General features: G+C 73.7%; 51 protein-coding genes (2 of these 51 running past the window's edge). 31 read left to right on the top strand and 20 right to left on the bottom strand.

All coding sequences use genetic code 11. The features are described 5' to 3' along the window. Positions 1-2, bottom strand: a 2-nt sliver of a protein-coding gene (locus tag FHS22_RS22105) for a helix-turn-helix transcriptional regulator (RefSeq protein WP_184944383.1). The gene continues 700 nt to the left of window position 1, outside the view; a 2-nt sliver of its 702-nt coding sequence is all that appears in the window; only part of the start codon is in view: it crosses the left edge, with 2 bases visible at positions 1-2; its stop codon lies off the left edge, out of view. Positions 3-145: 143 nt separating this feature from the next. Between FHS22_RS22105 and FHS22_RS22100 the strand changes: the two genes are divergently transcribed. The 9 genes from FHS22_RS22100 (at position 146) to FHS22_RS22060 (ending at position 8,657) form a co-directional block, all read left to right on the top strand. Then, positions 146-559: a hypothetical protein gene (locus tag FHS22_RS22100; RefSeq protein WP_221473945.1), complete on the top strand. Its 414-nt coding sequence runs from the start codon at positions 146-148 to the stop codon at positions 557-559. A gap of 11 nt (positions 560-570) precedes the next feature. Then, complete coding sequence (locus FHS22_RS22095; protein WP_184944381.1) at positions 571-1,731, top strand: glutathionylspermidine synthase family protein; 1,161 nt, start codon at positions 571-573, stop codon at positions 1,729-1,731. A 102-nt stretch (positions 1,732-1,833) separates the two neighbouring features. Next, positions 1,834-2,313, top strand: a complete 480-nt coding sequence (locus tag FHS22_RS22090; protein ID WP_184944379.1) for a DUF350 domain-containing protein — start codon at positions 1,834-1,836, stop codon at positions 2,311-2,313. Between the two features lie 96 nt (positions 2,314-2,409). After that, positions 2,410-3,519 (top strand): PucR family transcriptional regulator, encoded by a 1,110-nt coding sequence (locus tag FHS22_RS22085; protein WP_184944468.1) that lies wholly within the window; start codon positions 2,410-2,412, stop codon positions 3,517-3,519. A gap of 117 nt (positions 3,520-3,636) precedes the next feature. Next, positions 3,637-4,593, top strand: coding sequence for an ACP S-malonyltransferase (locus tag FHS22_RS22080; protein ID WP_184944377.1), 957 nt, complete (start codon positions 3,637-3,639; stop codon positions 4,591-4,593). Positions 4,594-4,671: 78 nt separating this feature from the next. Next, the gene (locus FHS22_RS22075; RefSeq protein ID WP_184944375.1) at positions 4,672-5,628 is read left to right on the top strand and encodes a beta-ketoacyl-ACP synthase III; all 957 of its coding nucleotides are present in this window, start codon (positions 4,672-4,674) and stop codon (positions 5,626-5,628) included. 74 nt (positions 5,629-5,702) lie between these two features. Beyond that, on the top strand, positions 5,703-5,942 hold the full coding sequence (locus FHS22_RS22070) for an acyl carrier protein (protein WP_184944373.1): 240 nt from the start codon (positions 5,703-5,705) through the stop codon (positions 5,940-5,942). A gap of 48 nt (positions 5,943-5,990) precedes the next feature. After that, a complete protein-coding gene (fabF, locus tag FHS22_RS22065) occupies positions 5,991-7,223 on the top strand; it encodes a beta-ketoacyl-ACP synthase II (RefSeq protein WP_184944371.1) in 1,233 nt (410 codons plus the stop codon). Positions 7,224-7,235: 12 nt separating this feature from the next. Next, positions 7,236-8,657 (top strand): acyl-CoA carboxylase subunit beta, encoded by a 1,422-nt coding sequence (locus tag FHS22_RS22060; RefSeq protein ID WP_221473944.1) that lies wholly within the window; start codon positions 7,236-7,238, stop codon positions 8,655-8,657. A 238-nt stretch (positions 8,658-8,895) separates the two neighbouring features. On the opposite strand, the gene FHS22_RS22055 is transcribed toward FHS22_RS22060, so the two are convergent. Next, on the bottom strand, positions 8,896-9,390 hold the full coding sequence (locus tag FHS22_RS22055) for a DUF3145 domain-containing protein (protein ID WP_184944369.1): 495 nt from the start codon (positions 9,388-9,390) through the stop codon (positions 8,896-8,898). Positions 9,391-9,783: 393 nt separating this feature from the next. On the opposite strand from FHS22_RS22055, the gene FHS22_RS22050 reads away from it, so the two are divergent. From FHS22_RS22050 to FHS22_RS39320, 4 genes are read left to right on the top strand one after another with little or no spacing between them, the layout of a single operon-like run. Further along, a complete protein-coding gene (locus FHS22_RS22050; RefSeq protein WP_184944367.1) occupies positions 9,784-10,833 on the top strand; it encodes a S8 family peptidase in 1,050 nt (349 codons plus the stop codon). 43 nt (positions 10,834-10,876) lie between these two features. Next, positions 10,877-11,449: an RNA polymerase sigma factor gene (locus FHS22_RS22045; RefSeq protein ID WP_221473964.1), complete on the top strand. Its 573-nt coding sequence runs from the start codon at positions 10,877-10,879 to the stop codon at positions 11,447-11,449. Further along, a complete protein-coding gene (locus FHS22_RS22040; RefSeq protein WP_221473943.1) occupies positions 11,449-11,910 on the top strand; it encodes a hypothetical protein in 462 nt (153 codons plus the stop codon). The genes FHS22_RS22045 and FHS22_RS22040 overlap by 1 nt, the downstream gene beginning before the upstream one ends. Then, entirely contained in the window at positions 11,911-14,730 is a 2,820-nt protein-coding gene (locus FHS22_RS39320) for a CHAT domain-containing protein (RefSeq protein WP_184944363.1), read from the top strand. Here the strand turns inward: FHS22_RS39320 and FHS22_RS22030 are convergent. From FHS22_RS22030 to FHS22_RS22015, 4 genes are all read right to left on the bottom strand, one after another. After that, positions 14,670-15,482 (bottom strand): sulfurtransferase, encoded by an 813-nt coding sequence (locus tag FHS22_RS22030; RefSeq protein WP_184944361.1) that lies wholly within the window; start codon positions 15,480-15,482, stop codon positions 14,670-14,672. The two genes, FHS22_RS39320 and FHS22_RS22030, sit on opposite strands and share 61 nt — an antisense overlap. 167 nt (positions 15,483-15,649) lie before the next feature. Then, positions 15,650-16,765, bottom strand: a complete 1,116-nt coding sequence (locus FHS22_RS22025) for an alkaline phosphatase family protein (protein ID WP_184944359.1) — start codon at positions 16,763-16,765, stop codon at positions 15,650-15,652. A 64-nt stretch (positions 16,766-16,829) separates the two neighbouring features. Continuing rightward, positions 16,830-17,420 carry a DUF5998 family protein gene (locus tag FHS22_RS22020; RefSeq protein WP_184944357.1) on the bottom strand — a complete coding sequence of 197 codons (591 nt, stop codon included), beginning with the start codon at positions 17,418-17,420 and terminating at the stop codon, positions 16,830-16,832. Between the two features lie 113 nt (positions 17,421-17,533). Then, positions 17,534-20,191, bottom strand: a complete 2,658-nt coding sequence (locus tag FHS22_RS22015) for a bifunctional acetate--CoA ligase family protein/GNAT family N-acetyltransferase (protein WP_338047879.1) — start codon at positions 20,189-20,191, stop codon at positions 17,534-17,536. A gap of 177 nt (positions 20,192-20,368) precedes the next feature. On the opposite strand from FHS22_RS22015, the gene FHS22_RS22010 reads away from it, so the two are divergent. The 3 genes from FHS22_RS22010 to FHS22_RS22000 all read left to right on the top strand — a co-directional run bounded on the left by FHS22_RS22010 (position 20,369) and on the right by FHS22_RS22000 (position 22,581). Beyond that, positions 20,369-21,262 (top strand): carbohydrate kinase family protein, encoded by an 894-nt coding sequence (locus FHS22_RS22010; protein WP_184944353.1) that lies wholly within the window; start codon positions 20,369-20,371, stop codon positions 21,260-21,262. 270 nt (positions 21,263-21,532) lie between these two features. Beyond that, the gene (locus FHS22_RS22005; protein WP_184944351.1) at positions 21,533-21,958 is read left to right on the top strand and encodes a VOC family protein; all 426 of its coding nucleotides are present in this window, start codon (positions 21,533-21,535) and stop codon (positions 21,956-21,958) included. An 11-nt stretch (positions 21,959-21,969) separates the two neighbouring features. Continuing rightward, positions 21,970-22,581 carry a TetR/AcrR family transcriptional regulator gene (locus FHS22_RS22000; RefSeq protein WP_184944349.1) on the top strand — a complete coding sequence of 204 codons (612 nt, stop codon included), beginning with the start codon at positions 21,970-21,972 and terminating at the stop codon, positions 22,579-22,581. A 116-nt stretch (positions 22,582-22,697) separates the two neighbouring features. Here FHS22_RS22000 and FHS22_RS21995 read toward each other — a convergent pair whose 3' ends face one another. The 4 genes from FHS22_RS21995 to FHS22_RS21980 all read right to left on the bottom strand — a co-directional run bounded on the left by FHS22_RS21995 (position 22,698) and on the right by FHS22_RS21980 (position 26,952). Then, complete coding sequence (locus FHS22_RS21995) at positions 22,698-22,841, bottom strand: hypothetical protein (protein WP_184944348.1); 144 nt, start codon at positions 22,839-22,841, stop codon at positions 22,698-22,700. Positions 22,842-22,896: 55 nt separating this feature from the next. Beyond that, positions 22,897-24,966 carry a RecQ family ATP-dependent DNA helicase gene (locus FHS22_RS21990; RefSeq protein ID WP_184944462.1) on the bottom strand — a complete coding sequence of 690 codons (2,070 nt, stop codon included), beginning with the start codon at positions 24,964-24,966 and terminating at the stop codon, positions 22,897-22,899. A gap of 64 nt (positions 24,967-25,030) precedes the next feature. Then, positions 25,031-25,867: a TauD/TfdA dioxygenase family protein gene (locus FHS22_RS21985; RefSeq protein WP_184944346.1), complete on the bottom strand. Its 837-nt coding sequence runs from the start codon at positions 25,865-25,867 to the stop codon at positions 25,031-25,033. 284 nt (positions 25,868-26,151) lie between these two features. After that, complete coding sequence (locus FHS22_RS21980; RefSeq protein ID WP_221473941.1) at positions 26,152-26,952, bottom strand: immunoglobulin domain-containing protein; 801 nt, start codon at positions 26,950-26,952, stop codon at positions 26,152-26,154. A gap of 74 nt (positions 26,953-27,026) precedes the next feature. On the opposite strand from FHS22_RS21980, the gene FHS22_RS21975 reads away from it, so the two are divergent. Together FHS22_RS21975 and FHS22_RS21970 are read left to right on the top strand one after the other, a co-directional pair. Beyond that, positions 27,027-27,617, top strand: coding sequence for a GNAT family N-acetyltransferase (locus tag FHS22_RS21975; RefSeq protein ID WP_260408162.1), 591 nt, complete (start codon positions 27,027-27,029; stop codon positions 27,615-27,617). A 205-nt stretch (positions 27,618-27,822) separates the two neighbouring features. Continuing rightward, positions 27,823-30,333, top strand: coding sequence for a DNA gyrase/topoisomerase IV subunit A (locus FHS22_RS21970; RefSeq protein WP_184944343.1), 2,511 nt, complete (start codon positions 27,823-27,825; stop codon positions 30,331-30,333). A 135-nt stretch (positions 30,334-30,468) separates the two neighbouring features. Here the strand turns inward: FHS22_RS21970 and FHS22_RS21965 are convergent, their stop codons facing one another. Both FHS22_RS21965 and FHS22_RS21960 read right to left on the bottom strand, forming a co-directional pair. Next, entirely contained in the window at positions 30,469-30,834 is a 366-nt protein-coding gene (locus FHS22_RS21965; RefSeq protein WP_184944341.1) for a VOC family protein, read from the bottom strand. Between the two features lie 197 nt (positions 30,835-31,031). After that, on the bottom strand, positions 31,032-31,349 hold the full coding sequence (locus tag FHS22_RS21960; RefSeq protein WP_184944339.1) for a hypothetical protein: 318 nt from the start codon (positions 31,347-31,349) through the stop codon (positions 31,032-31,034). Positions 31,350-31,521: 172 nt separating this feature from the next. On the opposite strand from FHS22_RS21960, the gene FHS22_RS21955 reads away from it, so the two are divergent. Then, positions 31,522-32,016 carry a carbonic anhydrase gene (locus FHS22_RS21955; protein WP_184944337.1) on the top strand — a complete coding sequence of 165 codons (495 nt, stop codon included), beginning with the start codon at positions 31,522-31,524 and terminating at the stop codon, positions 32,014-32,016. A gap of 82 nt (positions 32,017-32,098) precedes the next feature. Here FHS22_RS21955 and FHS22_RS21950 read toward each other — a convergent pair whose 3' ends face one another. Further along, a complete protein-coding gene (locus FHS22_RS21950) occupies positions 32,099-34,177 on the bottom strand; it encodes a DNA gyrase/topoisomerase IV subunit B (RefSeq protein WP_184944336.1) in 2,079 nt (692 codons plus the stop codon). Positions 34,178-34,419: 242 nt separating this feature from the next. Between FHS22_RS21950 and FHS22_RS21945 the strand changes: the two genes are divergently transcribed. Next, positions 34,420-34,650, top strand: coding sequence for a DUF7455 domain-containing protein (locus FHS22_RS21945; protein WP_184944334.1), 231 nt, complete (start codon positions 34,420-34,422; stop codon positions 34,648-34,650). Positions 34,651-34,655: 5 nt separating this feature from the next. On the opposite strand, the gene FHS22_RS21940 is transcribed toward FHS22_RS21945, so the two are convergent. Further along, positions 34,656-35,441 (bottom strand): GNAT family N-acetyltransferase, encoded by a 786-nt coding sequence (locus FHS22_RS21940; RefSeq protein ID WP_184944332.1) that lies wholly within the window; start codon positions 35,439-35,441, stop codon positions 34,656-34,658. A gap of 91 nt (positions 35,442-35,532) precedes the next feature. Here FHS22_RS21940 and FHS22_RS21935 point away from each other — a divergent pair, with 91 nt between their 5' ends. Further along, positions 35,533-36,267, top strand: coding sequence for a YaaA family protein (locus FHS22_RS21935; protein ID WP_184944330.1), 735 nt, complete (start codon positions 35,533-35,535; stop codon positions 36,265-36,267). Positions 36,268-36,447: 180 nt separating this feature from the next. Here the strand turns inward: FHS22_RS21935 and FHS22_RS21930 are convergent, their stop codons facing one another. Next, complete coding sequence (locus FHS22_RS21930; protein WP_184944328.1) at positions 36,448-38,085, bottom strand: RNA polymerase sigma factor; 1,638 nt, start codon at positions 38,083-38,085, stop codon at positions 36,448-36,450. Positions 38,086-38,325: 240 nt separating this feature from the next. Further along, positions 38,326-40,419 (bottom strand): SpoIIE family protein phosphatase, encoded by a 2,094-nt coding sequence (locus FHS22_RS21925; RefSeq protein WP_184944327.1) that lies wholly within the window; start codon positions 40,417-40,419, stop codon positions 38,326-38,328. 523 nt (positions 40,420-40,942) lie between these two features. Here FHS22_RS21925 and FHS22_RS21920 point away from each other — a divergent pair. From FHS22_RS21920 to FHS22_RS21890, 7 genes are all read left to right on the top strand, one after another. After that, positions 40,943-41,185, top strand: coding sequence for a hypothetical protein (locus FHS22_RS21920; RefSeq protein WP_184944325.1), 243 nt, complete (start codon positions 40,943-40,945; stop codon positions 41,183-41,185). 242 nt (positions 41,186-41,427) lie between these two features. Continuing rightward, positions 41,428-43,002, top strand: coding sequence for a hypothetical protein (locus tag FHS22_RS21915; protein WP_420829987.1), 1,575 nt, complete (start codon positions 41,428-41,430; stop codon positions 43,000-43,002). Positions 43,003-43,013: 11 nt separating this feature from the next. Continuing rightward, positions 43,014-43,778: a LamB/YcsF family protein gene (locus FHS22_RS21910; protein WP_184944323.1), complete on the top strand. Its 765-nt coding sequence runs from the start codon at positions 43,014-43,016 to the stop codon at positions 43,776-43,778. Positions 43,779-43,819: 41 nt separating this feature from the next. Beyond that, complete coding sequence (locus tag FHS22_RS21905; RefSeq protein ID WP_184944320.1) at positions 43,820-44,440, top strand: carboxyltransferase domain-containing protein; 621 nt, start codon at positions 43,820-43,822, stop codon at positions 44,438-44,440. Positions 44,441-44,534: 94 nt separating this feature from the next. After that, positions 44,535-45,410: a 5-oxoprolinase subunit C family protein gene (locus tag FHS22_RS21900; protein WP_184944317.1), complete on the top strand. Its 876-nt coding sequence runs from the start codon at positions 44,535-44,537 to the stop codon at positions 45,408-45,410. Between the two features lie 131 nt (positions 45,411-45,541). Further along, complete coding sequence (gene pnuC / locus FHS22_RS21895) at positions 45,542-46,183, top strand: nicotinamide riboside transporter PnuC (RefSeq protein WP_184944315.1); 642 nt, start codon at positions 45,542-45,544, stop codon at positions 46,181-46,183. Further along, positions 46,180-47,277: an AAA family ATPase gene (locus FHS22_RS21890; protein ID WP_184944313.1), complete on the top strand. Its 1,098-nt coding sequence runs from the start codon at positions 46,180-46,182 to the stop codon at positions 47,275-47,277. The genes pnuC and FHS22_RS21890 overlap by 4 nt, the downstream gene beginning before the upstream one ends. Before the next feature lie 143 nt (positions 47,278-47,420). On the opposite strand, the gene FHS22_RS21885 is transcribed toward FHS22_RS21890, so the two are convergent. Next, positions 47,421-47,759, bottom strand: coding sequence for a carboxymuconolactone decarboxylase family protein (locus FHS22_RS21885; protein ID WP_184944311.1), 339 nt, complete (start codon positions 47,757-47,759; stop codon positions 47,421-47,423). 81 nt (positions 47,760-47,840) lie between these two features. On the opposite strand from FHS22_RS21885, the gene FHS22_RS21880 reads away from it, so the two are divergent. Further along, on the top strand, positions 47,841-48,707 hold the full coding sequence (locus FHS22_RS21880) for a LysR family transcriptional regulator (RefSeq protein WP_184944309.1): 867 nt from the start codon (positions 47,841-47,843) through the stop codon (positions 48,705-48,707). A 9-nt stretch (positions 48,708-48,716) separates the two neighbouring features. Here the strand turns inward: FHS22_RS21880 and FHS22_RS21875 are convergent, their stop codons facing one another. The 3 genes from FHS22_RS21875 to FHS22_RS21865 all read right to left on the bottom strand — a co-directional run bounded on the left by FHS22_RS21875 (position 48,717) and on the right by FHS22_RS21865 (position 54,297). Continuing rightward, a complete protein-coding gene (locus tag FHS22_RS21875) occupies positions 48,717-49,805 on the bottom strand; it encodes a winged helix DNA-binding domain-containing protein (RefSeq protein WP_184944307.1) in 1,089 nt (362 codons plus the stop codon). Positions 49,806-49,950: 145 nt separating this feature from the next. Beyond that, positions 49,951-52,290 carry an AAA family ATPase gene (locus FHS22_RS21870; protein ID WP_184944305.1) on the bottom strand — a complete coding sequence of 780 codons (2,340 nt, stop codon included), beginning with the start codon at positions 52,288-52,290 and terminating at the stop codon, positions 49,951-49,953. A gap of 147 nt (positions 52,291-52,437) precedes the next feature. Continuing rightward, on the bottom strand, positions 52,438-54,297 hold the full coding sequence (locus FHS22_RS21865) for a hypothetical protein (protein ID WP_338047878.1): 1,860 nt from the start codon (positions 54,295-54,297) through the stop codon (positions 52,438-52,440). 199 nt (positions 54,298-54,496) lie between these two features. Here FHS22_RS21865 and FHS22_RS21860 point away from each other — a divergent pair, with 199 nt between their 5' ends. Continuing rightward, positions 54,497-56,050: an MFS transporter gene (locus FHS22_RS21860; protein ID WP_184944301.1), complete on the top strand. Its 1,554-nt coding sequence runs from the start codon at positions 54,497-54,499 to the stop codon at positions 56,048-56,050. A 68-nt stretch (positions 56,051-56,118) separates the two neighbouring features. Beyond that, a protein-coding gene (locus FHS22_RS21855; RefSeq protein WP_184944299.1) for a DoxX family protein crosses the window boundary here: on the top strand, positions 56,119-56,695 show its 5' portion. 170 nt of this gene lie beyond the right edge of the window; only the first 577 of its 747 coding nucleotides appear in the window; it begins with the start codon at positions 56,119-56,121; its stop codon lies off the right edge, out of view.

Here is a 56,695-nt window from a genome sequence, read left to right as displayed (position 1 = left end):
ACACCCTCGACGTTACGTCTCCCCACCGACAACCCCGGCGGCCCCGCTCCCGTCCGGGGCGGCCGGGAACCTCACAACATGGTCACGTAGTTGAACAGGGAAAACGGTATCGATACCCTGTCCTGACACTTCGCATAGGAGCCCGATGGCGCAGAAACACCCGATGGCGCAGCCCCCTCGCAAGCCCGACCCGCAGAAGAAGTCCGGCTCGAAGGCGTCCACGGTCATCACGCTCTCCACGATCGGGATCGTCGCCGTGGCGGTCATCGCCTCGTGCGCGGCCGACGACGACGACTACGCGGAGATCAGCGCCGACTGCGTCAACCTCGACAGCCGGCTGTCCGACGGCTCCTACGAGGTCGTCGACGAGGAATACTGCGACGACGACCGCTACCACGGGTCCCACGGCGCCTACGGCTGGTACTACGGCGGTTCCCGCAGCGGCACGCGCGTGCTGAAGGGCAGCACCGTCAGGCCCTCCGACGTCGGCATCGTCAGCCGCAAGGGCACCGTGATCCAGAGCGGCGGCTTCGGCGGCCGCGGCGGATCCGGCGGCTGACCCGCCGCCCGATGAGACGCGAGTCCTCGCTCCCCCGCGACGGCTGGGAGCACATCATCGAGAGCCAGGGCCTGGCCTACCACCGCTCGGCGCACCCCGGCGGTCTCGACCGCCCCTACTGGGACGAGAGCGCGCACTACGTCTTCTCCATGGACGAGGTCCTGGCCCTGGAGGAGCAGGTCGAGGAGCTGCACCGGATGTGCCTGCACGCGGTGGAGCACGTCGTCGAGACCGGCCGCTACGCCGACTTCGCCGTCCCCGGGTGGGTCGGGCCGGAGATCGCCCGCTCCTGGGAGCGGCGCGACCCGCACCTGTTCGGCCGGTTCGACCTGCGCTACGACGGGACCGGCCCGGCCAAGCTGCTGGAGTACAACGCCGACACCCCGACCAGCCTGCTGGAGAGCTCGGTCGTGCAGTGGTTCTGGCTCAAGGACCGCTACCCGGACGACGACCAGTGGAACTCCATCCACGAGCGGCTGGTCGAGCGCTGGCGGCGGATCGCGGAGAACCTCCCCACCGGTCCCGCCCACTTCGCCTGGACCGCCATGGACGCCAGCGGCGAGGAGGCGATGACGGTCGCCTACCTCCAGGAGACCGCCGGCCTCGCCGGGCTCACGACGGTGGCGGTCGCCATGGAGGACATCGGCTGGGACAGCCTCAACCTCCGGTTCGTGGACGAGGAGCGCCGCGTGATCCGCACGCTCTGCAAGCTCTACCCGTGGGAGTGGGTGGTCGCCGACCCGTTCGGGGACCGGGCCGTGCGCCAGCAGGTCTCGATGACCTGGATCGAGCCGCTGTGGAAGATGCTCCTGTCGAACAAGGCGCTGCTCGCCGTCCTGTGGGAGCTGTACCCGGACCACCCGAACCTGCTGCCCGCCTACCTCGACGGCCCCCGCGACCTGCCGGCGCACATCGCCAAGCCCCTGCTGGGCAGGGAGGGCGCGAGCATGCGGATCACCGGCCCGGACGGCGAGATCGCCACCGGCGGAGACTACGGCGCCGAGGGCTACGTCCACCAGGCGTTCGAGGCGCTGCCCGCCTTCGACGGCAGGCGGCCGGTGCTCGGCGCCTGGGTGGTCTGCGACGAGTCCGCCGGGCTCGGCATCCGCGAGACCTCGGGTCTGATCACCGACGACACGTCGTCCTTCGTCCCGCACCGCATCGAGCTGTGAGGGCCGTATCGTGACGCCCGCACCCGTTCCCCGGCCACCGGACCCCGGCAGCCGGCCGCTGGACCCGCAGAACACCGACCCTCAGAGCCCGGAGAGAGCCATATGAGTCCCAGCCCGCAGCCCGCGCCGGTCGACGTCGAGACCGTCACCGTCTCGCTCGCCGAGACCCTCGGCCGAGGCTCACTCGCCATCGCCTGCTACGCCGTACTCGGCCTGGTCCTGCTGATCGTCGGCTTCTACGTGCTCGACCTGGCCATCCCCGGGAAGCTCAGCCAGCTGATCAAGACCGACCGCAACCCCAACGCCACCCTGCTCACCTCCTCCGGGCTGGCCGCCGTCGGCCTGATCATCGCGGCCTCCATCTGGTCCTCGGGCGGCGCGCTGCACGAGGGGCTGCTGGCCACCCTGGTGTTCGGCCTGGTCGGCATCGCCGTGCAGACGGTGGCGATGGTCGCCTTCGACAAGGTCGTCGGGATCTCCGTCCGCGAGCTGGTCGCCGAGCGCGAGCTGCAGCCCGGCGCCCGCCTGCTCGCCGTCACCCACCTGGCCATCGGCCTGATCACCGCCGTCGCCGTGATCTAGGAACCGGGCGCGGGCCGTGCATCTCCGGCGACCTGGCACTCTTATTGCGTGAACGATCGGATCCGCGAGGACACCACGCGCAGGCTTGAGCGGGCCATGGGCTCCCTGGGGACGGCCGCCATGGCCCGGATGGACGACCGGCTGCCGTGGTTCCGCGCCCTGTCCGCCGAGGACAGGTCCTGGGTCGGGCTGGTCGCCCAGGCCGGGATCGCCGCGTTCGTGGAGTGGTTCCAGCACGCCGGAGAAGGACGGCCCACGCCGAGCATCGAGTTCTTCGGCACCGCGCCCCGCGAGCTGAAGCGGTCCATCTCCCTGCAGCAGACCGTGGACATCGTCCGGATCGTGGTCGAGGTGGTCGAGGCGCAGACCGGGGACCTGGCCGCGCCGGGCGGGGAGGACCAGCTCCAGCAGGCGATGCTCCGCTACACGCGGGACGTCGCCTTCGCCGCCGCGCACGTCTACGCCCGCGAGGCCGAGGCGCGCGGGGCGTGGGACGCGCGCCTGGAGGCGCTGATCGTGGACGCCCTGGTCCGCGGCGAGGTGGACGACGGGCTGCACTCCTGGGCCGCCGCACTGGGCTGGACGTCCTCGCCGGTGGTCGTGCTCGCCGGGCGGGCGCCCGACGACGACCCGCAGGCGGTGATCGACGGGCTGCGCGACCGGGGCCGCCGGGCCGGCATGGACATGCTGGCCGGGGTCCAGGGCGACCAGCTGATCGTGATCGTGGGCGGGGCCGACAGCGTCAGCGCGGCGGCCAGGCACGTGGTGCCGCGCTTCGGGCCCGGCCCGATCGTGATCGGCCCGGAGGTCGGCGACCTGCACACGGCGGCGAGCTCGGCGCGGGCCGCGATCGCCGGGCTGCGCGCCGCCGCCGGCTGGCCGGACGCGCCCCGGCCGGTCCACGCCGAGGACCTGCTCGCCGAGCGGGCCATCGACGGCGACGAGGACGCCAGGGCCCAGCTGGTCGAGAACGTCTACCTGCCCCTGGTGGGCACCCCGCTCCTCGACACGCTCGCGACCTACCTGGAGCAGGGCACGTCCCTGGAGGCGACCGCCCGGCTGCTCTTCGTGCACCCGAACACGGTGCGCTACCGTCTGCGTAAGATCACCGAGCTGACCGGCTACCAGCCGACGGAGGGCCGCTCGGCCTTCACCCTGCAGGTGGGCCTCATCCTCGGGCGCCTGGCGGAGACGGTCGCGACCTGATCTCCCATACTTAACGTCTGCGAAACCTTCCCTGTAGGTTCCCTACAAAAGATTCCGGACAATGTTCATCCGGATCTCTATCCGTGTGGCGGACCTCTACAGGGCAGGCTGGTTTTCGTGCTCGTCATCGTCGCTCCGGGCCAAGGCGCCCAGACCCCAGGTTTCCTCACTCCGTGGCTCGAGATACCGGGCCTGGCGGACCGGCTGTCCGCGTGGTCCGAGGTGACCGGGCTCGACCTGATCGCCTACGGGACCACCGCGGACGCGGACGAGATCCGCGACACCGCCGTGGCCCAGCCGCTGCTCGTGGCCGCCGGACTGGCCGCCGCCGAGGCGCTCGGGGTGCTGCCCGCCCCGGACCGTGACTCCGGTGCGGACGGTGGCTCCGGTACGGTCGCAGGCCGAGGTGCCGGGCTGGTGGCGGGCCACAGCGTCGGCGAGCTGACCGCCGCCGTGCTCGCCGGGGTCCTCACCCCCGAGCAGGCGCTCACCCTCGTCCGCGAGCGGGGCCGGGCCATGGCCGAGGCCGCCGCGGTCACCGAGACCGGCATGGTCGCGGTGCTCGGCGGGGTCGAGGACGACGTGCTCGCCGCGATCGACAAGCACGGGCTCACCCCGGCCAACATCAACGGCGCCGGCCAGATCGTGGCCGGCGGCACCACGGAGCGGCTCGCGGACTTCACCGCCGAGCCTCCGGCCCGGGCCCGGCTGATCCCGCTCTCGGTCGCCGGAGCGTTCCACACCGCGCACATGGCCCCGGCCGTCGAGCGCCTGCGCGCGGCCGCCGCCTCGGTCACCCCCCGGGACCCGTCCGTCACGCTGCTGTCCAACGCGGACGGCGCGGCGGTCGGCGGCGGGGCCGACTTCATGGAGCGGATGATCGACCAGGTCGCCAACCCCGTGCGCTGGGACGCCTGCATGGCCGCGATGGCCGAGCGGGGCGCCACCGCGATGATCGAGCTGCTGCCCGGCGGGACCCTCACCGGCCTGGCCAAGCGGGCACTGCGCGGGGTCACGGCGGTCGCGCTGAAGACGCCCGCCGACCTGGACGCGGCCCGGGACCTCCTCCCGTGACCCGGCGCGCACCGGCAGACGGCGGCCCGGCGGGGGCCGGGCACCACCACGCAGCGAACGAGGAGCGGTGAGCGACCGATGAAGATCTCCCAGGGCGCCCCCGGCGCGAAGGTCCTGGCCTTCGGCCACTACCAGCCGTCCAACGTGGTGACCAACGACGACCTGGCCGAGACGATGGAGACCAGCGACGAGTGGATCCGGAGCCGGGTCGGCATCAGGGAGCGCCGGATCGCCCCGCCGTCCGAGTCCGAGATCGACCTGGCCGTGCAGGCGGGCGGCAAGGCGCTCGCCGCCAGCGGCCTGTCCGCCGCCGACATCGACCTGGTGATCGTCGCCACCTGCACGCTGGAGACCCAGATCCCCAACGCCGCGGGCCGGGTGGCCGCCCGGCTGGGCATCGAGGCCCCCGGCGCGTTCGACGTCAACACCGCCTGCTCCGGCTTCTGCTACGCGCTGGCGGTGGCCAACGACGCGATCCGCGCGGGCTCGGCCACCCATGTGCTGGTCGTCGGCACCGAGAAGTTCTCCCCGTGGCTCGACTGGACCGACCGCACCACCGCGGTGATCTTCGCGGACGGCGCGGGCGCCGCGGTCGTCGGCCCGTCCGACACCCCCGGCATCGGCCCGGTGGTCTGGGGAAGCGACGGAGACAAGGCCGACGCGATCCAGGTCAAGGACCGCAACTCCTTCCTCCACCAGGAAGGCCAGACCGTGTTCCGCTGGGCCACCACGGCGCTTCACCCCGTGGCCAGGCAGGCGTGCGAGCGTGCCGGAGTGGACCCCGCCGACCTCGCGGCCTTCGTGCCCCACCAGGCCAACCTGCGCATCATCGAGGCCATCGCCCGCAAGATCGGCGCGGACAACGCCGTCATCGCCAGGGACATCGTGCTGTCGGGCAACACCTCCGCGGCCTCGATCCCGATGGCCCTGTCCCGGATGATCGAGCGCGGCGAGGTCGCGTCGGGCGGGCTGGCCCTGCTGTTCGGCTTCGGCGCCGGCCTGACCTACGCCGGACAGGTCATCGAGATCCCCTGACCTCTGTCCCCCAGTACCTGCGCGGACCCGCCGCGCAGCCCGATAAGAGAACCGATCCAAGGAGAACACGCGACATGGCCATGACCGAGCAGGAGATCCTCGCTGGTATCGGCAAGATCATCAACGAGATCACCGGCATCCCGGCCGCCGAGGTCACCCCGGAGAAGAACTTCGTGGACGACCTCGACATCGACTCGCTGTCCATGGTCGAGATCGCCGTCGCCGCCCAGGACGAGTTCGGCGTCGAGATCCCCGACGACCAGCTCAAGAACCTCAAGACCGTCAAGGACGTCATCGGCTTCATCCAGGGCTGAAGACGCCCGGACCCCTTACCGACCCGCGATACACAAGGAGCGCAGAACGTGAGTACAGACCAGGTACGTGTCGTCGTCACCGGGTTCGGCGCGACGACGCCCCTCGGTGGGGACGTCGCCTCGACCTGGTCGGCGCTCCTCGCCGGTCAGTCCGGAGTCCGCACCCTCACCGAGGACTGGGTCGACTCGGTCCCGGTGAAGTTCGCCGCCGTGGCCGCCGTGGACCCGGCCGAGGTGCTCCCCCGGCCGGAGGCACGGCGGCTGGACCGGGCCGAGCAGCTCGCGCTGGTCGCGGCCCGCGAGGCCTGGGCCCACGCCGGGATCGAGAAGGTCGACCCCGAGCGGCTCGGCGTCGTCGTGGGCAGCGGGATCGGCGGCATCACCACGATCCTGTCGGCCTACGACACCTTCAAGGAGAAGGGCTGGCAGCGGCTCTCGCCGTACACCGTCCCGATGCTGATGCCGAACGGCCCCGCGGGCTGGATCGGCATCGAGGTCGGGGCGCGGGCCGGCGTGCACGCCACCGTCAGCGCCTGCGCCACCGGCGCGGAGTCGATCGGCTACGCCATCGAGATGATCCGCTCGGGCCGGGCCGACGTGGTCGTGGCCGGCGGCACCGAGGCGGCCATCCACCCGCTCAACATCGGCTCCTTCGCCGCGATGCGGGCCATGTCCACCCGGAACGACGACCCGCAGGGCGCCTCCCGGCCGTGGGACCGGGGCCGCGACGGGTTCGTGCTCGGCGAGGGCGCGGGCATCGTCGTGCTGGAGTCGGAGGAGCACGCCCGGGCGCGGGGCGCCACGGTCTACGCGGTGGCGGCCGGCGTCGGCTACTCCGCCGACGCCCACCACATCGCCCAGCCCGAGCCGACCGGCGCCGGGGTCATGCTGGCCATGCGCCGCGCGCTGGAGAACGCCGGCCTCACCGGCCAGGACATCCGGCACGTGAACGCGCACGCCACCTCCACCCCCGCGGGCGACGTGGTGGAGACCATCGCGATCAAGGAGGTCATCGGCGGCCACCCGCTGGTGACCGCCACCAAGTCGATGACCGGCCACCTGCTCGGCGGGGCGGGCGGCATCGAGTCGGTCTTCACGATCCTGGCCCTGCACGAGCGGATCGTCCCCGGAACGATCAACGTGGAGGACCTCGACGACGGCATCGAGGTGGACCTCGTCCTCGGCGCGCCGCGCGCGCTGCCGGACGGCCGGATCGCAGCGATCAACAACTCCTTCGGGTTCGGCGGACACGACGTCGCCGTGGCCTTCACCAGCGTCTGACAGGAGCCCGTTATGACTGTGCTCGACAACAGGGTGGTGACCGAGGCCTCCGACCAGGAGGCCGCTGATCCCAGGGATCCCCAGGTGCGTCTGGCGGCCCTCCTCGACGAGGGGTCGGTCCGGCTGATCACGCCGGTGGACCGCAGCGGCGTGCTGGCCGCCATGGGCCGTGTGGAGGGCGTGCCGGTCGTCGTGTTCTGCAGCGACGCCCGCGTCCAGGGCGGCGCGATGGGCGGCGAGGGCTGCGAGCACATCGTGCACGCCTACGACGTCGCGGTCCGCGAGCGGGTCCCGATCATCGGCGTGTGGCACTCCGGAGGCGCCCGCCTGGCCGAGGGCGTCGAGTCCCTGCACGCGGTCGGCCGGGTCTTCGCCGCGATGACCCGCGCCTCCGGCGTGGTCCCGCAGCTCTCGGTGGTCGTCGGCCCCGCGGCCGGCGGCGCCGCGTACGGCCCGGCGCTGACCGACATCGTGATCCTGGCCGACGAGGGCCGCATCTTCGTCACCGGCCCCGACGTGGTCCGCAGCGTCACCGGCGAGCAGATCGACATGGCCGCGCTCGGCGGCCCGGAGCCGCACAGCAAGCGCAGCGGCGTGGTGCACGTGACCGCCAAGGACGAGACCGACGCCTACGTCCAGGCGCGCCGTCTGGCGGTGCTCCTGGGCCACCAGGGCCGGATCCGCACCGAGGTCGACGAGGTCGACTTCTCCGGCCTGCTCCCGGACAACGTGCGCCGCGCCTACGACGTCAAGCCCCTGGTCAAGGGCCTCCTCGACGAGCCGGGCGTGGAGCTGCACCCCAAGTGGGCGCCGAACATCGTCACCACGCTGGGCCGCCTCGGGGGCCGGACCGTCGGAGTGATCGCCAACAACCCGATGCGCCTGGGCGGTTGCCTGGACGCGACCTCTGCCGAGAAGGCCGCCCGGTTCGTCCGGATGTGCGACGCCTTCGGGGTGCCGCTGGTCGTCCTGGTGGACGTGCCCGGCTACCTGCCCGGCGTCGGCCAGGAGCACGACGGCGTGGTCCGCCGCGGCGCCAAGCTGCTGCACGCCTTCGCGGAGGCCTCGGTGCCGCGGATCACCCTGGTGACCCGCAAGGCGTACGGCGGCGCCTATATCGCGATGAACTCCCGCTCCCTGGGCGCGACCAAGGTCTTCGCCTGGCCGACCACCCAGGTGGCGGTCATGGGCGCGGTCGCCGCGGTCCGCATCCTCAAGCGCCGCGAGCTCGCGGCGGTCCCGGAGGAGGAGCGCGCCGCCCTGGAGACCAGGCTGGCGGAGGAGCACGAGGTCCTCGCCGGCGGACTGGACCGGGCCATCGAGCTCGGCGTGGTGGACGAGGTGATCAAGCCCGAGGAGACCCGCGGCGCCATCGCCAGGGTCCTCGCGCAGGCCACCCCGGCCCGCGGCGCGCACGGCAACATCCCCCTGTAGGCGCCCTTCCGGGATCCCCTGCAGGCCCTTCCGGCCCGGACACGACGGACCGCCCCGCACGGAGACCTCCGTGCGGGGCGGTCGGCGTTCGCGCGCGGATCGCCGCGGAGGCGACGGCGCCGCGCCCGGAGGTCGTGGAGGCGCGGGCCGGGCCGCCGGAACGTGCGGGGCGGGCGGGCCGTACGGCGCGACCGGACGGCGCACGGGGTCCGGTCGGACGGCGCGGTACGAGGCCCGGTCAGACGGCGGCGTGCAGCCAGCGGACCGGGGCGCCCTCCCCCGCGTAGCGGAACGACTCGAGCTCCTCGTCCCACTGCCTGCCCAGCAACCGGTCCAGCTCCTCCTCCAGCACCACCCGGCCCTGACGGGCCAGCAGCATGGCGGAGCGCAGCCGGTCCTCGGGCACCATGATGTCGCCGCTGGCCCCGATCACCGCCGTGAAGACCCCGAGGGCCGGGGTGTAGGCGTGCCGGGATCCGTCGGCCTCGGCGGAGGCGTCCTCGGTCACCTCGAATCGGATCCGCTGCCAGTTCATCAACGACGAGGTGATGGCCCCGGCAGTCCCCTGCCGCCCCTGCCATTCGGCCTGTGCGCGCACATGACCGGGCGCGGCGGGCTGGGGCGTCCACGTCAGGTCTACGGGCACGCCAAGGACGCCCGCGACCGCCCATTCGATATGAGGGCACAGCGCGGGCTGAGCCGAGTGGACGTAAAGCACGCCACGAGCAGACACCGGACCTCCCGTTTCGTACGAGGTGCGCCTTCCCCAACGGCCTCGCCCACGGATGATCACAAGTGACTGAAGGAGAGACTACCGTCGGTTGCGACATCACACCAGAGGGAGGTCATACCGAGATGGCACAGCGCGGAGGTCCCGCCCTCCACAAGAAGCAAAAATTGACACCCCGTCAAGCATCCGACCTGCCGCTTTAAGATATGTTCGCCAGATTTATCGAACACCGGGCAAAGTTGGCGCCGATGCCGTCCGGGCGCCCCGCACAGGGGGCGACGCGGTGTCCCGAGGCGGACAGGGCGGAAAACCGGGTTCACCGCCTCAGCCCGCCCGCATGCGCCATCGTTCGGATGGAAGATTTCCAGCAGTCCGCCTACCGACCCCGGAGGAGCGATGAACGCCGGCATCGAGCGAGTCGAGCCCGTCCCAGGATCACCCGCCCTGATCAGGCCGGGGCAGTTTCTGACCGACGCCTCCGGGGCGGAGGCCGCCTCCCGCTGGGCCGCCGCGGTGGCCGAGGCCGACGGGGTCTTCCGGGTACGGCTCGTGCCGGGCGTGGACGTCTGCGACCTCGTGACCACCGTCCGGGACCGCGGGCACCGCGCCTCCCCCAACCACGTCCTGACGGGTCAGCCCCTCTTCTTCGGCGGCCCCGCCTCCCGGCCCTTCCCGGCCGAGCCCGTCCCCGCACCGCCCGCCGGCGAGAACCCCGTGACCGTGGCGGTGCTCGACACCAGGCTGACCGCGCACCCGTGGTGGCGGGAGAGCCCCTGGTTCCTGGACCGGCGCGACCCCGTGGAACCGCCCGACTCCGACGGTGACGGCACCCCGGACGCCCAGGCCGGGCACGGCACGTTCATCGCCGGGCTGATCCTGCGCTCCGCCCCCGGCGTACGGCTGCGCCACATCCGGGTCCTGGACGGGCACGGCGTCGGGGACGAGGCCGGACTGCTGCGGGCCCTGGCCCGGCTGCGGAACGATCCACCGCAGGTGCTCAACCTCTCCTTCGGCGCGCACACCTTCGACGACCGCCCCTCCCCCCTCGTGGAGAGCGCGCTGGGCGAGCTGGCCGGCACGGCGGTGGTCGCCTGCGCGGGCAACACCGCGTCGGACCGGCCCTTCTGGCCCGCGGCACTGCCGGAGGTGGTCGCGGTCGCCGCGCTGGACACCGCCCAGGAGGCACCGGCCCCGTTCTCCGCGCACGGCCCGTGGGTGGACGCCTGCGCGCGGGGCGAGTGGCTGACCAGCGCATTCCTCGAACACGGCCCGTTCGCGGGATACGCCCGCTGGAGCGGGACCTCCTTCTCCGCGGCCGTGGTCAGCGGGGCGGTCGCGGCCGCCGCCGCGGGCAGGACGCCGGAGGAGGCGGTGGCCCACGTGCTGGACCCCCGGCACGGGCGGAGGATCGCGGGCCTGGGGACCGTCGTGCCGCTCCCCGGGTAAAGCTTCACCCAAAGTCAGTGTATTGTCACTGACCGTGTCCGACATGACTCCGGAGGCGCAGGTGCTCGACCAGCGCACGATCGACGCCGTCCTGGTCGGCGACCAGGCGGCCTGGGACGTGCTGGTCAGGCGGTTCGAGCCCCTCATCTGGGCGGCGGTCCGCGCCTACGGGCTGGGTCCCGCGGACACGGCCGACGCCGTGCAGGGGGCGTGGCTGCGGCTGGTGGAGAACCTGCACACCATCCGCGACCCCGGCCGGATCCGCGCCTGGCTGTTCACCACGGCCAGGCGCGAGGCGTCCCTGCTGTGCAGGCGCAACCGGGGCGAGCGGCTGGTCGCCGACCCGGTCGAACCGGCCGGCGCCGGTGAGCACACCCCGGCGGACCCCGCGCTGGCCGTGCTGACCGCCGACGAGGGCCACCGGCTCTGGCAGGCCGTCGAGACCATGCACGAACCCTGCCGGTCGCTGCTGCGCCTGATGGCGGCGGCACCCGACGCGGGCGTCCACCAGCTGGCCGGCCGCCTGGGCATGCCCACCGGCAGCTACGGTCCCACCCGGGGCCGCTGCCTCGACCGGCTCCGCTCCATGATCACCGTTCAGGAGACCGCACCGTGATGCGACCTTCCCCCGCCCTCGACGACGAGTCCCTGATCGCCGCCCTCCGCCTGGCGTCGGGCCGGGACCCCGTGCCCGGACACGTCTCGGCCGCCGCGCGGGCGGCCTTCGCCCTGCGGCTGCCCGGCGCCGTCACGGCGCGGCCGGTGCCCGCGGCCGCGCCCGCCGGCGTGCGCGCCGCCGAGCCGGACCGCCTGCTCCGGTTCGGCGCGGGCACACTCACCGTCGACCTGGAGGTCGGCTCCTCGGACGGCCTGGTCGACCTCGCCGGCCAGGTCTCCCCCTGGCCCGGGGCCGGCTCGTGGATCGAGGTCCGCACCCCCTGCCTGACGGAGTCGCGGGAGCTCTCCCCGGCGGGCCAGTTCGCCGTCACCGGCCTGCCGCCCGGCTGGTTCAGCGTGGTCTGCCACCATCGGGGCCACCCGCCCGTCGCGACGAGCTGGACCCGGATCCGGCCGTAAGTGGTCACCGCCTCCCCTGACGCCTCCCCCGGTGACCTGCTCTCCTCGGCCGAACACGCCGTCCGCCTCGCCGCGGGCGACCCCGCGACCGCCCGTGCCCTGGCGCACGCCGTACTGAACGCCCCGGCACTCCCCGGCCGGGCGGAGGCGGGCGCCGCACCGGTGAGCGGGGGCGCCGGCGTCCGGGCCGCCGAGACCGCCGCGGTCGCGTACCGGGCGCTGGCCCTGGCCGCGCGCGAGCTGGGCGACCTGCCGCTGGCCGAGGAGCAGCTGCGGCGGTCCGTGGAGATCGCGTCCGCGGGCGGGCTGGCCCGCCGTGCGGCCCAGGCGCGGCTCTCGCTCGTCCCGCTCCGGACCGAGCTCGGCCACCCCCGCCAGGCGCTGGACATCGCCGCGGAGGCGGAGCCGTACCTCACCCCGCTCGAATCGGCGATGCTCGGCGTGAACCGGGCGGGGGCGCTGATCCGGCTCGGCCGGCACGGCGAGGCCCTCCGCCGCTGCGACCACGCCGCCCGGGTCCTCGGCGAGGCCGTCCGCCGCCATGAGAGCCGCCGCGACGACCGCGGCGACCGGCGTGGCGGGCATCCGGGCGGAGCCCCGGACCCGCGCACCGGCCGGCCCCCCGACCGTGCCTCCGGCGTCCCCCGCGAGGAGGTCGTCTTCCTCACCGGAGCACTGCTGAACCGGGGGATCGCCCGCGTGTACCTCCGGGAGTTCGCCGCCGCCGAGGCCGACCTCTCCCGGAGCGCGGAACTGGCCAGGGCCGCGGGTCTGAAGCACACGCTCGCGCTGGCGGAGGGCAACCTGCCGTTCCTGGCCGCACGCCGCGGTGACCTGCCCGCGGCGTTCGCCGCCTACCGCCGTGCGGAGCAGAGCCTGTTCGGCTGCCCGGAACGGCTCGCCACCGTCCGGTGCGACCTGGCCGAGGCGCTGATCGCCGCACATCTGCCCGGCGAGGCCAGGGTGCTGCTGGACCGCGCGGTCCCGGAGCTGGAGGCGGCGGGGGCGGGGACGGCCCTGGCCGATGCCCGGCTGGCGCTGGCCGAGGTCGAGCTGCGCACCGGCGACCCCCACCGCGCCCGCCAGAGCGCGGAGCTGGCCCGGTGCGAGCTGCTCGGCCAGGGGCGGGAGCCCGACGTCCCGCGCGCCACCGAGATCATCCTGCGCGCCCGGCTCGCGCTCGAACGGCCCGGCGCGCCCCCTCCTCCCCGCACCCGACCGGCGGGCGCCCCGGAGGGTTCCGCGTTCCCGGGCGACACCGCACCCCCGGAGGGCACCGCGACCCCGCGGAACACCGCGCCCCCGGGGAACACCGGGCAGGGCGGGGCCGCACCGGAGGGCGGGCGGCTGCTCGCCGAGATGCTGGCGTGCGCGGCCGATCTCGACCGCACCGGCCATCCGTCGGAACCGCTGCGGCTCACCGCCGCGGAGCTCGCGCTCCGGCTGGGCGACCGCCGCGCCGCCGGGGAGCAGCTCGCCCTGCTGGCCTCGGCCGGACAGGGCGTGGTGAGCCGCCACGCGGTGGCGCTGCGGCGGGCCCTGGCCGGTGACCGGCGCGGGGCGTTCGCCGCGGTCCGCGCGGGGCTGGTCCGGGTCGGCGCCGGGACGACCCTCCTGGAGGACCCCATGGTGCGGGCGCACGCCGTACGGGCGGGCGAACCGCTGGCCGCGCTCGGCCTGGCCCTCGCCCTGGAGACCGGCCGGCCCCAGACGGTGCTGGCCTGGGCGGAGCGGTGGCGGGCGGTCGCCCGGGGCGCCGGCAGGCCCGCCGCCCCCGCGCTCCCGGAGTTGCGCGCGGCGCTGGGCGAGCACGCGCTGGTGGAGTTCGTCCGGCACGGGGACGAGCTGGTCGCCGTCACGGTCACGCCCGGGCGGGTCGCGCTGTGCCGGCTGGGGGCCTTCGCTCCCGTCGCCGAGGCCACGGTCCGGCTCCGGTACGGCCTGCGCCGGACGCACCTGCGGGACGGGCGGGAGCCCGGCACGGCGGCGGAGGCCGCCACGGTGGAGCGGCTGGTCCTCGGCCCGCTGCTCCACCGGCTGGGCGACCGGCCGGTGGTGGTCGTGCCGTGCGGTGCGCTGCACACCCTGCCCTGGCCGGTGCTGCCGTCGAACACGGACCGGCCGGTGACCGTCGCGGCGAGCGCGGCCGCCTGGCTGGCCGCGCACCGCGCGGGAGCCGTACCGGGCGCGGGGATCCCGCCCGCGGCCGAGCGCGGTCCGGACGCGGGGCCCCCGCCTCCGGCCGGGACCATGGTGGTGGCCGGGCCGGGGCTGCGGTACGCCGAGGCCGAGGCGGACATGGTCGCCGCGTGCCGGCCGGGGGGCGAGCGGGTCCCGGCGACGAGGTCCGCGGTCATGGCGGCGCTGGAGCGGACGAGGATCGCCCATCTGGCCGCACACGGCACGTTCTGCGCGCAAAGCCCGCTGCTGTCCGGGATCGACCTCGACGACGGCAGGCTCATGGCCTACGACCTGCTCCGGCTCCGCACTCCGCCGGACCTGGTGGTGCTCTCGGCGTGCGACGCGGGGATGGCCCGCGCACCGGCCGACGGGGCGCCGCTGGGGCTGGCCGGGACGTTCCTGTCGCGGGGGACGCGGTGCGTGGTGGCCGGGCTGGTCCCGGTGCGCGACGAGGAGACCCTGGCCCTGATGACGGCCTTCCACGACCTGCTGGCCGCCGGCCACCCGCCCGCCCCGGCCCTGACCCTGGCGAGCGGGAAGACCGGGGTCGCCGGGTTCGCCTGCTTCGGGTACGGCGATCAGCCGGTGGCGACCGGCCGGGAGGGGTCGGCCACCCAGTTGGACCACGACCCCACGTAGAGGGCGGCGGGGATGCCCGCCACCTCCAGGGCCAGCACCTGGTGGGCGGCGGTCACCCCGGAACCGCAGTAGGCCCCGACCTCCAGGCCCGGCACCGCCCCGAGGGTGTTGAACCGCTCGCGCAGGAACTCCGGCAGGTGGAACCGGCCGGCGGGGTCGACGTTCTCCCCGGTGGGGGCGCTGACCGCGCCGGGCACGTGCCCGGCGACGGGGTCGATCGGCTCGGCCTCGCCCCGGTAGCGCTCCGCGGCGCGCGCGTCCAGCAGGACCCCGTCGGCGGCCAGCGCCGCTGCTCCGTCGGCGTCGAGCACGGGCATGCCTCCCGGGCGCGCGGTGAAGTCACCGGGCGGCGGCTGCGGCGCGTCCGCCGTGACGGGGCGGCCCTCGCCGGTCCAGGCGCGCAGGCCCCCGTCGAGGACCCGGACGTCGGGGTGGCCGAAGTAGCGCAGCGTCCACCAGGCCCGGGCGGACGCCGTGGAGTCGGCTCCGTCGTAGACGACCACCGGCCGGGAGCCCGAGACGCCCAGACGGCGCATCGCGGCCTGGAAGTCCCCGGCCTCCGGCAGCGGGTGACGGCCCCCGGGGCCCGCCGGGGCGGCGAGGTCGGCGTTCAGGTCGCAGAAGACCGAGCCCGGGATGTGCCCCTGGCGGTACTCCTCGATCCCGGGCGGCCCGCCGAGCTTCCAGCGCACGTCGAGGATGGCCGCCCCGTCCAGTCCGGCCAGGTCTGCGGGCGTGATCAGCGGGCTCATCGTGACTCCTCAGCGTGTGACCGCCCCGGGCGGTCTCCATGACGGGCAGGACGGACCGGGTGCTCGGCCCCCGGCGCCCCCATCGTAGAAGCCGCCGCCGATCATCCGGCCCGGCCCTCGGACGCCGCGCCGCCGCCCACCGCGCGGGAGCGGAGGCGGGGACGGGGTCAGCGGGTGCTCACCTCCAGCAGGGGGACGTACTGCTCGGCGGGGGTCAGCGAGCCGTGGTAGCCGACGAACGACGATTCCTTCGGCTCGGCCTCCGAAGCGATGATGACGGCGTCGGTGTACGGCACGGCGACCACGTCGCCGATCCTCGGCAGCCACGTATCGCGCACCCGCGGCCCGAACCAGCCGGAGTCGACGGCCTCCTCGCGGGAGACCGCCCACGCCTTCCCGTCCAGCAGGCCGCGCCAGGTCTCCAGCACGGCCCCGGCGGCCCCGGGCGCGGCGTAGACGTGCCGGGCCCTGGCCTCGCCGCCGAGCAGCGCGACGCCTTCGCGCAGCTCGGGGACGGCGTCGGCGTCGACGCGTTCGGCAGCGTTGATCATGCCGTGGTCGGCGGTGACGTACATCGCCGAGCCGGGCGGGAGGACGCCGGCCAGCCGCTCGGCCATCCGGTCCACCCGGGCGAGCTGGTCGAGCCAGGCCGGGCCGCCCCAACCGCTCTGGTGCCCGGCGGAGTCGAGGTCGCCGTAGTAGACCGTCACGTGGGCGCGGGGCTCGGCGAGGGCTCGGCGGACCCCCTCGATCCGGTCGTCGACCTCGTCGGCGCCGACGAACCGCACGCCCCGGTAGACGGCCTGGTTGAACCCGGTGCCCTCGAAGTAGGCGGGGCCGACGTAGCCGACGGCGATCCCGGCCGCCGCCGCCCGCTCGAAGACGGTCGGGGCGGGCTGCCAGTCCTCGGGCTCGATCGGCTCTCCGGGGGTGGTCCAGCGCAGGCAGTTGAACAGGTGGCCGGTGCCGGGCGCGGCGACCTGGTAGCCCAGCATGCCGTGCTCGCCCGGGGTGAGCGCGGTGCCGAGCGTGCCCAGGCTGGTCGCGGTGGTGGCGGGGAAGCCCGCGGTGAGCGTCCGGCCGAGCCGGGAGGACAGGAACGGGGCCCGCTCCGGATGGGCGCGCAGCAGTTCCGCGCCGAGGCCGTCGACCAGGAAGAGCAGGACCCGCTCGACGGGGGCGAGCCCGAGCGGGTTGGGGGAGTCCATCCCCAGCACGGCCAGGAGCGAGGCGGACAGGTCGGCGAGCGAGGCCTCGCCGTACGCCGGGACGAGGGGGGTCATGCGCCCTCCTTCGTCGGCCGCCTGACCAAGCTGCTGTGTCTATTGACGACCTCGACAAGCTCGGTCATGAGGCGGCGCGGGCGGTGGCCTCCGACAGTGCCTTGGCGAAGGCCAGCACGTGGGAGACGGCCTCGGGTCCGTCGGCCGCCTCGCTCACCCGCAGGGAGAGGTCGTCGGCCGTGATGGCGCCGGTGTATCCGTGGTCGGCGTCGCAGTTCTCGTCGCCGCAGGTGGCGGGCTCCAGGTCGACGTGGGAGATCGCGCCCCAGCCGATGGTGAGCGTGACCTCCGTGGGCGGCACGCCCGGCACGTAGGAGGCGGGGTCGGGGACGACCCGGGTGACCGCCACGGACTGGATCCGGCTCAACCGCACGGCCTCGGTGGTCGTGGAGGCGTGCGAGGCCGAGACCCCCTCCACCGCCGGGTGCTCGTCGGTGTGGCAGACCAGCAGCCGGGTGGGCGAGAGCACCAGCACGGTGACGTGCCTGCGCACCTCCATGGCCGGGTCGAAGGTGGCCTCGTGGTGCACCACGTAGGCGCCCACCTGCTCCTTGCCCAGGGCGGATTCGACCGCGTCGGCGACCAGGTCGGGGTAGTAGCCACTGCGGTCGATCGCGTCGCGCAGGCCGGCGGCCGAGAGTCGGGTTTCCCTCATGGGTCCATCCTGCCCTGTCCGGGGGGCCTGTTTCACCATGGCGCCGCGAGGTCCGCCGTCGGCTGATCCGCCCGGAGGGGCCGGGCGGACCGCCGGCGCCGCCGGGCGGACCGTCAGCTGAGCCGGCGGGGGCCGTCGTCGGGCCGCGGCCCGGCGGGGCTGCTCAGTACGGCGCGCGCCCCGAGCACGATGACCCCGGACTCCCCCACCAGCACCGGGTCGAGGTCGAGGCGGGCCACCTCGGGGAGGTCGTCGGCCAGCCTCCCCACCCGCACCAGCAGGTCCTCCAGCGCCTCGACCGCGACCGGCGGGTAGCCGTACTCGCCGAAGAGCAGGGGCGCGGCGCGCGGCGACTCCACGAGCGCCGCCGCGTCCTCCCGTGTGAGCGGGGCCAGCCGGTAGGCCACGTCCCGCAGCAGCCGGGCCGTGACCTCGCCCAGCCCGAAGGAGACGACGGCGCCGACCGCCGGGTCCTCCACGACGCTCACCACGGTCGGCACCGCGGGCTGCGGGACCATCCGCTGCACCGAGAGCACGGCCTCGGGGCCGAGCTGGCGGGTCAGGTCGGCGAAGGCGTCGCGCACCCCGTCGGGTCCCGCCAGGCCCAGCCGCACCGTGCCCGCCCGCTTGGCCGCCTCCGGGTCGGCGGCCTTCAGCACCACCGGCCAGCCCAGCCGCTCGGCCGCCGCCACGGCCTCCTCGGCCGAGGCCGCCACCTCGGCGGGCCAGACGGTCAGCCCGTAGCAGGCCAGCAGCTCCGACGCCTCGATCTCCACCGGGAGCCGCTCGCCGGCGGCGTCCCGCAGCGGGCCGTGGTACGGCGGGTGCTCGAGCATCCGCTCGACGAGCTCCCGCGCCGCGGTGGCGTCGGCGTCCGGGAGCTCCGCCGGCGTCCCCGCGGGCTGCTCTCGCCAGCGCGCGTGCCGTACGACGTGGGCCAGGGCGCGCACCGCCTCCTCGGGCGCCGCGTACGACGGGATCGACCCCTGCCCGGGTACGGCCCCGCCCCGCAGCTCGGGCGGCATGCCGAGCTCCCCCTCGAAGGTGGCCAGCACCGGCTTGCCGCCCTCCCGGGAGACGCGCAGCAGCTCGGCGGCGACCTCGTCGGCGCGGCCCGGGATCGGCGGCATGTAGATCACGACCGCGGCGTCGACCTCCGGCAGCAGCGAGGCCAGGGCCGTGCCGAACTCGGCGGCGCCGGCACGCGCGCCCAGGTTGACCGGGGGCCGGGGTTCGAGGCCCGCGCTCACGCAGGCGTCCACGGCCAGCAGCGCCAGCGCGTCGGAGTTGCTCACCAGCCCGACCCGGGGCCCGGCGGGCAGCGGCTGGTAGGCCAGCAGCTGCGCCACGTCGAACTGCTGGATCAGGTCGTCCACCCGGATCACCCCGGCCTGCTCGAACAGCGCGCTGAGCGCGGTGTCGGGCAGGCCCAGCACCGGGGCGGCGTGGCCGGTCGGCACGTTCTGGGTGGTGCCTCCGCTCTTGACCACCACGACCGGCTTGCGCCGGGAGATCCGCCGGGCCAGCCGGGCGAACTTGCGCGGGTTCCCCAGCGACTCCAGGTAGAGCAGGATCACGTCGGTGGCCGGGTCCTCCTCCCAGTACTGGAGCAGGTCGTTGCCGGAGACGTCGGCGCGGTTGCCCGCGGAGACGAACGAGGAGATGCCCATGCCGCGCTGGGCCACCCGCTGCAGCAGCGCCGTGCCCAGGGCGCCCGACTGGCTGAAGAAGCCGACCCGTCCCCTGCCGGGGATCGTCGCGGCGAGGGTGGCGTTCAGCCGGACCGCGGGGTCGGTGTTGGCGATGCCGAGGCAGTTGGGGCCGACGACGCGCAGGCCGTACGCGCGGGCGATGCGGACCAGCTCGTCCTGGCGTGCCCGCCCCTCCGGCCCGGTCTCGCCGAACCCGGAGGAGACCACGACCAGCCCGCGCACGCCCTTCTCCGCGCACTCCTTGACGACGTCGATCACCCCGTCGGCCGGTACGGCCAGCACGGCGAGGTCCACCTCCCCGTCGATGGCCGTCACGCTCGGGTAGGCCCGGACCCCCGCGACGGCCCGCGCCTCGCGGTGGACCGGGTACACCGGGCCGGTGAAGTCGGCGCCCAGCAGGTTGCGCAGCACGGTCTGGCCGACGCCTCCCGGCTCCCGGCCCGCGCCGACCACGGCCACCGAGCCGGGGGTGAGCAGCCGCTCGATCGAGCGGGACTCGGCCCGGTGCTCGCGGGAGGCCGTCACCTCCTGGGAGGTCTCCGTCGGGGTGAGGTCGAGGGTCATCCGGACGACGCCGTCGGCGAAGCGGCTCTGCGCGGTGTAGCCGGCCTGCTTGAGCACGGCCATCATCTTCTGGTTGGCGGGCAGCACGTCGGCGACGAACCTGGCGATGCCGTGCTCCCTGGCGGTCTCGGCCAGGTGCTCCAGCAGCACCGAGGCGACGCCCCGGCCCTGGTGGGCGTCCTCGACGAGGAAGGCGACCTCCGCCTCCCCCGGCCCGGTCCGGTCGTAGCGGATCACGGCGACCATCTCCGTGCCGATCGTGGCGATCAGCGCGACCCGGTCCACGTAGTCGACGGTGGTGAACCAGGTCACCTCCCGGTCCGACAGGCGCGGCCTGGGGCCGAAGAAGCGGAAGTAGATGGACTCCTCGGAGAGCCGGGAGTAGAAGGCCCGCAGCCGGTCCGCGTCGGCGGGCCGGATCGGGCGCACGTGCGCGGTGCCGCCGTCGGACAGGACGACGTCCGCCTCCCAGTGGGCGGGATACTGAGCCTCCACAGTCCCGAGAGTAGACGTGAATCCCACATGCGGGACCAACCGGATGGGTTCACACAACGCTTGTGCATCGACTATGCCCCGGTCTCGGATCCGGGCCCCCTAGCCTGGCCGGAAACTGTTAGGTTTTTGGCGGCTCCATAAGCACGTCGGCATCGAAGGCAGCAAGGTGGTGGCATCATGACGCGGGTGGTCGTGGTGGGCGATCTCATGACCGACGCGGTCGCGCGGGCTCGCTACCCGCTGGCCAGGGCCAGCGACACACCGGCCGTCGTCACCATGCACGGCGGCGGGTCGGGGGCCAACATCGCCTCCTGGCTCGCCGTGGAGGGCGCGGAGGTGGCCTTCATCGGCCGCCGGGGCGCCGACATCACCGGCCGCAACCGCGACATGGAGCTCATGGGCTACGGCGTTGACGCCCGTCTCGTCATGGACCCCGAGCGTCCCACCGGCACCTGCGTCGTGCTCGTCACCCACAAGGGTGAGCGCACCATGCTCTCCGACCCCGGCGCCAACGCGGCGCTGTCGCCCGAGGACCTGCCCCGCGACCTGTTCTCCCAGGGCGGCCACCTGCACGTCTCGGGTTACACCCTGATCAACGAGGGCTCCCGCGAGGCCGGTCTCGCCGCCCTGGAGACGGCCCGCCGGGCGGGGATGTCCATCTCGGTCGACTGCTCCTCCTCGGCCCCGCTGGAGCGCACCGGCGCCGAGCCGTTCCTGGAGTGGACCCAGAACGCCAAGCTGCTGTTCGCCAACGCCGACCAGGCCAAGGTCCTGACCGGCCGAGACGACCCCGCCGCCGCCGCCAAGGTGCTCACCGCCTGGTTCCCGCAGGTCGTGATCAAGCTCAACGACGAGGGCGCGCTGTGGTACACCAACAGCCGCAGCGAGCCGGTCAAGGCCCCGGCCGAGCCGGTGGAGCGCGTGGTCGACGGCACCGGCGCCGGTGACGCCTTCACCGCGGGCTTCCTTCCGGCCTGGCTGGAGGGCAAGCCCCCGGCCGAGTCGCTGGCCGCCGGCAACCGCCTGGCCGCCAAGGCCATCGCCCACCTCGGCGCCCGCCCCCGCCTCTGACACCCTCCGGCAGGTCACTGCCTGGTTCTGCGCGGACGGCGAGCACGCCGTCCGCGCCTGTGGCCGTTCTGCGGTCCGCGCCTCCGCGAGCCCGGTGACGTTCCGGCTCGTACCGGTGGCCGGATGCTCCGCCCTCGGCATGTGCGACGGGTGATCGCGCCGGAACCCCATCCCGTTCGGGGCAGGACTCCTCATTGACTAATGACCTCAGGTCAATATTATTGACCTGAGGTCATTAGTGGCCGGTCCACACAAGGAAAGGATCTTCACATGTCCATGTTCTCCGGAGTGCGCCACCTTCACCTGCGGGTGAGCGACGCCGAGCGGGCCGCGGCTTTCTATGGCCAGGCGCTGGAGATGCGCCGGGTGGTCGACAAGTTCGACGGCAAGATGATCATCATGGTCACGCCGGGAGGCGGGGACATGTTCACGGTGAGCGAGGAGTCCGTTCCCGTCGAGTTCGAGGCCGACCGGGAGCGGGTCGGGAAGATCGGCGGCATCGACCACTTCGGCTTCGAGGTCGCCGACATCGGGCGGTTCGACACTGCCCTGGAGCAGGTGCTCGACGCCGGCGCCGAGCTGGTCAACCGTGAGACGATCCCGCCCGGCATCCCCTCGGCGTTCGTCCGGGACCCCGACGGCTACGTGTTCCAGATCTACGGCCTTCCGGAGGGGGTGAAGCAGGCGATGCTCTAATCTCGGCCGATGTGAGCGAACCCCGTACCCGCCGCAGGCTCTCGCCGGACGAGCGGCGCACCGAGTTGATCGACGCCGCGATCCGCGTGCTGCGGGAGCACGGCGAACCCGTCAACCGCGCCGCGGCGGTCACGGCCGCGGCGGGTACGGCCAAGGGCACGTTCTACGTCTACTTCCCATCCTGGGAGGACATGCTGGCCGCGGTGCGCGACCGGCTGATGGACGACTACGGCGCCCCACTGCGGGACCGGCTGAGCGCCGGAACCCCCCAGGACTGGTGGGCGGTCCTGGAGGCGGAGATCGACCGCTTCGTCAGCTTCACGGTCGACTGCGGCAAGCTCCACCAGGCGGTCTTCCACTCCTCCGCAGCCCTGAGCCCCGTCGACGACAAGCGCTCGGCCACCACGCTGCTCGCCCGCATCATCCGCCGCGGCGCCGAGGAAGGCGCGCTGCGACCGGTGGACCCGGACGTCGCGGCCGAGCTGCTGTTCGCGGCGCTGCACGCCGCGGCCGACGCGGTCGCCGCCGGGCAGGAACGCACCCGCTGGTGCGAGGGCCTGCGCGAGCTGACCGCGAGCTGGCTGGCTCCGGGGAAGGACGAGCACGCGCAGACCCGTAGCTGACGGACCGGCGCCGGCGGCCTCCCCGCCCCCGACGCGGCGACCCGGTCCAACCGCTTGCGCAGGAGATCGAGTTCGCTCTCACGTCCGACGAAACCACGCGCCATTTCGATTCCCATCTATGTAGATTGAATCTGCATAGAAGCGTCCGGGTAGGACGTCTCCAGCGGCGAGCCCGCGCTGCCGACGGTGTCCTCCATCCGCTGGTCGGCGGGGGCATCGGGGTCCGGCACCCAGCTGTCGTCACGTTCGGTGTCGCTCATACCGCCCGCCTACCCCGCCGGTCACGCTCCTATCAGCGGCTCGGCCTGGGGGTGGTCAGCTCGTCACCGCCAGGGCCAGGGGGAGCACGGCGGGCGCCCCGGCGTGGCGGAGCATGGCGGCGCCCAGGGTCATCGTCCAGCCGGTGTCGACCCGGTCGTCGACGAGCAGGACCGGGCCGCCCGCCGCGGCGACCGCCGGGCCCAGGGCCGACGGCAGCGCGAGGGTGGCCCGGACGGCCTGGACCCGCTGGGCGCTGTTGAACTGCCGGCCGGGCGGTCCCGCACGGTAGCCCAGATCACCCAGGTAGGACAGACGGCCGATCTGGGCCAGCCGCTCGGCCAGGCTCCGGACGAGCTGCGGCCGGGTGGCCGAGGGCGCCGCGACCACGGCGACCGGGCGCTCGGCCCACTCCCACGACGACAGCACCGCGACCACGGCGGCGAACACGTCGTCGGGGACCGGCCCGTCGGGGGCGCCCTCGGCGAGCAGGCCGCGCAGGCGGTTGCCCCAGCCGATGTCGGTGAGGCGGCCCAGCGCCCGGCCGGACTCGGCGCCCAGCTCGGGCTTGATCCGGCCCTTGAGGTCGCTCAGCCCGGTCGGCCACTGCCGCCGCGGCTCGATCTCCACACCCGGCCGCTGCAGGCTCGCGGCCGCGCGCTGCACGGCCTCCGCCCCGACCTCGGGCGAGCGGTGCACGCCGGTGCAGTTGTCGCAGCGCCCGCAGGGCGCGGCGGAGTCGTCGTCCAGACGGCGGCGGAGGAACTCCTCGCGGCAGCCGGGGGTGTCGAGGTAGTCGAGCATGGCCTTCTGCTCGGCCTCCCGCTCGGCGGCGACCCGGGCGTAGCGGTCGGCGTCGTAGGCCCACTCCTCGCCGGTGGCCTCCCACCCGCCCCTGACCCGGCGGACCGCGCCGTCCACGTCGAGGACCTTGAGCATGGTCTCCAGACGGGTGCGGCTGAGGTCGACGCGGTTCTCCAGGGCCGCGGTGGACATCACCCCGCCCTCGGTGAGCGCGGCCAGCACGGTGCGGACGACCGGCTCGGGCGGGAAGGCCAGCGAGGCGAAGTAGGCCCAGATCTCGCGGTCCTCGGCGCCGGGCAGCAGGATCACCTCGGCCCGTTCCACCCCGCGCCCGGCCCGGCCGACCTGCTGGTAGTAGGCGACCGGCGACTGCGGGGCGCCGACGTGCACGACGAAGCCGAGGTCGGGCTTGTCGAAGCCCATGCCCAGCGCGGAGGTGGCGACCAGCGCCTTGATCTTGTTGTCGAGCAGGGCCTGCTCGGCGGCCAGCCGCTCGGCCTGCTCGGTCTGGCCGGAGTAGGCGGCCACCTCGTGCTCCTGCTCGCGCAGGTAGGCGGCGATCTCCTGGGCGGCGGCCACGGTGAGGGTGTAGACGATTCCGGAGCCGGGCAGCTCGTGCAGGGTCTGGGCGAGCCAGGCCAGGCGTTGTTCGGCGCCGCGCAGCCGTACCACGCTCAGGTGGAGGCTCTCGCGCTCCAGGGCCCCGCGCAGGACGAGCGTCTCCTCGCCGAGTTGCTCGGCGACGTCGCGGGTGACGCGGGCGTTGGCGGTCGCGGTGGCGGCCAGGACCGGCACGCCCTCCGGGAGGTCCTCGAACAGCGTGCGCAGCCGCCGGTAGTCGGGGCGGAAGTCGTGGCCCCAGTCGGAGATGCAGTGCGCCTCGTCCACCACGACCAGGCCCGCGCTCTCGGCCAGCGCGGGCAGGACCTGGTCGCGGAAGTCGGGGTTGTTGAGCCGCTCGGGGCTGACCAGCAGCACGTCGACCAGGCCGTCGGCGACCTGCCCGTAGATCTGCTCCCACTCCTCGGGGTTGGCCGAGTTGACGGTGACCGCGTGGATGCCGGCCCGCTCGGCGGCGGCGATCTGGTTGCGCATCAGGGCGAGCAGCGGCGAGACGATGACGGTCGGCCCCTCGCCCAGCTCGCGCAGGAGCGCGGTGGCGATGAAGTAGACCGCCGACTTCCCCCACCCGGTGCGTTGCACGACGAGGACCCGGCGCCGGTCCATGACCAGCGCCTTGATCGCCGACCACTGGTCGTCGCGCAGCCGGGCGTGCTCGCCGGCGAGCGCGCGCAGCCGCTCCTCGGCCTCTTCCCGCAGCATCAGCTCTTCGTCCACCGGTCATTGCTATCAGGTCCCGGTGACCGTTTCGCCCGGCCGCCGGATTTCAGCTGCTCCGGTACTCGGGGTCCAGGTGCTCGGGGAAGGCGTTGATGGTGACCCGGTGCATGCGGCGGCGCTCGGTGTAGTCGGCCACGGCGTAGTGCTGGGTGCTGCGGTTGTCCCAGAAGGCCAGGGTGCCGGGGCGCCAGTTGAGCCGGACCTGGTACTCGGGGGAGCGGATGTGGTCGATCAGGTACGGCAGCAGCGCCTCGTTCTCCCGGTCGGACAGCTGCACGAGCCGGGTGGTGGAGGCCCGGTTGACGAACAGCGCCTTGCGGCCGGTCTCGGCGTGCACGCGCACGACGGGCCGCTCGATCGGCGGCCACTTGGCCTGGATCTCGGCCAGGTCGAAGTCGTGGCCCTTGGAGATGGCCTTCTTCATCGAGGCCGTGATGTCGTGGACGGCGGTGAGCTCCTCGCAGAGCCGCTGGATGGCCGGGGAGAGCGTCTCGTAGGCCATGCAGGCGTTGGCCCAGAGGGTGTCGCCGCCGACGCTGGGGAGCTGGACGCAGCGCAGCAGCGAGCCCATGGGCGGGATCGGCTCGAAGGTGTTGTCGCTGTGCCACTCGTCGCCGCCCTCGCCCTTGGGGTCGGTCTGGTCGAGGACGTGGATGGGGGTGCCGCTGTCCTTCTTGAAGGCCGGGTGGTTGATCGTGCCGAAGTTCTCGGCGAAGCGGATGTGCTCCTCGTCGGTGATGTGCTGGTCGCGGAAGAAGAGCACCTTGTGCTCCAGCCAGCCCCGCCGGATCTCCTCGGCCTCGCCTTCCGAGAGCGGCTTGCGCAGGTCGACGCCGCTCACCTCGGCGCCGATGTGCCTGGTCACCTGCTTGAACTCGATCATCTTGACGCTCCTGTGTCGGTGTCCGCACGCCGGTCCCGGGGGCGGGGGCCCGCCCCGGCCCGTTCAGCCGCAGCGGTGCCCGACCGCGCCAATCAAGCAACCGCTTGGTCAAGCATATGCCCGAACCGCCTTACGGAAGAGAGTGACGTAGGTCACTCCAGGACCCGGTTCGGATGCGGAGACCCGGCGGGCGGGGGCCGCGGGCACCGGGTCTCCCGCCGGGAACCTCCGCATCCCACCGGAAGCGGGGCGGGAGCCGTACGCCCGGAGTGCGGAGGCTCCCGTCAGATCTCCTCGACCGACCCGCACTCCCCCTCCTTCACCGGGGCGGACTTGCCGCCGTAGGCGTCGTCCACCGGGCCGGATCCGCCCCCTTCTCCGGCGAAGTCGGGCCTCAGGAAGGCGTCGGGAGAGTTGCACAGTGTTCCCGCGTTCCACGAATCGACCGAATCGCCCTCCCAGTTGCGGAGCCTGCCCTTGGGCTCGTCCCGCCAGAACAGGTGGCGCCCCTTGCCGTAGGCCATCACCCGGACGATGGGCGCCGCCTTGCCCGCGGGGCGGACCGCGTAGACGAAGCGCGCCTCGTAGTCGACCCGCAGCTCCGGGTCGCCGTTCTCATCCTTGCCCGCCCCGGGGCTCAGCTTCGCCTGCACCTTGACGACATCGCCGACCAGCTCGGTCGTGCCCGGCGCGAAGCTGACGACCCAGGCCCGGGTGTTCTTCTCCAGGCTCTTGTGGTCGAGGTCCTCCAGGAAGGACTTACGCTGCTCGGGGTCGAGCACCTTCGCGTAGGCGTCCGGCTCCCCGCCGAGCAGCGTCTTCCTGTCGAGATAGGCGGCCTGCAGCATGCGGCTGCTGATCTCGAGGGCGGAGCGGACGTCCTCGGCGGAGAAGCCCGCCACGGCCCCGGCCTCGGGGATCACGATGCCCGCGGCGCCGTCGGCGAACTTCTCCGAGGGCGACCCCCTGAACGGCGCGTCCTCCGTGATCACCGCCGGATCCGCGAACAGCTCTGCGACCGCGTCGCCCGCGCCGCAGCCCGTCAGTGTCCCCGCCAGGCACAGCGCCGCGGCCAACGTCTTCATTCGATGAATAGACATGGCGGGATATTAGTGATTGATCACCTGCGGCTGCGGCGGGCCGTCCCGAGCATGGTTACATGAGCCTCACTATGGACGTCACCACCTGGTATCTCGAACAGACCTCGCCCTCCGACCTGCTTGCGGCCAAGCCTCCCGCGATCGAGCTGGACATCGTCCGCTCCGAGGTCCGCTCCCCCGAGTTCAACCGCTTCCTCTACACCGCCGTCGGCGGAGACTGGCAGTGGACCGGCCGGCTGCCGTGGACCTGGCGGCAGTGGGACGAGTGGCTGGGCCGGGGGGTGGAGACCTGGGTCGCCTACCACCGCGGCACCCCGGCCGGATACACCGAGCTGGTCCCGCAGGACGGCGGGACGGTCGAGGTGGCCTCCTTCGGGCTCGTGCACTGGGCCATCGGCAAGGGCGCGGGCGGGCGCCTGCTGGAGTTCTGCACGGCCCGCGCCTGGGATCTGGCCGAGCGCCACCCCGACCGCGAGCCGACCCGCCGGGTGTGGCTGCACACCTGCTCCCTCGACGGCCCGGTGGCGCTGGCCGCCTACCAGGCGCGGGGATTCCGGATCTACGACACGAGGCTCAACGAGCCCGGCGACGAGGACGAGGGCGCCACCCCCGGCCCCTGGCCCGGGGCCGGCCCCCGCGACCGACCGTGACAGGCGCCCACGTGACAGCGGACTCCGTACCCGTCCGCGCCGCGAGGACCCGTACCCGCCTGCGACGACGAGGCCGCCGGGCAGGGGCCCACGCGGGCCCCGTCCGCACGGCGGCCTCCCGCACGGCGCCTCATATCCCTCCATAACGCCCCGTCCGCCGCGTTGACGTCGCGGGCACCCCCCGCCCTTCGGCAGAATGTTCGACATGGCCCGACGGACGACCACACCCCCGCCTGACGAAGACTTCGAGGAGCGGATCGTCGACATCGACGTCTCCGCGGAGATGCGAACCAGCTTCCTCGAGTACGCATACTCGGTGATCTACCAGCGGGCGCTGCCCGACGCCCGCGACGGCCTCAAGCCCGTCCAGCGCCGCATCCTCTACTCGATGAGCGAGATGGGCCTGCGGCCCGACCGCGGGCACGTCAAGTCGTCACGGGTCGTCGGCGACGTCATGGGCAAGCTCCACCCGCACGGCGACACCGCCATCTACGACGCGCTGGTCCGCATGGCGCAGCCGTTCTCGATGCGGCTGCCGGTGGTCGACGGGCACGGCAACTTCGGCTCCCCCGACGACCTGCCCGCCGCGATGCGCTACACCGAGGCCCGCCTGGCCGCCTCGGCCATGGCGATGGTGCAGTCGATCGACGAGGACACCGTCGACTTCAAGCCCAACTACGACGGCCAGGAGAGCGAGCCCACGGTCATGCCGTCGGCCATCCCGAACCTGCTGGTCAACGGGGCCACCGGCATCGCGGTCGGCATGGCGACGAACATGGCGCCGCACAACCTCGTCGAGGTGGTCGCCGCCGCCCGGCACCTGATCAAGAAGCCCGACGCCACGCTCGAGGACCTGATGCGGTTCGTCCCGGGTCCCGACCTGCCCACCGGCGGCACGATCACCGGGCTGGACGGCGTCCGCGACGCCTACGCACGCGGCCGGGGCACCTTCCGGATGCGCGCCAGGTGCACGATCGAGCAGGTCAGCCCCAGGCGCAAGGGCATCATCGTCACCGAGCTGCCGTTCAACGTCGGCCCCGAGCGGGTGGTCACCAAGATCCGTGAGCTGGTCACCGCCAAGAAGCTGCAGGGCATCTCCGACCTGAAGGACCTCAGCGACCGGCACCGGGGCCTGCGGCTGGTCATCGAGATCAAGAACGGTTTCATCCCCGAGGCCGTGCTGGAGGAGCTCTACCGGCTGACGCCGATGGAGGAGAGCTTCGGCATCAACAACGTGGCGCTGGTCGACGGCGAGCCGCGCACGCTCGGCCTGCGCGAGCTGCTCCAGGTCTACGTGGACCACCGTCTCGACGTGGTCCGCCGCCGCTCGGCGCACCGCCGCCGCAAGCGCGAGGAGCGCCTCCACCTCGTCGACGGCCTCGTCATCGCCCTGCTCAACATCGACGAGGTCATCCAGGTCATCCGCTCCTCGGACGACTCGGGCCAGGCCCGCGAGCGCCTGACCGAGGTCTTCGAGCTCTCCCAGATCCAGGCCACCTACATCCTCGACACCCCGCTGCGCCGCCTGACCCGGTACGACAAGCTCGAACTCGACCGGGAGAAGCAGACCCTGCAGGACGAGATCGCCGAGCTGAGCGAGATCCTGTCCTCGGAGACCCGGCTGCGCAAGGTCGTCTCCGACGAGCTGGCCCAGGTCGCCAAGACCTACGGCACCCCGCGCCGCACGGTCCTGCTGGAGTCCTCCGGCGCCGCAAGGAAGGCGGCGGCGCCGGAAGAACTGGTGGTCGCCGACGACCCGTGCCTGGTCCTGTTCTCCTCCACCGGCCTGCTGGCCCGTACGGCCGACGCCTCCCCGCTGGCGGGCGAGGGCGACCGATCGGCCCACGACGTGCTGGTCTCGGTCGTCAACAGCACGGTGCGGGGCGAGGTCGGCGTGGTCACCAGCCAGGGCCGGATGATCCGGGTCCAGGTGGTCGACCTGCCGACGCTGCCGCCGTCGGCCAACCCGCCGTCGCTGTCGGGCGGTCATCCCGTCTCCGAATACGTCACCCTGAACCCGGGTGAGACGGTCGTGGGCATCGGCTCCCTCGACCCGGACGGGCCCGGCCTGGCACTGGGCACCGCGCAGGGCGTGGTCAAGCGGGTCGTGCCCGACTACCCGGCCAACCGCGACGACTTCGAGGTGATCGGGCTCAAGGACGGCGACACCGTGGTGGGCGCCGCGGAGCTGGCCTCCGAGGACCATGACCTGGTCTTCATCACCTCCGACGCGCAGCTCCTGCGCTATCCCGCCTCCGCCGTCCGGCCCCAGGGCCGCCCGGCGGGCGGCATGGCGGGCATCCGGCTGGACGGCACGGCGAGCGTCATCTGGTTCGGCGCCCTGGACCCCGCGCTGGAGTCCAGGGTCGTGACCATCGCCGGATCCTCCACCGCCCTGCCCGGCACCCAGGTCGGCGGGGCGAAGATCTCCGACTTCGCCGAGTATCCCGCCAAGGGCCGCGCCACCGGCGGCGTCCGCGCCCAGCGGTTCCTCAAGGGCGAGGACGTGCTGCTCCTCGCCTGGGCGGGCCCCGGCCCGGCCCGCGCCGTCTCCGCCACCGGCAAGCCCGTCCCGCTCCCCGAGGAGCTCGGCCGCCGGGACGGCTCCGGTGTCCGCCTCACCCACACGGTGGCGGCGGTGGGCGGCGCCCTGGGCACGACCGTTCACGCTCCCGGCGCCGGAGGGGCTCCGCGGGCCGAGAGCGCCGAAGACTGACGCGCTCCCCGGCCCGGGGGCCCTGCGCTGCCGGCGGTCCCGTCCCGGAAGGCCCGCTGCGGGCCTTCCGGGACGGGAGGCCCGCCACCGGGACGAAGCCGGGCCCGCCGTCTTCTGCGTGCCCGGCGACGCCTCTCAGGGCACGCAGAGACAGAACGGGTGTCCGGCGGGGTCGAGGAAGACCCGGAAGGAGTCGTCCTCGCTCGGCTGGTGGGCGTGCTTGACCGCGCCGATCGCGAGCACCTCCGCCTCGGCCTTGTCCATGTCGTCCACGGTCACGTCGAGGTGGAACTGCTGGGGACGGTCGGGGTCGGGCCAGTCCGGCGGCCGGTGGTCGGCGGCCTTCTGGAAGCAGAGCCGTCCCGGCCTGCCGTCGGTGACCACCACCCAGTCGTCCTCGACGCTGGTGACCTCCCACCCGAGCAGAGCGCTGTAGAAGTCGGCCAGACGCCTGGGATCGGGACAGTCGATGACGACGGATCGCATCCGGGCGATTCCCATGGTTCCTCCCATCTAAGACACCACTGAAGACCATACGATGGTGTATCTGCCGGTTCGACGGAAGACTTCTGACCGGATGGCGCCGGAGCATGCACGGGCACGGCACCGACCCGGGCGGGCGGATCCGGGAAGCCACCGGCCCGCACCGTCGCGATGACCGCCGGCCCGATCCCGGCCGGAGGGGACCGCCGGACCGGTCAGACGGGCGAACCCTGCAGGGCGGACGTGATCTCGGCGAGCAACCGCCCGGGCTCGCCGGACTCCCAGAAGCGGATGATCCTGGCGATCTCCTCCCCGGGCCGGAACTCACCGAACCCCTGGGGGCCGAAGCAGCCGGCCTCCCCGAGGATCTCCAGGAACGGGTCGTCCTCGGCCAACGACTCGACGTAGACCGTCGCATCCAGCAGAGCGAGCGCCGAGCGGGCGTTGCGTCCCCTGTCCCGGATCTCCACCCGGTCCAGCTTCCTTCTGGCCTGGTCACGCAGATAGCCGGCCAGCGATTCGGTCCTGCTCATCTACTTCTCTCCAAAAAAGCGATTCACCTTGCGTTACGGCATCATTACCTATAGTCAATGATGATCGCGCGATCTTCCGGAAGTTGGCCCCCTGTGGCCCCCCGGAAATATTCACGAAACGGGCATGGGGGATCATTGATCCGATGATTTCGCTGACCGAGGGGTGGATTACGTGAGTGCCTTCGACGACCTGCTGGCCGCCAACGAGGAGTTCTCCGCCGCGTTCGCCGGCTCGGAGCTGACCGGCAAGGCCGCACGCGGGCTTGCCGTGGTCACGTGCATGGACTCCCGGATCGACCCGCTGGGGGTGTTCGGCCTGAAGCCCGGGGACGCCAAGATCCTGCGCAACGCCGGCGCCCGGGTGACCGACGACGTGCTGCGCACGCTCGTCCTGGCGGTCTACCTGCTGGGGGTGAACCGGGTGCTGGTCATGCCGCACACCGACTGCGGCATGGCGAAGGCCACCGACGAGGACGTGCACCAGCTCGCCGCCGGGCACGGGGTGGACACCCGGAGCCTGGAGTTCCACACCGTCCCCGACCAGGACGCCGCGCTCCGCCACGACCTGATCCGGATCAAGAGCAGCCCGTTCCTCCCGCAGGACCTGGCCATCGGCGGCGCCATCTACGACGTGCGGACCGGAAAGCTCATGCCCGTCGACCTGTGACCCTCGACCGGACGCGCCCGGTGCGCTCCCGCCGCCGGGGGCGCACCGGGCGCGTCTCGGGTCCCGAAGCGGTCAGGCCGGCTCAGGCGTCGATGTGGTCGCGGTCGACCTCGGCCGCGCTGCCCACGATGAACTCGCGGCGCGGGGCCACGTCGCTGCCCATGAGGAGGTCGAAGATCCGCTCGGCCTGCTCGACGTCCTCGATCCGGACCCGGCGCAGAGTCCGGTGGCGCGGCTCCATGGTCGTCTCGGCCAGCTGGTCGGCGTCCATCTCGCCCAGGCCCTTGTAGCGCTGGACCGGGTCCTTCCACCGCTTGCCGCGCCGCTCCAAGTCGGCCAGGACGCGGTGGAGCTCGGCGTCGGAGTAGCAGTAGACGTACTTCTCCTTGCCCCGGCCCGGGTTGGTGATCTCGATCCGGTGCAGCGGCGGGACCGCGGCGAAGACCCGTCCGGCCTCGACCAGCGGCCGCATGTAGCGGTGGAACAGGGTGAGCAGCAGGCACCGGATGTGCGCGCCGTCGACGTCCGCGTCGGCCATCAGGATGATCTTGCCGTAGCGGGCGGCCTCGATGTCGAACGTGCGGCCCGAACCCGCCCCGATGACCTGGATGATCGCGGCGCACTCGGCGTTCTTCAGCATGTCGGCGACGGAGGCCTTCTGCACGTTCAGGATCTTGCCCCGGATCGGGAGCAGCGCCTGGAACTCCGAGTCGCGGGCCGCGCGTGCGGTGCCCAGGGCCGAGTCGCCCTCGACGATGAACAGTTCGCTGCGGTCGACGTCGTCGCTGCGGCAGTCGACCAGCTTGGCGGGGAGCGCGGAGTTCTCCAGCGCGGTCTTGCGCCGCTGGTTGTCGCGGTGCTCGCGGGCGGCGATGCGGGCCCGCGCCGCTGTGACGATCTTCTCCAGGGCCGCGCGCAGCTGCGGCTTGAGCGTGCGCGACGGGTTGGTGAACAGCTCCTTGAGCTCGCGGGAGACGACGTGGGAGACGATCCTGCTGGCGGCCGAGGTGCCGAGGACCTCCTTGGTCTGGCCCTCGAACTGCGGTTCTGGCACCCGGACGGTCACCACGGCGGTGAGGCCCTCGAAGATGTCCTCGCGGGTGACCGGGGCGTCACCGCTCTTGAGCAGGCGGATCTCGCGCAACTGCTCGTTGACCGTGCGGACCAGGGCCCGCTCGAAGCCGTTGACGTGGGTGCCGCCCTTGGGAGTGGCGATCACGTTGACGAAGGAGCGCACGGTGGCGTCGTAGCCCTTGCCCCACCGCATGGCGACGTCCACGGTGAGCTCGCGCTGGACCTCGGTGGGGTGCATGTGACCCAGGTCGTCCAGGATCGGCACGGTCTCGTGGAAGTGGCCGACGCCCTGCAGGCGCAGCACCTCGCAGACGGCCTCGTCGCGGGCGAGGAAGTCGGTGAACTCGGAGATGCCGCCGTCGAAGCGGAACTCCTCCTCGGTGGGCTCCTCGCCCCGGCTGTCGCGCACGGTCAGGGTGAGGCCGGGGACCAGGAACGCGGTCTGGCGGAGGCGGACGTGGATCTCGTCCAGGGAGACCTCGGCCTCGGGCAGGAAGATCTGGCGGTCGGCCCAGAAGCGCACGCGGGTGCCGGTGCCCTTGCCCTTGCCGGCGAGCGGGCCGCCGTCGCGCAGCCCGGACTTCTTCTTGAACTTGGCGGTGGGCCCGTCGCCGTCGAAGACGCCCGGGACGCCCCTGCGGAAGCTGATCTCGTGGATCCGGCCGTCGCGGTCGACCTCGACGTCCAGCCGGGAGGAGAGCGCGTTGACCACGGAGGCGCCGACGCCGTGCAGGCCGCCGGAGGCGGCGTAGGAGCCGCCGCCGAACTTCCCGCCCGCGTGGAGCTTGGTGTAGACGAGCTCGACCCCGGCCAGGCCGGTCTTCGGCTCGATGTCGACGGGGATGCCGCGGCCGTTGTCGCGAACCTCGACCGAGCCGTCGGCGTGCAGCTCGACCTCGATGCGGTCGCAGTGGCCCGCCAGGGCCTCGTCGACGCCGTTGTCCACGATCTCCCACAGGCAGTGCATGAGACCGCGGCTGTCGGTGGACCCGATGTACATGCCCGGGCGCTTGCGGACGGCCTCCAGGCCTTCCAGCACCGACAGATGACGGGCCGTATAACCCGTCTCCGTGCTAACTGCGGTCACGCCCACTCCCTCTGCGCTCGAACACGTGTGCGCAGCCTACCGTCCTTCCCGCTGCGGCGCGTCCTAGCTTGCCATCCGGTCGCCGACCGTGTTACTTCAAGCGTGATCCCCATCACTCTCGGATATATTCCGCTCTCGGCGTAGCCGCAGGTCGGTTGGGAACGTCCGCATCGGGTTAGATGTTGTCTCAAGTGACTGACGCCAGATCCCCCCAACCCCGGGGATGACCCGAAAGGCGATACGTGACTGGAGCTCTCGCCCCCGCCAAGCCGCTGACCGCCACGGACCGCTGTGACCGGTGTGGCGCCCAGGCCTATATCCGCGCGACCCTTCCCGTCGGTGGGGAGCTGCTGTTCTGCGCCCACCACGGGCGGCAGCACGTGGCAGTGCTCCGCGACAAGGGCGCCGACATCCAGGACGAGTCGGCGCGCCTCAGCGCCACTCCCTCGATCGCGCCCAACGACGAACGGTAGAGGGCTCAGCGGGCCCGATAGTGATATCGGCCCGCCACCGTGAAACCCAGCCGCTCGTAGAGCGACCGGGCTCCGGTGTTGGCCTCCACCACGAGCAGATACGCCTGCTCCGCGCCCTGTTCTCGTCCGTGTGAGAGCAGGGCGTTCAGCAGGCGTCCCGCGTGACCGCGCCGCCGGGCGTGCGGCAGCGTGGCCATGCAGTAGACCCCGAACCACTCCCCCTGCACGACGCCCCGACCCACCGCCTCCTCTCCCCCCGCTCCTGTGAGCGAGGCGTAGACGGCAGGCACTCCGGTGAGGATCCGGCCGGCCGTCTCCACGTCTCCCCCCGGCCTTCCGTCCACGCTCCACCAGACGTCCAGCCAGTCACACGCGGGCGCCTGCGCGAGCCGGACCTCCGGCCCCGGCGGCCGGCCCCCTCCGTGCCCTCCGGCGCCGCCCGCGCCCTCTCCGGTGCACGGGTACGGGCCCCCCGGTACGGCCTGCGCCAGCGGCATGGTCATCACCAGCGTCGGATCCACCACCCGGTAGCCGCGGGCCTCCAGCAGCGCGTCCAGACCGGGGCTCGCACCGCCGCCCACGGAGAACACGCACGGCAGCCCCCTCCCGGCGTAGAACCGTTCCGCCCCGGCCACGGCCGCCTCCAGGTCCGCCCGCTCTCCCAGCGGCAGCACGGAGTTGGCCCGTTTGCTCACCCCGCCCGCCGTACGGAACGTCCACCCGCCGGACTCGACCCGGTCGAGCGCGGGCCAGGCCTGATCGACGAGCCTGTCGAACACCTCAGTGATCATGGCAGGAGATTCTAGGGGGCGTCCGGCGCTCCGCCGGCGGCCGGGGCTCCCGGGCGGAGAGCCCGGCGAACAGCGCCTATGCTCGGAGACCGTGCTGATCCTGCTGCCTCCGTCCGAGGGCAAGGCCGGAGCGGGCGACGGCCCCGCTCTCGACCTGTCCGCCCTGAGTTTCCCCTCCCTGCCCCGGCAGGCCGTCCTGGACGCGTTGATCGCGCTGTGCGCGGGCCCGCGGGCCCGCGACGTGCTCGGACTCTCGGACGGCCTGCTCGGCGAGATCGGCAAGAACCGGGAGCTGCGGACCGCACCCACGCTGACGGCCGCCGAGCTCTACACCGGGGTGCTCTACGACAACCTCGGCCTGGGTTCCCTCCCGCCGGAGGCCTCCGCCCGGGCGGAGCGGAGCCTGCTGATCTTCTCCGGACTCTGGGGGCTGATCAGGACCACCGACAGGATCCCGCCGTACCGGCTGTCCATGGGCGTCAACCTGCCGCCGCTCGGCGGGCTGGGCGCCTTCTGGCGCCGCTCGATCACCCCGCTCCTCGACGCGGAGCCGGGCCTGGTCGTGGACCTGCGCTCCAGCACCTACGCGACGGCCTGGCGTCCGGGCGGGCGGGCGGTCACGGTGCGGGTCCTCAAGGACGGCAAGGTCGTCAGCCACATGGCCAAGGCGACGCGGGGCGTGATCGCCCGCTCCCTGCTGACGGGCGACGCCGATCCGCAGTCCCCGGACGAGCTGGTCAAGGTGCTCGACGAACTGGGCCACACCGTCGTCCTCGGCCCGGCCCCGGCCGGCAGCCGGTCCTGGACCCTCGACGTCCTGATCTGACCGGCCGCCCTCGCGGGCTCCGGGCACCGCGGGGCGGGCTCCGGGCCCGCCTCTCACGCCGCGGGCGAAGGACGACGCGAGCGGCCCGCGCCGGGTGGGCGCGGGCCGCTCGTCGGCCGAATCCTACCGGCGGAGTCCGACCGGCAGGGGCCCTGCCGCTCGGAGTCCGCCGATGCGGTCCTAGTCCAGGTAGTCGCGCAGGACCTGGGACCGGGACGGGTGGCGGAGCTTGGACATGGTCTTCGACTCGATCTGGCGGATGCGCTCGCGCGTCACCCCGTAGACCTTGCCGATCTCGTCCAGGGTCTTCGGCTGGCCGTCGGTGAGGCCGAACCGCATGGAGACCACGCCCGCCTCGCGCTCGGACAGCGTGTCCAGCACGGAGTGCAGCTGCTCCTGCAGGAGCGTGAAGCTGACCGCGTCCGCGGGGACGATCGCCTCGGAGTCCTCGATGAGGTCGCCGAACTCGCTGTCGCCCTCCTCGCCCAGCGGGGTGTGCAGGGAGATCGGCTCGCGGCCGTACTTCTGGACCTCGATGACCTTCTCGGGGGTCATGTCGAGCTCGCGGGCCAGCTCCTCGGGAGTGGGCTCGCGACCGAGGTCCTGCAGCATCTGCCGCTGGACACGGGCCAGCTTGTTGATCACTTCGACCATGTGGACCGGGATGCGGATGGTCCGCGCCTGGTCGGCCATGGCCCGGGTGATCGCCTGCCGGATCCACCAGGTGGCGTAGGTGGAGAACTTGTAGCCCTTGGTGTAGTCGAACTTCTCGACCGCGCGGATCAGGCCCAGGTTGCCCTCCTGGATCAGGTCCAGGAAGAGCATGCCGCGGCCGGTGTAGCGCTTGGCCAGCGAGACCACCAGGCGGAGGTTGGCCTCCAGCAGGTGGTTCTTGGCACGGCGGCCGTCCTCGGCGATCCACTCCAGCTCGGCGCGGACGTCCACCGGCAGCTTCTCGCCGTCGGTGCCGAGCTGCTCCTCGGCGAACAGGCCGGCCTCGATGCGCTTGGCGAGCTCGACCTCCTGCTCGGCGTTGAGCAGGGGGACCTTGCCGATCTGCTTGAGGTAGTCCTTGACCGGGTCGGCGGTGGCACCGGCGGCGGCGACCTGCGCCACGGGGGCGTCGTCGTCGTCGTCGGAGAGGATCAGGACCTCGTCGTCGCTCTGCGCGACGACGGCCTCGGCCTCGGCCTTGGGCTCCTCCTCGGCCTCGGTCTCCGCCTCCGCCTCGACCTCGACTTCGACCTCCTCGGTCTCCGCCTCCAGGTCGAAGTCCTCGAGCTCGACGTCGTCGAGGTCGATCTCCTCCTCGTCCTCGGCGTCGACCGCCTTCGGCTTCGGGTCGGCCTTGGGCGCGGGCGCCTGGGGGCCCGTGCCCTTGACGGGGCCGGGGGCCGGCTTCTTGGCCGCCGGAGCGGCCTTCTTCGCCGGGGCGGCCGGCTTCTTGGCCGCGGGCGCGGGCTCGGAGCCGCCGACGACCGCGGTGACGGTCTCCGGCTGCTCCTTGGCCGCCGCGGCGGCGGTCTTGGTCTTCCTGACCGGAGCGGCGGGAACCGCGGGGGTCCGGCGCTTGGCCTGGGGCTTGGACTTCTTGGGAGCCGCGGAGTCCTCAGCGGTCAGCCGCACCGTGATGCCCTCTTTGCTGAGGGTGCGCAGGATCCCGGCGGCCTGCGCCATCGGAATGTCCGCTTCCTCGACGGCCTTGCGGACATCCTCCGGATCGAGGAACCCCTGCGAGCGCCCCCGCTCCATCAGCTGCTGAATGACGGGCTCGTTCAGCTCGGATGGCTTCGAGCGAGTCGAACTTGCAGGCGACACGAACACCTCTCGAAGGGAAGCGAGACGAGAATGGACTCAGATGCCCGCTAGGGGCGGATGCCTCTAGTTGTGGTCAGCGAGGCCGCGGAACCGCGACGCACCTGCACAACATTCTGGCACGGCACCGAGATTCATACGGCCGCCTCCTGGCGGTTGCCCTCCACCCTAGGCCGACGAAGACAGTAGTGCGTACGGAAGCAGGGCACCGATACCCGAAAGCAACCCTTATGACTGTTTCATTCAGTCACTCTTCGTCGCCGGAGGAACATGAATTGCAAGCACCGTGACGTCATCATCCTGCTCATACCCTGCCAGCATCCGATCCACCAGGAAATCCAGCAGCATATGCGGACTTCCCACGACCTCCGGGGGCGCCTCCGTCACAACAGAACAAAGTTCGGCAAGTCCGGCGTCCAGTCCGCGCTTGCGGTTCTCCACGAGGCCGTCGGAGTACAGGACGGCGGTGTGACCGGGCGGGACGCAGAACCGGAACTGCCGCCGGCTCGCCGGCCAGCCGAGCGGGGTACCGGGCTCCCCCTCGCACAGCACCGGCACGCCCTGCGGCGTGACCAGCAGGGGCGGCGGGTGACCGGCCAGCGCCAGCGTGCCCTCTCCGGTCCCCGGCTCGACCACCATGTAGGCGAGAGTGGTGACCTGCTCCTCCTCCTCGGTCGCCTCGAAGACCCGGTCCAGGCCGGTGAGGACGGCCGCGGGCGGCGGGTTGGTCAGGGCCAGCGCCCGCATCGCGTTGCGGATGCGGCCCATCCCGGCCGCGGCTTTGACGCCCTTGCCCATGACGTCGCCGACCACCGCCGCCACCCGGCCGTCCTGCAGGACGAACGCGTCGTACCAGTCGCCGCCCACCTGGACGTGGCGGCTTCCGGAGCGGAAGCGCTGGGCGAGCGTCAGGCCGCGCACCACCGGCAGGCGGTCCGGCAGCAGGCTGCGCTGGAGCGTCTCGGCGGTGCGGTGCTCCCGCTCGAACAGGGTCGCCCGCTCGACGGCGAGCGCGCACTGCCCGGCGAGGGCCTCCAGGAAGACGCCGTCCTCCTGGGAGATCTTCTGGGGGCGGGTGAAGGAGAACCGCAGCGCGCCCAGGGCGCGGCCCGCGGCCAGCAGCGGCAGGCCCACCCACGCCCGCTCGTCGCTGTGGGCGAGGAATCCGTTGATGACCTCCTCGTCGCCCCCCGCGTCCACGAGCTGGGAGCGCAGGCTCTCGGGCGACTCGGCGAAGACCGGGCGGCGGCTGTTGACCGCCATGGTCATGACGCTGGAGTGCGAGAGCGGGATCTCCTCCCCCGGCGCGCCGGGGACGTCCGGGATGCCGCCGCCGTTGACCAGCTTCAGGGCGGCCCGGTCCGCGTCGAGCAGCGCCACCGCCGAGCGGTCGGCGGCCAGCGCCGTACGGCCCACGTCGATGATGACCTGGACGACCTGCTCCACCGTGAGCGCCTCGGCGAGGATCGCCGTGGCCCCCTGCAGCCGCGCCGTGCGCAGGGCCGCGGCGCCGAGCTGGTCGGTCAGCCGGCCGCGCATCTCCTCCGCCTCGCGCTGCGGGGTGACGTCGGTGTTCGCGCCGACCCACTCGACCACCTTGCCGTGCCGGATGATCGGCACGGCCCGCACCTCGAAGTGGCGGTAGCCGCTGGCCCGGGTGCGGACGCGGTAGTTCCACTCGAACATGGTCTGCCCGCGCAGCGCCTCCCGCCACGCCTCCTCGGTGTAGGCGCGGTCCTCGGGGTGGACGGCCTCCAGCCAGCCGTAGGCGAGGTAGTCTTCCAGCCCCTGGCCGGTGATGGCCCGCCACTGCGGCGCGTCCTCCAGGATCCCCCCGTTGGGGGCGGTGATCCACACGAGCTGCGACTGCGCCTCCACGAGTGAGCGGTAGCGCTCCTCGCTGCGCCGCAGGTCCTCCTCGATCTGCCTGCTCTCGGTGACGTCGACGCCCACCAGGCAGACCGCGCGGAGCACGCCCTTGTCGTCGTGGACCGGGGAGAAGGTCAGGGACCAGTGGCGGGTCTCCCCGCCGGCCGTACGGACCCGGACGCGCTGACCGGCCTCGACCTCGGCGCCCTCCGCGACGCCGCGGACCGAGCCCTCGATCAGCGCGGTCAGGTCGGCGGAGAGCAGCTCGCCCGGAGCGCGGCCGATCAGCCGCTCGGCGGGCAGGCCCACCACACCCGCGAAGACCTCGTCCACCCGCTGGAAGCGACCGGCGGGGTCGAAGAACGCGAAGGCGAACGGCGACTGGGACAGCAGGCCCTGCAGCAGGCCGGCGTCTGAGATGTCCACATCCGACTCCCGGGGACGGGGCACGGAGGTTTCGGCGCTCATGGTCGGCACCTCCGTCGCGTGCCAGGGTCTCCCACGAGGCACATCTCCAAACTTGCGAATCGGCGTAGCGCGGATCCGTGGGACCGGATCCCGCACTACATCATCGGCGATGGGCACCTACGGACGGAAGTCCCGCCCACGATGCGATGGACCCCCTGGCCGAGGGCCGGGATGCCCACGGTAACGCGCCGGACCGCGGCATGAGAGCGGATGCGTCACCAGCGCCCTCGAGCGCTCGCGGCCAGGACACTAGCAGGATCGCGCGGGACCGTCCCGACAACCGTTCACCTCACCTCGATCAACGCCCCGAGTAAGATCAGACTACTGACTCCGGTCAGGTTTGGCTTCCCCTTCGAGGACACCCGTTTACCTTCTCTGGGCCGTGGGCCGTCAAGGCAGGGGTCCGCTTTCCCTCTCACCCACCGGAGGCTTGACACGGGCGCGATACGTTATGGAATGAAAACGCACGTCCCCGCCGCCCATCCGGGGGATGTCCCCGGTAACCCGGAGGAATGTGACATCCATGCCCGCTCTCGCCACCCGTTCCACCACCGGCACGACGACGCTCCCCGAGCCCGTGAGCACCCGCCTGGCCGCGGAGTTCCTCACCGTCCCCCTCGACACCGTGGACAGGTGCGTGGCCGACGTCCGCGCCTGCACCGAGCACCTCGGCGTCGAGGCCACGCCCGAAGTGATCGAACGCGTCGCCCGTGAGCACCTCCTCGCCATCGTCAACTCCGCCCCGCCGCCCCGGGGCCTCCGGTAACGCGGGGCGTCCGCGGAAATCCCGTCCCGCCGGGAGCCGGAATCCCCGGATTCATCCGTGGGGACGGGCTCTCGGGCTAGGATTGCCTCCGATCGCGTGTGACGGCGAGGGCCGGGCCGGAGCGGGCGATCACCCCGATGTGGCGTCGCAGGGCGGTCCCCGCCCCGGGAAGCACGGAGAACACCCGCGGAGACCGGCTAAGATCCGCGGGTGACAGTCACGCGGCCGGTGGAGGAAACCGCTTGAGCCGCCGACACCGCAGGGACCCCCGGGAGAGCCAGGCACCCGACGAGGTGTTCTCCGAGATGCTGCTGGCCGCCCGCGAGCTGCTTGCCGTCCGCAGCCCTCTGGACGCCGAGCTCATGGTCTCCGACATGGTCGGCGCCTGGTGGGGGCGGCGGCTCCGGCGCGGGGACGCCGAACAGGTCCTCGGCGAGGGGCTGGTCGACTACGCGGCCAAGGCGGGTTCCCCCGCGGCGCTGACCCTGCTGATCGCGCTGGCCTACCTCGGCACCGCCCGGCAGGCGGCCAAGGCCGAGGGCGCGGCGCTGGCGCTCATCGAGCGCGGAGTGGCCCGGCCCCGCTGGGCCGACCGGCTGGGCGTGGTCAAACCGACCGGCTGCTACGTCTCCAGAGACGCCTACGGCGACCAGGACACCGTGGTGTGCACCTTCGGCTACCGGGGCGCCGACAGCGGCGAGGACCGGCACGCGCTGGTCGTGGTCGTCGACTACAACATGCGCGGCATCGCCCGCGACGCGTGGGTCTCCTCGCACGTGGACAGGCTGCTGGACCGGGCGCGGGCGGAGGCCGAGGCCAACGCGATGCTCCGGTTCGAGGAGATCGAGCCGCAGCAGGCCAGGGCTCTGCTCGAGTCGGCCATGAAGGCCACGGCGGAGTACGGCGACCGCAAGACGACCGCCCCGGTCAGCGAGAGCTACAGCACCTACCACGCCTTCGCCCGCTCCCGGCTCAAGGCGCTGCCGCCCGGCCGCAAGCGCCCGGCCCCCCTGCACAGCGAGGCCCCCTACAGCCGCGACCGCCGGGCGATGCTGGGCGCGGAGTTCCTCTCCTCGGAGGCGGCCGAGCAGTTGTCGGACCCGTCGGCGGCCTCCCGGTGCGCCGACCACATCATCGACTACGGCTGCGACCAGGACTTCGGCCGGCCCCTGCGGGTCAGCCCGACCAAGTGCGAGACGTTCCTGCTCGACTGGCTGCCGCGCAAGGTGATGCTGAGCCCGGCCGAGCAGGAGGCGATGCCGTACGCCCTGTCCGCCTGGGCCCGCTTCGCCGCGCGCCGCACCGGGCTGGCGGACGAGGGCCTGCGGGCCACGCTCGACGGGATCTGGGAGGCGACCGCCAAGTTCGCCGAGAACTACCGCGACCCGACGACCTTCGGCCTCGACCGCGACCTCGTGGAGCGGCTGCTGCCGGACGGCGACCTGTCGGCGCTGGCCCGGCGGGTCTTCGCCTTCCCCTTCCTGCAGGGCGTGCACGGCGAGATCAAGCTGGACCTGCTCAACCCGGCCGACGAGACCGACCGCCGGACCCTGCTCGAGATCGACCACGGCGACGACCGCGACCGGTTCGACTACGACGAGCACCTGGCCTGGCACGAGGAGATCGCCACCCGCCTGTGGGAGGGCGACCCGCCGCAGCTGTGGGAGGCCGCGCAGCGGCTGCTGGACCTCGGCCACGACCGGCACGAGGTGCTGCACGTGCTGATCGAGATCGCCGAGCGGATCGGCGACGATCCGGAGGAGCTCGCCACCGCCCTCGACGACATCGCCGACATCCCCGACGAACCTCCGCTGTAGGTGAGGCCCCGATGACCGACAGGGAGATCGACCTCAACGCCGACCTCGGGGAGGGTTTCGGCATCTGGCGGCTGGGTGACGACGAGGCCCTGCTCGACGTGGTGACCAGCGCCAACGTCGCCTGCGGCTTCCACGCGGGCGACCCCGCCACGATCCGCCGGACCTGCGCGGCCGCGGTCGACCGGGGCGTGCGCATCGGCGCCCAGGTCTCCTACCGGGACCTGGCCGGGTTCGGCCGCCGCGAGATGGAGGTGGACCCCGAGGAGCTGTGCGCCGAGGTGCTCTACCAGCTGGCGGCGGTGGACGGCATCGCCAGGGCGATGGGCGGGCGGGTCTCCTACGTCAAGCCGCACGGCGCCCTCTACAACCGGATCTGCCGCGACCCCGGGCAGGCCGAGGCGGTCGTGGCCGCCGTGGCCGGCTACGACCGGAGCCTGCCGGTGCTCACCCTGCCGGGCTCGGCCGTCCACGGGGTCGCCGCCCGCCACGGGGTCGCCACCGTCACCGAGGCCTTCGCCGACCGCGCCTACACCCCCGCCGGGACGCTGGTCCCCCGGCGCGAGGCCGGCGCGGTGATCCACGACCCGGACGCCGTCGCGACCCGGGCCGTGCGCATGGCGACCGCCCGGGTCGTGACCGCCGCCGACGGCTCCCAGGTCCCGCTGGAGGCCCGCTCGATCTGCGTGCACGGCGACACCCCGGGGGCCGTACGGCTGGCGCGGGCCGTCCGGGACGGTCTCGCCGCGGCCGGGGTGACCGTCAGGGCCTTCGCGTGACCCCGGGGGGTGTCGGCGGCGGTCCGGCCGGAGAGACGGCCGTGATCCGGCGGGCCGGGGAGCACGGGCTCCTGGTGGAGACCGGGACGCTGGAGGTCTCGCACCGGCTGGACGCGCTGCTGCGGGCCGACCGGCCCGCCGGGGTGACGGAGATCGTTCCCGGTCCGGCCACCGTGCTGGTCGTCGCGCCGGGCGCGGATCCGGCCGGGATCCGCGCCCGGCTGTCCGCCCTGGCCGCTGCGGCGCGCGCCCCCGGCGCGGAGGCCGCCGCGCCGGAGCGGACCGTGACGGTCCCGGTGGTCTACGACGGCGCCGACCTCGCCGAGGTGGCCGCGCTGACCGGGCTGACCGCGCAGGAGGTCGTCGACCGGCACACCGGCCGCGAGCTGGTGGCGGGCTGGCTGGGGTTCGCCCCGGGCTTCGCCTACCTCACCGGGCTGGACCCGGTGCTGCACGTGCCGCGGCTGGCCACCCCCCGGACCTCGGTGCCCGCCGGGGCGGTGGCGATCGCCGGGCCGTACTCCGCGGTCTACCCCTCGGCCTCACCGGGCGGCTGGCGGCTGCTGGGCCGCTCGCCGCTGCCGGTGTGGGACGCGGCGGCCGATCCGCCGGCCGTGCTGGCCCCGGGCACGCGGGTGCGCTTCCGGGCGGTCGCCGGATGATCGCCCGCCCCGCCGCGGGCCCCCGTGCCCGCCCGGTTCCCGCCGGGTGTCCCGCGGTCCGCCGGGCGGCCGCTCCCCCGTGCGCGGCGGCCGCATGATCGAGGTGCTCGCGCCGGGGCCGTACGCCACCGTGCAGGATCTGGGCCGCCCCGGGTACGGCCATCTCGGTGTGCCCCGCTCGGGCGCCGCCGACGCGCCGAGCCTGCGGCTGGCCAACCGCCTGGTGGGCAACCCGGAGGGCGCGGCGGGGATCGAGCTGACGTTCGGCGGGTGCGGTCTGCGGTTCTCCGCCGGGGCGTGGGTCGCGCTCGCGGGCGCTCCGTGCCCCGTCGAACTGCTCGTCCCCGCTCCCGCGCCGGGCGACGGCCGGGATCCCCGGGCGGGGATGTGCGCGCCGTTCTGGGTCCCGGCCGGCGGCCGGATGCGGGTGGGGACGCCGGCGACCGGGCTGCGGACCTATCTGGCGGTCCGGGGCGGCGTGGACGTCCCACCGGTCCTGGGCAGCCGCTCGGCGGACTCGCTCTCGGGCCTCGGACCCGCCCCGCTCGCCCCCGGCGACGTCCTGCCCGTGGGCCGGACCCGCGCCCTGCCGCCGATCACCGTGGACGCCGCCCCGCCCCGCCCCGCCGGCCCCCCCGTGCTGCGGATCCTTCCCGGTCCCCGGGACGACTGGTTCGCCCCGGGGGCTCTGGAGGCCCTGTGCGCCGGGCCGTACGAGGTGAGCCAGGACAGCAACCGGGTCGGCGTGCGGCTGCGCGGGCCGGCGCTGGAGCGGGCCAGGAACGGGGAGCTGCCGAGCGAGGGCATGGTCGCCGGGGCCCTGCAGGTGCCGCCGGACGGGCAGCCGATCGTGTTCCTCGCCGACCACCCTCCGACCGGCGGCTATCCGGTGGTCGCCGTCCTCGCCGCCGCCGACCTCGCGGCGGTCGCCCAGCTCCGCCCCGGCGACCTGGTCCGCTTCCGCCGCTGACGGCGCCGGAGCCCCGGGTACCGATCGCGCCGCGGCCCTGCCGGCCCGCCTCCCGTCCGCCGGATGCCGTCGATGCCGGTTCCGTTCTGCCCGGAAATCCCTTATCGTCATCGGGACGATAAGGAGAGCTCGTGACACTCGCTGAATTCCTCGGCCCCCTCCTCCGGCCCGCCTTCACCATCGCGGGAGCCCCCACCAGCTGGGCCGAGCTCCTCGGCTTCGCCACCGGCATCCTCACCGTCTGGCTGGTGGCCCGGCAGAACATCTGGAACTGGCCGATCGGCGTCGTCAACGTGACCCTGCTCGGGCTGGTCTTCCTGGCCGTCGGGCTCTACGCCGACTCGGCCCTGCAGATCGTCTACGTCGTGCTCGGCCTGTACGGGTGGTGGCAGTGGCGGTACGGCGGCGCGGGCCGGACCCGGCTGACGGTCCGCGCGACCGGGCGCGCCGAGTGGGCGGTCCTGGCCGGCGCCGGCGCCGCCGCCGCGGCGGCGCTCACCCTCGCCCTCACCGCCTGGACCGACTCGACGGTGCCCTTCTGGGACGCCCTGACCACCGCCCTCTCCCTGATGGCCACCTACGGGCAGACCCGCAAGCTGGTGGAGTCGTGGTGGCTGTGGATCGCGGCCGACCTGGTCTACATACCGCTCTACGCGTACAAGGGCCTCTACCTCACCAGCGCCCTCTACGTCGTCTTCCTCGTGCTCTGCGTCTCGGGCCTGCTGGCCTGGCGCAGGGAGCTCACCGCGCGGCCGGTCCCGGTGGCGGCATGAGCGCGGACTTCGCCCACGGCCTGGTGGTCGGCAAGTTCTACCCTCCGCACGCGGGCCACCACCATCTGATCGACACCGCGGCGGCGCGGTGCGCCCGGCTGAGCGTGGTGGTCGCCGCCTCGACCGCGGAGAGCGTCCCGCTGGCGCTGCGCGCCGCCTGGCTCCGGGAGGCCCACCCGCAGGCCGGGGTGACGATCGCCCCCGTGGTCGACGACGTCGAGATCGACTACGACGATCCGGAGATCTGGACGGCGCACGTCGAGGTGTTCCGGCACGCGCTCGCCCTCGCGCACGGCGAGGTCCCCGCGGTCGACGCCGTCTTCTCCTCCGAGGAGTACGGCCCGGAGCTGGCCCGCCGGTTCGGCGCCGCCCACGTCGGCGTCGACGCGGACCGGGAGCGGTTCCCCGTGAGCGGGACGATGGTCCGCGACCACCCGGTCGCGTGCTGGCGGTGGCTCTCCCCGGCGGTCCGCGCCCACCTGGCCCGCCGGGTGGTCGTCGTCGGAGCGGAGTCCAGCGGAACCACGACCCTGGCCAGGGACCTGGCCGCCCGCTACGCCGCCAGGGGCGGGCCGTGGGCGCAGACCCGGTGGGTGCCCGAGTACGGCAGGACGTACTGCGAGGAGAAGCTCGCCCTGGCCCGGCGCCGCGCCAAGGCCGCCGGCCTGCCGGAGCCCTGGCTCGACGACCTGGAGTGGGAGTCCGCGGAGTTCACGGTGATCGCCGAGCGGCAGCTGCTCTGGGAGGACGCCGCCGCCCGCGCCGGCTCCCCCCTGCTCGTGTGCGACACCGACGCGTTCGCCACCGCGCTGTGGCACGAGCGCTATCTGGGCACGCCGGGGACGGTGCATCCGCGTGCCCGGCACGACCTGTGGATCCACACCTCGGTGGAGGACGTGCCCTTCGAGCAGGACGGATGGCGCGACGGCGAGTCCGTCCGGCACCGGATGGACTCCCGCTTCCGCGAGGAGCTGGCCGCGCGGGGCCTGCCGCATCTGGTGGTGTCCGGGTCACCGGACGCGCGGCTGGAGCAGGCCGTCGCCGCGGTCGACGCCCTGATCGCCGGGGGCTGGGCCTTCACCCCGCCGCTCTGAGGCGCCCCGGAGGGAGGCCGGGCCCGGTGCGGATGTCAGCGGTCCGGCGGGCTCTCGGGCCGGCCGGTCACCGGCGCCTGAACCGGCGTGGCGTGCAGGCCGTCGCGCACCGGCCGCACAGCCGGGTGATCCGCCGCAGCAGCCTACGCATCGGCCACCGCCTCGTCGTGCAGCCGGATCATGAGAAGGGCGTGCGCGAGGGTTCCGCCCGCCCGTACGGCGGCGGCGACGAGCGCGGCCTCGGCGAGCTCCTCGGCCGTGGCCCCGGCCTCGCGCGCCTGACGGGTGTGGGTGTCGATGCAGTATTCGCACTGGGTGGTCAGCGCGACCCCGACCGCGATGAGCTCCCGGTAGCGGGGCGGGACCGCCCCGCCGGAGCGCCCCGCGGCACTGTGGAACTCGAGGAAGGCCGACGCCTCGGCAGGCGCCAGGTCCCGGAGGCGGGGGATCAGTTTCAGGTCGGATGGGTGTTTGTAGCACATGGCCCGATCACATCCCAGGTGCGGGAGCGGTGTCCAAGTCCGTCTCGGACCGGGTGGGCGGCCCGCTGATATCGTGCCTGCGTGGACCTCCGGCGGCTGCAGTACTTCGTGGCGGTCGCCGAGGAGGGCAACGTCGGACGGGCCGCCCGCAGGTTGCACATGTCGCAGCCGCCGCTGAGCCAGCGCATCCGCGAGCTCGAGGCGGAACTGGACTGCGCGCTGTTCGAGCGGACGCCCTCCGGGATGCTTCTCACCGGACCCGGCGAGGTCCTGCTGGCCGAGGCCCGCGAGCTGCTGGCCAGGGTCGACTCCGCACGCGAGCGGGTCCGCGCTGCGGCGGGCGCGCAGCGTCTGGTGGTCGGCGTGCTCGGACCCGGCGAGCAGACGCTGTCGGCGCGGGTCGCACCGGCCTTCCGGCGGGCCCATCCCGGCGCGCGGGTCGAGCTCCGCCAGGGCGACTTCGCCGATCCGACGATGGGGCTGGCCGGCGGCGCCGTCGATCTCGCGGTCACCCGGACCCCGTTCGACACCACCGGCCTGGCCGTCCAGGAGGTGGCCGAGGAGCCGTGCGTCGCCGTGCTCCCCGCCGGGCACCCGCTGTCCGGGGCGCGGGCCGTACGGCTCGCGGACCTCGCCGAGTGCTCGTGGGTGCGGTTCCCGGCGGAGGCGGACGCGCGCTGGCGCGCGTTCTGGCAGCCGGTCGGCGACGCGGGCGGCCCCGAGATCCGCACGGTGGACGAGTGCATGCACGCCGTGCTGTGGGACGGCGCCGTGGCGATGGTGCCCGCCCGGATCGCACGGCGCTCCTCCGCGGAGGGCGTGGTCTTCCGCCCGATCACCGACGCCCCGCCGAGCAGCCTGGCCCTCGCCTGGCGCAGAACCGAGGGCTCTCCTCTGGTCACGGCCTATGTCCGGCTGCTGGCGGAGGTCCACCGGGCGGCGCCGTGACCGCGCGCCCTATCCCAGAAGTCCCGCGACGCGCTCGGTCTCGGCCTTGAGCGGCGCGGACGGGACGTCCTCGAACAGGTCGAGGGTGATCGCGCCGTCCCTGGCCTCCCAGACCCCGGCCACCCGGCCCCGGTGGACCACCACCGGGGAGATCCACCCGGCGGCGCGGCTGACCTTGGCCCTGGCCTCCTTGGGCAGGAGGGGTTCGAGGTCGCGGGGGGCGCCCAGGATGTACTGGTCGAAGCCGGGCAGCAGGTGCACGCCCGTGGCGGGCGCGGTCGCGGCCAGGTCGTCGAGGTGCTCGGCGAGCATCACCATCGGACGGCCCTCCACCTCCACCTCGGCCAGCTCGGGGGCGAGGTCGCGGAACCAACCCCGCAGTGTCGCCTTGCGGGCGGCGCCCCGGTAGAGCCAGGCGTCGAAGGTCTCGGGGGCTCCGGGGCCGTGGGCGCCGAGGAAGGAGCGGACCAGGGTCAGGCCGCCCTCCTCCGCCGAGGGCAGCGCGGCCGGCCAGCCCGGCACCCGGTCGCGGGGCCCGGCGAAGGTCACCTTGCCCTCGCGCGGCGGGCCGTAGCAGAGCTCGCCGAGGAAGCTGAGCGGCTTGAGCAGCGCACCCCAGCCGGAGGTGAGCGCCTCCTTCAGGTGGGCGTCGCCGGTGACCTCGATGACGGCCTCGACCAGCTCCTCCCGGGTGAGGCTCCGGCCCGCGAGCGCCCGGGGAACGGCGTCGAGGACGGCCGCGACCTCGTCCGCGGTCACGCCGTGCCCCCGCTGCCAGGAGCCCTTCTCCCAGTGGCGGAACGAGCCGAGGACCGCGGCGTAGCAGGGCAGCTCGTCGGCCGGGACGAGGTGGAGCGTGCCCCGCGCCGTCCAGGTCTTGACCAGTGTGCGGTCCCGCCACAGGGCCTCGTCGAGCTCGCCGCGCCGGGGCTCGGCCTGCCGTACGGCGACCGCCAGGCGGGCCGAGGACGCCACCTGCGCCTGCACCCCGGTCAGCCGCCGGACCACCGAGACCGCGTCAGCCCCGGCCACCGGGGCGACGAACTGCCGTTTCAACCGCCACGCGAGCACCTGGGGCCAGGTCACCGAGATCGCCATGGTCCATTCCTACACTCCGGTGCCGACAGTTCTCCGTGCCCGGACCGGGCCTGGCCCTCACCGCTCCGCTCCGGCGGTGGCCGTCGCCGCCCGCGGACCCGGCCGGCCCCGGCGGGAGAGGGACGGGCGGCGACGGCCGGGGAGGTCAGCGGCCGGAGAGTTCGTCCACCGCGGCGCGCACGTCGGCGCTGGTGATCGTGGTCAGCTCGGCGGCGCTGGCGGTGCCCTCGATCGCGGCCAGGCGCACGTCGCGGCGCATCGCGGCGCGCTCGAACAGCGAGCGGGCGAAGCGGCCGTTGCCCAGACCGTCGATCAGCCCGTCCTCGCAGACCCACGTGAAGACCTCGGCCAGGTCCTGGCGGGCCTCGTCGTCGAATCCGTCCCCCGACGTCTCGGCGAGCAGCTCGGCGATCTCGGCGAGCTCGGCCGGCGTGTAGGAGGGGAACCGCACCCGCTGGTTGAACCGGCTGGCCAGGCCCGGGTTGCTGGCCAGGAAGGAGCTCATCTCCTTCTCGTATCCGGCCAGGATGATCACCAGCCGGTCGCGGTCGTCCTCGGCCCGTTTGAGCAGGGTCTGCACGGCCTCGGAGCCGAACGCGTCGCCCCCGGCGTATCCGCTGTTGACCAGGCTGTAGGCCTCGTCGACGAAGAGCACCCCGCCCAGCGCCCGGTCCACCAGCTCGTTCGTCTTGATCGCGGTGGCCCCGAGGTGCTGGCCGACCAGGTCGGCGCGCTGGGCCTCCACCACGTCCGTCCGGGAGAGCAGGCCCAGCGCGGCGAAGATGCGGCCGAGGATGCGGGCGACGGTGGTCTTGCCGGTGCCGGGCGGCCCGGTGAAGACGAAGTGCCGCATCTGCGGCGGGGTGGGCAGGCCGCGCTCCTGGCGCATCCTGGCCACCCGGAGCTGGGCGGCGATCGCGTGCACCTGGCGCTTGACGGGCTCCAGCCCGGCCATCCGGTCCAGGTCGGCGAGGGCCTCCTGCAGGCTCGGCGTGGCCTGGTAACCGCGGTAGCGGGCGGTGAGCTCCTCGAACGCCTTGGCCACGTCCGGCCCGGTGGTGGTCACCAGGTCCTCGGTGGTGGGCGAGCCTCCCGCGCCGACCACCCGCACGTCGCGGGCCTGGGCGGCGGCCTCCACGAGGCTGCGGACGAACCGGGCGTTGCCCAGCTCGTCGACGAGCCCGCGGCGGTGGACGTCGTCGAAACGGGCCAGGAGCGCGGGCCCGGCGTCGGCGGACATCCGGTCGCCGCGCCGCGCCTGCAGCAGCTCGGTGATCTGCAGCAGCTCGCCGGGGGCGTAGCCGGGGAAGCGGACCCGGGTGGCGAACCTGCTGGACAGGCCGGGGTTGGACGACAGGAAGGAGGTCATCTCCTTCTCGTATCCGGCCAGGATGACGATCAGCCGGTCGCGGTCGTCCTCGGCCCGTTTGAGCAGGGTCTGCACGGCCTCGGAGCCGAACCGGTCGGGCTGGCCGTCACCGGAGTTGATCAGGCTGTAGGCCTCGTCGACGAAGAGCACCCCGCCCAGCGCCCGGTCGATCAGCTCGTTCGTCTTGATCGCGGTGGCCCCGAGGAACTCCCCGACGAGGTCGGCGCGCTGGGCCTCCACCACGTAGGGCGTCTCCAGCAGGCCGAAGGCGTAGAAGATCTTCGCGACGGTCCTGGCCACGCTGGTCTTGCCGGTGCCGGGCGGGCCGACGAACACGAAGTGGCGCATCGGCGGCTCGGTGGAGTATCCCGCCTCCCTGCGCAGGCGGGAGGCCTCGATGGAGGCCGCGATGGAGCGGACCTGCTCCTTGACCGGGGCCAGTCCGATCATGGCGTCCAGCTCGCCGAGGGCCTCCTCCACCGAGATCGGCGGCGGTGCGGACCTGCCGCCGGTCACGTGGGGCGGCTGCCCGCCCTCCTGGATCCGGACCCTGACCGGCTGCTCCCGCGCGGTCAGCGCCGCCCTGGCCTGGCGGGCCTGGACGAACCGGTAGACCAGCGCCGCGGCGGCCGCGGCGTATCCGGCCCAGATGCCCGCGGCGGGCGCGACGAAGGAGAGCGCGAAGACCGTCACCCCGGCGGGCAGCAGCGCCGCCAGCGTGGTCAGCCAGGGCGGGACCCAGCGGATGAGGTGGGCGGCCCCGGCCGCGGCCAGGCCGAGGAACAGCAGCAGGCCGAGACCGTACGGCCGCCCGCCGTACGCGGCGGCGAGGACCGGCGCCAGGAGCACCCAGACGGCCAGGACCAGCGCGGTGGCGGCGGCGCGGGGGAAGCGCAGGGTCAGCGTCGCGAAGCCGAGCAGCAGACCCGTGAGGAGGACCGTGGAGAGGAGGCCCCAGCCCAGCGCCACGGCCAGGACGACCGACGTGAGCAGGACGGCGGCGTGGATCAGCCGGCGCAGCGCGGGGGCAAGGTCGAAGTAGCGCGTCCGCACCTGTTCGAACAGCTCCCGTGCCGCCGCCCGCCCGGCCGGCCTGGCCCTGTCGGAGTCCCGCATCCCGCCTCCCCGGTCCGCCCCCGGTTATACCGCACCGGAAGCGGATTTGGGCGTGCTCACCCGGTGCGCCACGCCGCCGCGCCGGGACAATCGGGTAACCACGCGGGACCGGGCGGATCCCGTGAACGGAAATGTCACCGGCGGGCCTCAGCGTGCGGGCCTGCCGTCCCTCGGGCGCACCCGTCCCTGGTGGCGCCCGGGGTACTCTCCGACGACGACGTGCTTGGGGGTGACCCGGAGCACGTCGGCCTCCGCGTCCGCGATCGCGATGCCGCGCACCTCGGCCCAGAACCGCCGGTCCAGCGGGTCTCCGACGAACACCGCCACCCTCGGGTCGCGCTCCGCCGCCTGCCAGGCGTCGTCGGCGGCGATGAGGCGGAGCTCGCCGTCCGGGCCGACCGATCCGACCGAGCCGACGGCCAGCGCCCGCGGCCCGGTCGGATCGGCGTAGGCGAGCACCACCCCCCTCGCGCCGGCGATGGCCCGGCGCACCTCCCCGCTGAGCCCGACCGGCGCCCGCACGTCGCCGGGGAGGCGGCGTCCGCAGTTCTCGCACATGGCCAGCGAGCCCCGCCACGGCCCGGGCGCGCCCCGCCACCACGCCCGGGCCGACCTGGTGACGTAGGCGGCCACCACCGCCACCAGCGCCCCGATCCCCGCCTGCCACGCCCAGCGGTCGAACCGATCGGGGAGTTCCAGAGCCCGCGCGGCCGCCGCCGCGCCGAACGCGAGCGAGGCCGCCGCGAGCAGGGCCGTCACCGCGGCGAGCCAGCGGTCCCCGGCGGGCTCCCGGCGCCGGGTCCGGCCCGCCCGGCCGTACGCCCAGCGCAGCGCGGCCGGTACGGCGAGCGCCGCGAAGGACCAGCGGGAGTCGTCCAGGACCAGCGCGGCCCCCGCGACCGCGGCCAGCACCGACCAGGCCCGGACCGCCACGAGCCAGAGCGTCACGTCGGTGTCGCGGCGGGCCGTGCGGTCCCCGCCCGCCGCGGCGAACTCGGCCAGCGCCCTGACCGGCCGTCCCCGCCAGGCCTCGGCCAGCGTGCGGACGACGAGCACGGCGGCCCCGTTGAGGAGCACCAGGCCCGCCAGGCCGGACCACGGACTCCGCGCGAGCGCGGCCGCCGAGCCCGAGGCGAGCGCGGGCACGGCGCCGGGCAGGGTGGCGAGCGCCGCCACGTAGGCGGCGACCGCCGCCAGGGTGACCGCGACACTCAGCGCGAGCCAGGCGTCGCGTACGAGCATGGCGGGGACGTAGGCCCAGAGCCTGACCCGGTGGGCCTGGCGGAAAGTGATCACCAGGACGGCGGCGAGCACCGCTCCCCCGCCGGCCCTGGCCCCGCCGGTCAGGCCCGCTCCCGCGGCGACGGCCGCGACCGCGAGGAGCGCCGCCGCGAGCAGCACCCGGACCTGCCGGGACCACGCCTCCAGGGCGCGCCGCGCCCGCCCGGTCGCGCGCGGGTCGACCGGCCAGGCCGGATCGTGGTGCCCCCTGGACCGTTCCCAGCGCAGGAACGCCAGGCCGAGGTTGATCCGCGCACCCGGGTGGTCGTCCAGCCGGCGCAGCGCCTGCCGGTAGGCGGCCCTGGCCTGGCGGTACTCTCCGCGCAGGAGCGACAGATCGCCGACGAGCACGTGCGGGTCGGGCTCCTCGGGGGCGTAGCGCGCGGCCCGCCCGGCCTGGACCCAGGCCTCCTTCCATCGTCCCGGGATCCGGCGCAGGGCCGTGCCCAGGCGCAGCCGCGCGGCCCAGGAGCCCGGCGCCAGCCGTACGGCCTCCTCGGCGGCGGCCACGGATTCGGCGTCCCTGCCGAGCCGTTCGAAGGCGAGGCTGGCGATGCGGTATCCCCACTCGCTCATGCCCCCGGCGCCGGCGTCCCCGGCCGGGGATCCCCCCTCCACCGCCCGGCGGGCGGCCTCCAGCGCGGCCTCGGGCTGGTCCCGGTCCAGCCGGGCGACCGCCACGGCACACCATTCACGCGCGCTGCCCGGATCCGCGCCCACGTCCACGACCGCCATGGTCGGTGCGAGATCACCGTTTGCCTAGATCCCCGCTACAGGTGTCTATCTCTCTAGAGAGGTCCGGAGATCCGGGCACGACGATGTGCATACCGCCACGAATCGATCCGCCAATCGCCCCCGCACGCTCACCGTTCTGGCCTATGCTGCCACGCATGTTCATCCGGGCCGGCTCCCCCGCACGCGGCCTATGACCACTGTGGAGGCCTCGCCCGGCGCCAGGCGCGCGGGGGTGGGCCCGCACCCTCCCGGGACCGGCCGCTGGTCGGTCCTCGTCCTGCTCTGCCTCAGCCTGCTGCTGATCGCGGTGGACGCCACCGTGCTGCACATCGCCGTCCCCGCGCTGACCGCCGCCCTCGAACCGAGCTCGGTGCAGCTGCTGTGGATCATCGACGTCTACTCCCTGGTGGTCGCCCCGCTGCTGCTGACCTTCGGCACGCTCGGCGACCGCTACGGGCGCAAGCGCCTGGTGCTGGCCGGCTACCTCGTCTTCGGGGCTGCCTCGGCCGCCGCCGCGTTCGCGCCGACCCCGCCGGCGCTCATCGCCGCGCGGGCGTTCCTCGGCCTCGGCGGCGCCATGATCATGCCCGCCACGCTCTCCATCATCCGGCAGGTCTTCACCGACCGGCGGGAGCGGGCGGTCGCGCTGGGCGTGTGGAGCGCGGTCGCGGCGGCCGGGGCGGCGGCCGGGCCGCTGGTCGGAGGCCTGCTCGTCGAGCACCTCTGGTGGGGCGCCGTCTTCCTGATCAACGTGCCGATCCTGCTGGCCCTGTTCCCGGCCGCGGCGCGGATCCTGCCCGAGTCCCGCGTGCGCGCGGGACAGCCCTGGGACGCGCCGAGCGCGCTGCTGTCGGTCCTCGGCATCCTCGCCCTCGCCGCCGGCCTGAAGGAGGCCGGCTCGGGGCATCCGGGCGGGATCGCCGTGTTCCTGGGCGGCGCCGGGCTGCTGGCCTGGTTCGTCCGCAGGCAGCGGCGGATCGCCTTCCCCCTGCTGGATCTCGGCCTGTTCCGGCGGCGGGCGTTCTGCGTCGGGGTGGCGGCGGTGCTGCTGACCGTCTTCGCCCTGGTGGGGCTCCAGCTGATGCTCGCCCAGTACCTGCAGCTCGTGCTCGGCGACAGCCCGCCGGGAGCCGCCGTCCGCATGCTGCCGCTGATGGCCGCCTCGGTCGCGGGCGGTCTGGCGGGAGCGCACCTGCTGCGCCGGTTCGGGCTGCGCGCCACGATGGGCGGCGGGCTGGCGCTGACCGCCCTGTCCCTGGCCCCCACGCTGGCCTGGGGCACCGAGCGGCACGCGCTGGAGCTCGCGTTCTGCTTCGTCGGCATCGGCTTCGGCATCCAGGTCGCGCTGCTGGCCGCCTCCGACACGATCATGTCCTCGACCTCCGAGGCCCGTGCGGGCGGGGCCGCCGCGGTCGAGGAGACCGCCTACGAGCTCGGCGCCGGGCTCGGCGTCGCGGTGCTGGGCACGATCACCACCGCCGTCTACGCGCCCGCGATGCCGCCGGTGGCGGGCGTCCCCGCCGAGCTGATGGCCCGGTCCCGCCAGTCGCTCGCCGCCGCCGCGCACGTGGCCGACGGGGTCGGCGGCGTCCCGGGGTCCGCGCTGCTGGCCCAGGCCCGCGCCGCGTTCGTCGCCGGGCTGCACTCCACGATCGCGGTGAGCGTGCTGCTGCTGGCCGCCACCACCGCCGCCGTGGTCCTCCTGGTGCCGCGGCGGCCCACCGACCGGAGCGATCCGGACTGACGGGTTTGTCCGGTTCCTGTCCGGCAAGCTATGGGCAAGAACGGTGAACCGGGCCAGAATGAGGAGCCGTGCGACAATCCCTCCGCGACATCGCCACCCTGGCCGCCAGGCTGGGCGTCGGCGGAATCTTCTTCGCCAACGGCTGGAGCAAGCTGAAGGCCGGCCTGGACGCGACCGGCGACCAGTTCGCGACGCTGGGCGCGCCCGTTCCCGAGCTCTGGGCCGGGACCACCATGCTGACGGAGCTCCTCGGCGGCACCCTGCTCGTCGCCGGGCTGGCCGTACCCGCCTGCGGCCTGCTGCTGTTCGCCGAGGCCCTGGCCGTGTTCGTGATCGCCAACGGCGACCCGGGCATGCCGCTGACCGGCGGTGACGTCAGCCTGATCGTGGCGCTCGGCGCGGCCTCGATCATGCTGGCCGTCAACGGCGCCGGGCGGCTCTCGGTCGACCACATGGTGGTGATCAAGCGGCGCGACGCCGAGGCGGCCGAGGACTTCGCCGCCGACTCCGAGGCCGACGACGTCCTGGCCTCGCTGCGCGAGCCCGAGGCGGCCGCGCCCGCCGCGGACGCCCCGGTACGGCCCGCGGGCACGGCGGACTCCGGCACGATGGACTCCGGCACGGCGGGCTCCGGCACGACGCCCC

It is taken from the genome of Thiemannella venezuelensis (assembly GCF_014203605.1).
GTDB lineage: Bacteria > Actinomycetota > Actinomycetes > Streptosporangiales > Streptosporangiaceae > Planomonospora_A > Planomonospora_A venezuelensis.
The sequence above is the reverse complement of the archived record's forward strand: the minus strand, read 5'-3'. Positions and strand labels throughout refer to the sequence as shown.

Coding starts and splice junctions, on each gene's coding strand:
- FHS22_RS22095 (WP_184944381.1), top strand. CDS start 571: ATGAGACGCGAGTCCTCGCTCCCCCGCGACGGCTGGGAGCACATCATC.
- FHS22_RS21960 (WP_184944339.1), bottom strand. CDS start 31,349: ATGAGCAGGACCGAATCGCTGGCCGGCTATCTGCGTGACCAGGCCAGA.
- FHS22_RS22085 (WP_184944468.1), top strand. CDS start 2,410: ATGGGCTCCCTGGGGACGGCCGCCATGGCCCGGATGGACGACCGGCTG.
- FHS22_RS21995 (WP_184944348.1), bottom strand. CDS start 22,841: ATGAGCGACACCGAACGTGACGACAGCTGGGTGCCGGACCCCGATGCC.
- FHS22_RS21975 (WP_260408162.1), top strand. CDS start 27,027: ATGAGCCTCACTATGGACGTCACCACCTGGTATCTCGAACAGACCTCG.
- FHS22_RS22075 (WP_184944375.1), top strand. CDS start 4,672: ATGAAGATCTCCCAGGGCGCCCCCGGCGCGAAGGTCCTGGCCTTCGGC.
- FHS22_RS22005 (WP_184944351.1), top strand. CDS start 21,533: ATGTCCATGTTCTCCGGAGTGCGCCACCTTCACCTGCGGGTGAGCGAC.
- FHS22_RS21885 (WP_184944311.1), bottom strand. CDS start 47,759: ATGTGCTACAAACACCCATCCGACCTGAAACTGATCCCCCGCCTCCGG.
- FHS22_RS22060 (WP_221473944.1), top strand. CDS start 7,236: ATGACTGTGCTCGACAACAGGGTGGTGACCGAGGCCTCCGACCAGGAG.
- FHS22_RS21940 (WP_184944332.1), bottom strand. CDS start 35,441: ATGATCACTGAGGTGTTCGACAGGCTCGTCGATCAGGCCTGGCCCGCG.
- FHS22_RS21910 (WP_184944323.1), top strand. CDS start 43,014: ATGACCGACAGGGAGATCGACCTCAACGCCGACCTCGGGGAGGGTTTC.
- FHS22_RS21970 (WP_184944343.1), top strand. CDS start 27,823: ATGGCCCGACGGACGACCACACCCCCGCCTGACGAAGACTTCGAGGAG.
- FHS22_RS22010 (WP_184944353.1), top strand. CDS start 20,369: ATGACGCGGGTGGTCGTGGTGGGCGATCTCATGACCGACGCGGTCGCG.
- FHS22_RS21875 (WP_184944307.1), bottom strand. CDS start 49,805: ATGGCGATCTCGGTGACCTGGCCCCAGGTGCTCGCGTGGCGGTTGAAA.
- FHS22_RS22090 (WP_184944379.1), top strand. CDS start 1,834: ATGAGTCCCAGCCCGCAGCCCGCGCCGGTCGACGTCGAGACCGTCACC.
- FHS22_RS22100 (WP_221473945.1), top strand. CDS start 146: ATGGCGCAGAAACACCCGATGGCGCAGCCCCCTCGCAAGCCCGACCCG.
- FHS22_RS21870 (WP_184944305.1), bottom strand. CDS start 52,290: ATGCGGGACTCCGACAGGGCCAGGCCGGCCGGGCGGGCGGCGGCACGG.
- FHS22_RS22050 (WP_184944367.1), top strand. CDS start 9,784: ATGAACGCCGGCATCGAGCGAGTCGAGCCCGTCCCAGGATCACCCGCC.
- FHS22_RS21925 (WP_184944327.1), bottom strand. CDS start 40,419: ATGAGCGCCGAAACCTCCGTGCCCCGTCCCCGGGAGTCGGATGTGGAC.
- FHS22_RS21920 (WP_184944325.1), top strand. CDS start 40,943: ATGCCCGCTCTCGCCACCCGTTCCACCACCGGCACGACGACGCTCCCC.
- FHS22_RS22030 (WP_184944361.1), bottom strand. CDS start 15,482: ATGAGCCCGCTGATCACGCCCGCAGACCTGGCCGGACTGGACGGGGCG.
- FHS22_RS22020 (WP_184944357.1), bottom strand. CDS start 17,420: ATGAGGGAAACCCGACTCTCGGCCGCCGGCCTGCGCGACGCGATCGAC.
- FHS22_RS22070 (WP_184944373.1), top strand. CDS start 5,703: ATGGCCATGACCGAGCAGGAGATCCTCGCTGGTATCGGCAAGATCATC.
- FHS22_RS21890 (WP_184944313.1), top strand. CDS start 46,180: ATGAGCGCGGACTTCGCCCACGGCCTGGTGGTCGGCAAGTTCTACCCT.
- FHS22_RS21900 (WP_184944317.1), top strand. CDS start 44,535: ATGATCGAGGTGCTCGCGCCGGGGCCGTACGCCACCGTGCAGGATCTG.
- FHS22_RS21980 (WP_221473941.1), bottom strand. CDS start 26,952: ATGAAGACGTTGGCCGCGGCGCTGTGCCTGGCGGGGACACTGACGGGC.
- FHS22_RS21860 (WP_184944301.1), top strand. CDS start 54,497: ATGACCACTGTGGAGGCCTCGCCCGGCGCCAGGCGCGCGGGGGTGGGC.
- FHS22_RS21965 (WP_184944341.1), bottom strand. CDS start 30,834: ATGGGAATCGCCCGGATGCGATCCGTCGTCATCGACTGTCCCGATCCC.
- FHS22_RS21985 (WP_184944346.1), bottom strand. CDS start 25,867: ATGATCGAGTTCAAGCAGGTGACCAGGCACATCGGCGCCGAGGTGAGC.
- FHS22_RS22045 (WP_221473964.1), top strand. CDS start 10,877: ATGACTCCGGAGGCGCAGGTGCTCGACCAGCGCACGATCGACGCCGTC.
- FHS22_RS22025 (WP_184944359.1), bottom strand. CDS start 16,765: ATGACCCCCCTCGTCCCGGCGTACGGCGAGGCCTCGCTCGCCGACCTG.
- FHS22_RS22040 (WP_221473943.1), top strand. CDS start 11,449: ATGCGACCTTCCCCCGCCCTCGACGACGAGTCCCTGATCGCCGCCCTC.
- FHS22_RS21990 (WP_184944462.1), bottom strand. CDS start 24,966: ATGCTGCGGGAAGAGGCCGAGGAGCGGCTGCGCGCGCTCGCCGGCGAG.